A 57,270-nucleotide genomic window follows, 5' to 3' on the forward strand; every position below is an offset into this window, starting at 1 on the left:
TGTCCAGAGCGCTCACGATAAGCTCTCCAAGGCTGGAATGACATCTGAAGTGTAGCCGAGACTAACGAAAAGCTATTTTGCGAACAGCACACTAGAGGTAGTTGATATCACCACGCAGCAAAAGAAAGTTGCTCAAGAGGCAGTACAAGGCATATTGGATGCCCTTCAGGAGAGCTACGACAAGAATGAAGGCGATGACTACGTTCAAGAAGGGTTCAAGACGCTGATCGACGGCATCAAGTCTACAGTCGAGGAGCAAAGCAAGCGCAACAGCCGAGGCTTCAAGTTGGCGAGCATGAAAGCTGGCTCGATGGAGGTTCAGGAACTCTCTTACCAATCGAAGCAAAGCGACCCTGGATTTGGTCATGTGAAGTCGACTAAAAGTTATCGTCTGAGTGCCGAGGGCAAAAAAATCGTTGATTCTGAGGTCGATACATCCTTCGACTACAGCGTTGACAGCAAAAACAAACGCAAAATCACCCTCAAGACTACCGTCAAAACTGCTAACACCGCTGAGCTAGTGTCCAGCCAGACGCGGGAAGGCTTTTTCCAACGGCTGGTTGAAAGCACTGATACTCAGGGCCTGCAAAAAATATTCAGCTATCAGAAATGGCTACAAGTATCGGAAACCATAAAGCAAGGTGGAAAGACGCTGTCCACCATTACCAAATCGCACACCCTGATCCCCGAGACTCGTCAGCATCAGTTTGAAATCTCTTTTGAAGAATCGGGTATGGGCGACCGAGTGATCGTAGATGAGTATGGCCGGGACGTGCAGAACCTGATCAGGCGCGACGCAAGTGGGGAGTGGCTGTGCGCGAGCGAATACCAGCATGACGGCGCCGGACGGGTCGTCAGTCTGGTTAAGTATGGCTTCACAGACGCCGACAAACAGCTGCCTCTCACTACAGTGAACTACGACGAGCAAGGTCACATAAACTGCGTGCTTGAGCGTGACTACACGGCATCGAGTGACAAGCACAGCACCCTCACCACGACCTGGGTCTGGGATACGCGGGCTAATACGTGTACTAAAACTGTTGTGCTGGCGGATGCCAAGGATGTCGTAATAGACCGCAAAGTGGAGGTGCTCAAGGTTGACACGGACGGCACCACGATTACCCAGGGATCATTCAGCAAACAGGCCCGCTATGACGTTAAAAGTCGCACCGTGGAGCTGATCGAGCGCGGCGCAGGTGGAGCCGATGGCACGCTCAAAACCAAAGGGGTATATAACGAAGGAGGTCGACTAGTCTCAGTGGATCGGTTTTCTGTGAAGGGAGAGAAGGAAAAGTCACTCGCCAACGACGCCTTCGTTTATGACGCAAATCACAGACTTGTCAGCCAAACGGATAGTTTGGGAAGTACAACCCGTTACGAATACGACCAGTACGATCGTTTATTGAGTCAGGACAAGAATGGCGTCGTAATTCGCAACAGTTACCCCGACGGTAAGGTGGTGCCCATCGCCAGCGAAGCAACCGTTGAGGGCGGCCCCGGCAACGATTCGGCCATTGTCCTAGGCACACAGGTTGTCGATGCTCTGTCCCGGCTCAGCGAACGCGCTGCCAATAGTCATACCGAAACCTACCTGTACAAAGGGGGGTCACGGCTTCCTGAGCGAGAAGCCAGACAAGGGCCGGAAGTGCTCAGTGGTTACGTATCCATGTGGGACCAGGCAACACACACTTACACCGAGACTTGCCCTGTTCGCGATACGTTGGACGGCAGTGACACCAATACGCTTTCGACATCGACCCTCCTGAGCTTCAGAGGGCAGGTGCTGAAGCTGACTGACATAGCGGGTCAGGTCACAACCTACACCTACGATGCGTATGACAGGCTAATTAACACTATCAGCGCAGTATGCCGTAACGTGTTCAGTTATGCAGATAACGGTCGACTGGCGACAGAAACCATCCAGGATCTGACAGGTAAGCGCAGCCTTACCGTGACTTACGTGTATGACCTACTGGGCAGGGAGACATCTCGCACGTTCAGCGGCCAAGGCATGGCCACCCATACTCTGGAGCGCGAGTTGACAGTGGATGGCCGTTTGGCCTGCAGTACGCTCAAAGTCAATGGTAAGCAGGATTCCAGCGACCACTACACTTATGACGCGAACAAGCGTTTGATTGGCTGGACGTGCACGAATAAGGGTCATGTCATCGTGAAGGGTGATGTTCCCCTTATTGGGCAGTCCTTCACCTATGACCTCTTGGGACACGTCACGCAAACACAGCTGGAATATGAGAAGACAAACGGCTATACCGCTAAACCGAGGTATGATCAAGAGTTCGTTGCCGGCAAGCCGGGCCTGCTTAGTAAGCACGGCGGCGATACTATCAGCAGCGACTCTGAAGGACGCCTTACCTCAAAAGATGTGAGTTACTACGATAACGGCAAAGTAAGGACCAGCCGATGGGCCGGCACCCGGTTCTTCAGAGACTCCATGCTGGCTTATGGGTACGATGACCTTGGCCGTATACGCGGGCAATTTCCAATAAGCGGAAATAACATCGAGCATGGCTATCAGTTCCACTATCGTCTAGGGAATATCTATGCAAGAACGGAGAAGTATCGACATCTAATTCTTCTCAATGAAAGTCGTGGATGTTATTTGCAACAAAACCGTACTAAAAATGGGGAAAGTGTGGAATCGGTCTCCACGAGCTTTGAACTTCGTGACGCTGCCGGAACGGTATTCGCGACAATTGACGAAAAAGGGGGAATCGAATATCACAGCTATACCCCATATGGCTCCAGGATATTTGATGAAAAGTCGGCACACTGGCTTGGTTTTAAGGGTGAGCCACAGCTCTGGGATGGCCAGTACTACCTGGGCAGCAACCGGCTTTACGACCCTAAGCTGATGAGCTTTCGCACCCCGGACCCATTGAGTCCCTTCGGGCCCGGTGGCCCTGCAGCTTATGCATTCTGCGAGGGCGACCCGGTCAATTACCACGACCCCAGCGGCTACAGCCGTGAATCAACGTTCAGTTATGTACAGTCCGGCCCGGTCATGAATACCAAGGAGTTTCGGATTGCGATGGCTGTTGCAGGCGTCGCCTTAGCACCGCTAACCGGCGGGGGCTCGTTGACTATTGTGATGACAACCGGCTGGGCGGTGTTGGGAGCCGGCTTGGAAATCGCCTCTATCGTACTGGAGGAAAGTGATCCCGAACTTGCTTCGACGCTCGGCGTTTTAGGATTCGCGGCAGGCTTAGGCGGTATGGCAGCAGAAATCGTAGCTACAGCACGCATGCCTGAAAGAGGCGTGCGCGGATTTGGAAAGCTCAAAACCGGCAGATACCTAGACGGGAATGCATTGCGTATAAACGAGACGAGAACCATGAAGTTTGAAGGAGGATCCGGAGATATTCGATATCAGGCCGCGATGAATGCTTACATGCAGCCTCGAATGGGTCCCAGCGGCAACACAATATGGATGACGCCCCTAACGACAAATTCCGAAGTAACTGAAAAAACATTACTGAGAATTTTTAAGGGTACCGCCCCCGGTGTCAGGCCGCGAATCAACATTTTTTCAGGAACTCATGGCAGCCCCTACGGAGTCCGGATGTACAAGCGCTTAGAAGTCGACGGTCGCTTCATAGACAACCCATTTGAGGGCCTGCGAATGGAGATGCCTGAGTTTTATGCAGCGGACGAACAAATTGCGAGCCTATATAGGGATAAGGCCGACATCACTGTTTTTAATGTAGGCCAATACGCTCCGGAGGCAGGATTAGAACCGCGCCCGATGATGCGTAGTGAAATGTGGCGATCAATGGGCGAGGCTGATCACTCTATCATGGCGTTCTGTCACAGCTCCGTAGACCAAGACGTTCTGGGGGGCGTTGGGCCCATCGCAGATTACTACCAGCTGAAACCACTCCATCCTGATACATATTCAAATCTTGCTCCCTCTTTACCAGCGCAGGTCGCCGTAGTGCCGGATTTCCTGGCTGGAAAATTGGGGGAATTTTACAGGCCGGCCAGACATATTCCCTCACCCCATGCCGTCGGACTACCAGAGCTATGGGGACCGTCAAAAATTCCATATGAGTCTCCTTGGACAGAAACACTCAAGCTTTTCTGATCGGATTAAACCCGCTGGCGGCAAGCATCGCCAGCGGTTTCCTGATTTCCCTTTTCTTCCAGTCTATAGGCTGATGTGGCAGGCAGGTAAGCGCGCCAGAGCTAAATGACACGGAACCCTCGTATGACCTGAACCCGGCTGCGCCACCAGCAAAAACGTCACCGCATCGCCAACAACCCCGACAAATCCGACTGAACAAGCACTTGCGACTCGGACGTGTGTACCGCAGAAGGGACAGCCCCGGCTCCTACAGGTTTTTGCACTGATCACACATCTGCGTCAATGCCGCGCGGGCATCACTCGTTGATGTTTTCTTCCTTGAACTGATCTTTCACGTAGGTGATTTCGGTCTTGCCATGCGGGGCGGGCAAGCCATCTTCGCCCAAGTTCACAAAGACCATTTTCTCGACCGTCAGAATGCTTTTGCGGGTGATTTTGTTGCGTACCTGGCAGGTCAGGGTGATGGACGTGCGGCCAAACTCGGTGGCGGTGATGCCCAGCTCGATGATGTCGCCCTGACGCGAAGCGCTAACGAAGTTGATCTCGGAGATGTACTTGGTCACCACCCGCTGATTACCCAGTTGCACGATGGCGTAGATCGCTGCCTCTTCGTCGATCCAGCGCAGCAGACTGCCACCGAACAGCGTGCCGTTAGGGTTGAGGTCTTCGGGTTTTACCCATTTGCGAGTGTGGAAATTCATGGTGTGCTCCAGTCATCTGCCTTTTGATGCCGAGCATAGTGCCAGCCCGCGGCATCTACCTCCATTGAACATCGACTATGGTCTTGATTAGTCGTCCGTCATTTATCTGAAACGACCTATTGGGCTATTTCTCCGGGGCCGTTATAATCGCCACCGCTTCAAAAAACGGTCATTACCGCTTGAGACCGTTTCCCGCCACCTGTCCGAGGGGCGCTGCAGCAGGTCAGACCTGTCAGGCTCGGAGAGGGCGTTGTTTGGTCCGGCTGTCAGCCGATCAAGCCTTAAACGCACAACGGCGCCCATTCGCACACTACGAATGGAGACTCTTATGAGCGCTGTACTGACGCCCAATGATTTCAACGACTACAAGGTTGCCGACATGTCCCTGGCTGCCTGGGGCCGTCGCGAGACCATCATCGCTGAATCCGAAATGCCTGCCCTGATGGGCCTGCGTCGCAAATACGCCGGTGAGCAACCGCTCAAGGGCGCGAAGATTCTCGGCTGCATCCACATGACCATCCAGACTGCCGTGCTGATCGAAACCCTGGTTGCCCTGGGTGCCGAAGTACGCTGGTCGTCCTGCAACATCTTCTCGACTCAGGATCAGGCCGCTGCCGCCATCGCCGCTGCCGGTATCCCTGTTTTCGCCTGGAAAGGCGAGACCGAACAAGAGTACGAGTGGTGCATCGAGCAGACCATCCTCAAGGACGGTCAGCCTTGGGACGCCAACATGATCCTCGACGACGGCGGCGACCTGACCGAGATCCTGCACAAGAAATACCCGGCCATGCTGGAAAAAATGCACGGCGTGACCGAAGAAACCACCACGGGCGTTCACCGTCTGCTGGACATGCTGGCCAAGGGCGAGCTGAAAATCCCTGCGATCAACGTCAACGACTCGGTTACCAAGAGCAAGAACGACAACAAGTACGGCTGCCGTCATAGCCTGAACGATGCGATCAAGCGCGGTACCGACCACCTGCTGTCCGGCAAGCAAGCCCTGGTCATCGGTTACGGTGATGTGGGCAAGGGCTCGTCTCAGTCGCTGCGTCAGGAAGGCATGATCGTCAAGGTTTCCGAAGTCGACCCGATCTGCGCCATGCAAGCCTGCATGGACGGTTTCGAGCTGGTTTCGCCGTTCATCAACGGTGAAAACGACGGCACCGAAGCCAGCATCGACAAAGCACTGCTGGGCAGGATCGACCTGATCGTGACCACCACCGGTAACGTCAACGTCTGCGATGCGAACATGCTCAAGGCGCTGAAAAAACGCGCAGTAGTCTGCAACATCGGTCACTTCGACAACGAAATCGACACGGCTTTCATGCGCAAGAACTGGGCATGGGAAGAAGTGAAGCCACAGGTGCACAAGATCCACCGCACCGGTCCTGGCCAGTTCGACGCGCAGAACGACGACTACCTGATCCTGCTGGCCGAAGGCCGTCTGGTGAACCTGGGCAACGCCACCGGTCACCCAAGCCGCATCATGGACGGTTCGTTCGCCAACCAGGTGCTGGCCCAGATCTTCCTGTTCGAGCAGAAATACGCCGATCTGAGCCCCGCTCAGAAAGCCGAGCGTCTGACCGTCGAAGTGCTGCCCAAGAAGCTGGACGAAGAAGTGGCGCTGGAAATGGTCCGTGGCTTCGGCGGCGTCGTGACCAAACTGACCAAGACCCAGGCCGACTATATCGGCGTGACCGTCGAAGGCCCGTTCAAGCCGCACGCTTACCGCTACTAACAGCAGTTTGAGCGGCAAGCTACACGCTGCAAGTGAAAGCGACACGTGTCGCTTCACTTGCCGCGCCAGAGCTTGCACATCATCATCTTCACGCACTAGCAGCACCAAACCTCAAGTCTCAAGCGACAGACTCAGGCGTACCGCCCTCTTGTCGCTTGAAGCTTGTAGCTTGCAGCTGGAGGTCCCCTCCGATGTCCCAAGACCGTCGCTACAGCTTCGAATTCTTCCCCACGAAGACCGACGCTGGTCATGAAAAATTGCTTGCCACCGCTCGCACGCTGGCTGGCTACAACCCTGACTTTTTCTCCTGCACCTACGGTGCCGGTGGTTCCACGCGTGACCGCACGATCAACACCGTGCTGCAGCTGGAACAGGAAGTGAACATTCCCGCTGCCCCGCACCTTTCCTGTGTCGGTGACAGCAAGGCCGATCTGCGCACGCTGCTGAGCCAATACAAGGAAGCCGGCATCAGCCGTATCGTCGCGCTGCGCGGCGACCTGCCCTCCGGTATGGGCATGGCCAGCGGCGAACTGCGTTATGCCAACGATCTGGTGAGCTTCATCCGTGAAGAAACCGGCAGCCACTTTCACCTCGAAGTGGCCGCCTACCCGGAAATGCACCCGCAGGCCCGTAATTTCGAAGACGATCTGCAGAACTTCGTGCGCAAAGCCAACGCTGGCGCCAACAGTGCTATCACCCAGTATTTTTTCAACGCAGACAGCTATTTTCACTTCGTTGAGCGCGTCCAGAAGATGGGTGTCAGCATTCCGATCGTGCCGGGCATCATGCCGATCACCAATTACAGCAAGCTGGCGCGTTTTTCCGATGCGTGCGGTGCGGAAATCCCGCGCTGGATTCGCAAGCAGCTGGAAGCCTACGGCGACGATTCAGCGAGCATCCAGGCGTTTGGGGAGCAGGTCATCACAGAGATGTGTGACCGCTTGTTACAAGGCGGAGCCCCCGGTCTGCACTTCTACACGCTGAATCAGGCCGAACCGAGCCTGGCCATCTGGAATAACCTGCAACTGCCCCGCTAAGCGGTCGGAATTCGCTCGGGATGATCCGGTCACACTAAGGCAACGTTTCTCCAGCAAGGTTCGTCATGGCGAACCTTGCTGAAGCCTTAATCGTGACGGACATCCAGTTGACTTCATTCAGACAGATCCTTTCGCGCCCCCAACTGGTTTATCTGGTTTTCGGCACCGATACCTACCATCAGGAAGCGGTTTTCAGCATCGCCAGCGCTCTTGCGCAAGCGGGGGATGCCGACGCCCGTGCATTCGACATCCAGGTGTTCAGCGACAACCCGCAGCCCTATCGACAATTGCCCGTGCGTGTCCACGCTCTGGATGTCCAGATGCGTCGCGACTGGAGCGGCCCGCATCATTACCATTTCCGCTGCAAACACGTGCTGGCGCGCAAGGTGCTGGAGACCTCGGAAAAAGCAGTCCTGATCGACACCGACACGTTCTTTCTGGACAGCCCGATGAGGCTGTTCGAAAAGGTTCGTCCCGACACCTTGCTGTGCAATGCTTTCCAACTGCGCTACGACGAGTGTCGAGAGACCGTGCTCTATACCGCCCTGGCCGAAACACTGACCGAACGCGGGCTGGCAGATGACCAGATGATGCTGGTCAATTCGGGGGTTATCGGGCTGACCCGCAACAACACGGCGACGCTGGATACATCCATTGAGCTGATGGACGAGTTCTTCCCTATCACTCCGGGCGCCGTCACCCTGGAGGAGTTCTGTCTGGGGGTGGCCGCTTACCGCTCGCTGCGCATCGATCAGTGCACCGAGGTGATTCACCACTATTGGAGTCGTAAGGAGTTGTTCCGCGCCAAGGTTCGCGCCTGGCTGAGCAAACACCAGCACAACCCGATCAGCATCAAGGCTCTGGAGGACACGGGCAAGGTGTCGGCCCAGGTTCCCCGGCCCGCTACCTGGCAGCGACTGATGTATAAAAGCGCGACGCTGGCCGTGCCCAAGCCTCAGCGCCAGTTCGTGCGCGAGGTGCTCTACGGTTGCTGCGAACATGCCAATGAGTTCGACCAGGCCTGTTCGTCAGTGTGGTGGGAGAAAGCCTTCAATAATGCAGAGAAGCGCATGAAAAAACCGATCGCGCCTGCGCAACTGCATCAATGGCTGGAACACTGGGCTGTGCGCACGCTGCTCGGGCGCAGACGTTCTGCCGTGTACCAGCATCTGGTCAAGGCCCGGCCCCGAGGCTTGGCCGCCAGCTAAACCATCAGACGTTCGCATGGTCGCCGTTCCCGCCTCTTCTCTTTGCCGGGCGAGCGTCGTAATCTCGCCTCATGCCCCTGATCTTCCGCCTTCTGTTCGCCCCTCTCCTTGCCTGCCTGAGCTTCAACGCTGTGGGCGAGAAGCTGCGCCTTGTCACAGAGCCGTGGATGCCCTACGCGATGATGGAAAACGGTAAGCCGTCCGGTCTGGACTACGACACCACGACCATCGTGTTTCAACGTATGGGGGTCGAGGTGCAGTGGCAGTTCCTGCCGTGGAAACGCTGCTTGCGCATGCTCCAGCAGGGTGAAGCCGACGGGGTGCTGGATGTCTTCAAGGCCAGGGAACGTGACAGCCTGCTGGAGTATCCGAGCGAGCCGATGTCCGACGTCAACTGGGTGCTGTTTCAGGCAGATGACCGACCCCACCATTTCGAAACCCTTGAAGATCTCAAGGGGCTGATCATTGGTGTCTCACCGGGTTACTTGTACACACCGCAATTCGACAGCTCGACCTCGTTCATTCGTGAACCTGCGCCGAGCCATCAGGCGAACTTCGGCAAACTGGTGCGCGGACGCATCGATCTGTTGATCACGGACCGGCGACTGGGTCAAAAGACGCTCGATCAGCTCAAGCTGCGGGGGCAGATCAGCCAGTTGTCCAATGTGCTGACCACACGCGAGCAGTTTCTCGCGCTACGGCGTAACGCAGGGATGGATGCGTTGCTGCAACGCTTCAATGACGAACTGAAGCGGTTCAAGCGCGAGCCGGCTTATGCGCAACTGGTCACGCACTATACCGGCGAGACGCCAGTGATACCGCCGACTGTGTCAACCGCGCACCGGGCAATCGGCGTCGGCAAAACCGTTGAGCAGCATGAAAGCAGCGCGTTGTGATAGCTCTGTTATACTCGGGCGTTCCCGCCAGGCTTACGCCCGGACGCTCGGTCTCACAGAAGACTTCTCGATCACGTCAACAGCGCACTTTCTTTCACGCGCTCATGCCACGAGTTGAACTTACAGACCTCGGGATCGCGCCATTCGATGACCAATTCGCGCCGAGCAGATCATTCCTATTCGGGCCCTAATTGCCCCAACTCAAGACAGGATTACTCATGTCCTTTGCTTCCCTCGGTCTCTCCGAGGCTTTAGTCAGCGCCATCGAGGCTGCTGGCTATACCCAGCCTACTCCGGTGCAACAGCGGGCCATTCCCGCCGTGTTGCAAGGCCGCGATCTGATGGTCGCCGCTCAGACAGGTACAGGTAAAACCGGCGGTTTCGCGCTTCCGATTCTGGAGCGCCTGTTCCCCGCCGGTCACCCGGACAAATCCCAGCGTCACGGCCCGCGCCAACCCCGCGTACTGGTCCTGACCCCTACCCGTGAACTCGCAGCCCAGGTTCACGACAGCTTCAAGATCTACGCCAAAAACCTCAAGTTCGTCAGCGCCTGCATCTTCGGCGGTGTCGGCACGAACCCACAGGTTCAGGCCATGGCCCGCGGCGTCGATGTACTGGTCGCCTGCCCAGGTCGCCTGCTGGACCTGGCCGGTCAAGGCAGTGTCGACCTGTCTCATGTGGAAATCCTCGTCCTCGACGAAGCTGACCGCATGCTCGACATGGGCTTCGTTCACGACGTGAAGAAAGTCCTCGCCCGCCTGCCTTCCAAGCGCCAAAACCTGCTGTTCTCGGCCACGTTTTCGTCGGACATCACCGCTCTGGCCGGCAAGCTGCTGCACAACCCGGAACGCATCGAAGTCACGCCGCCCAACACCACGGTCGAGCGCATCGAGCAGCGCGTGTTCCGCCTGCCTGCCAACCACAAGCGCTCGTTGCTGGCGCACCTGATCACTCAGGGCGCGTGGGAGCAGATACTGGTATTCACCCGCACCAAGCACGGCGCCAATCGTCTGGCCGAGTACCTGGACAAGCACGGCCTGAGCGCTGTGGCCATTCACGGTAACAAGAGCCAGAACGCCCGTACCAAAGCGCTGGCCGACTTCAAGGCTGGCACTGTTCGCATCATGGTCGCCACCGACATCGCCGCGCGGGGCCTGGACATCGACCAACTGCCGCACGTGGTCAACTTCGAGCTGCCGAACGTCGATGAAGACTATGTACACCGCATCGGCCGTACCGGTCGTGCGGGACGTTCCGGTGAAGCTATTTCGCTGGTCGCACCGGACGAAGAGAAACTGCTCAAGAGCATCGAGCGCATGACCAAACAGAAGATCGCCGACGGTGATCTGATGGGCTTCGACATCAACGCCGTCGAGGCCGAGAAGCCGGAAGTCCGCGAACGCCCTGACGTGCGCAACCCGCGCAACGCCCGTGGCCCGCGTGGCGACGGTCCCAATGGCGGCGGTGGTGGTGGCGGTCGCAAGGACAAAGGCAAAGACAAGGGCAAGGAAAAACCGGCTGCCGCGGCGGCGGGCGAACGTCCAGCACGTCCGGCTCGCCAGCAGAAGCCTCGTCAGGGCACGCCATCGGCCGAAGCACGTCCATCGCAACCGGCTGCACAGCGTTCAGACCGCGCCCCGGACGAGTTCCTCGATGACGAAGTGGATAACTTCGGTAACCGCGCCGACTACGTCAGCCCCTATCAAGGCAAGAACCAGCAAGGGCGCAACCGTCGTCCTGGCGCTCCGGCCACAGGCTCGGCTCCGGCCCCTCGTGGTCAGGCACCAGGCCGCAGCGGCCCGCGCAACGGTTCGACTGACGGAGCAAGCACCGGCGCCGGCGCGCCGGCCAAGCGTAGCGGTCCACGTACAGGCTCAGGCCGTGAGGGTCAGCCTCATCGCGACGAGCAGCCGCGTAATCGCCGCCCGGCGCGTGATGATCAGCCTGCACGTCAAGAGCCGGCCGTTCGTGGCCCTCGCGATGGGCAGCCAGCACCGAAGATCATGCACAAGGAGTCGAAGAGCGATCGTTTCCCCTCGGCCGACCTGCTCGACGAGTTGCCGAATCGCCCACGTGGTGAAAAGCCAGCCCTGCTGACCCGTAATCGCGAGGGTTAAGCCAAGCTGAAACAACAACGCCCCGACTGGTTCGGGGCGTTGTTGTTTGTGGCTCTGCAAGCGCGCTCCAACCCGGAATATGGAGCTCTTCACGAAAAACGCCGACCCTGAGGTCGGCGTTGTTCATTGCAACAACCCGTCTTACTTGGCTTTGACGCCTTCGAAGGTGATGTCCAGGGTCATGGTGTCGGACTGTGGACCCAGGTCCATCATCTTGCCGAAATCAGAACGCTTGATCGTGGTGGTGCCTTCAAAACCTGCACGGTAGCCGCCCCACGGATCCTTGCCCTCACCCAGGAAGGTGGTTGCGACGGTCACAGGCTTGGTCACGCCGTGCAACGTCAGGTCGCCGATGACATCAGCGGTGGTCTTGCCGTCGGCGTTCTTGCCGACGTTGGTGACCTTGGTGGACACGAACTTGGCGTCAGGATAGGTCGCGACGTCCAGGAAGTCCTTGCTGCTGATGTGCTTGTCGCGCTCGGCATGGTTGGTGAAAACACTGGCGGTCTTCACGTCGATCTTGATCTTGCTGTCTTCAGGCTTGGCGGCATCGAAGCTGAACGTACCGCTCCAGTCCTTGAACGTGCCGTAGATGAAGCTGTAGCCCAGGTGGCTGATCTTGAAGTTGATGAAGGCGTGCTGGCCTTCCTTGTCGATGGTGTAGTCAGCAGCCATAGCCTGGCCAGCCGAGAGCAGTGCAGTACCGAGAGCCAATACAGCAAGCGTCTTTTTCAACATGTGTTGTGTTCCTTTTGAGTTGAGAGTGAGCATCAGGCCTTGCGACCCAGCATCCGAATCAGCGTCGCATCACGGTCGATGAAGTGATGCTTCAAAGCGGCCAGTCCGTGGAGTACCGCAAAAATCACCAAGGTCCAGGCCAGGTACAAGTGCACTTGACCTGCAACGTCTGCCTGGTCAGGCAGTCCGCTGATCAAAGCAGGGACTTCGAACAGTCCAAACACCGATATTCCGACGCCATCGGCGGTGGAAATCAGGTAACCGGCGAACATCACCAGAAACAAGTCCAAGTAGAGAAACGCATGCCCCAGTCTGGCAGCAACCCGTATAAACCGGGTGTGGTTGACCGGCGCCGGCGGCGGCGGGCTGACACAGCGCCAGACCACGCGAATCAGCATGAAAAGAAACAGCACGATGCCGATGCTCTTGTGCAGATCAGGGCCAGCCTTGCGCCAGCTGTCGTAGTAACCCAGGCCGACCATCCACAAACCCAGCGCAAACATGCCGAACACAGTCAGCGCGACGCCCCAATGCAAAACGATGCTGACCCAGCCATATCGAGAAGAAGAGTTGCGTAACTGCATGTGTGAGTCCCTATAAATTCCGAGAGAAAGACTAGCCGTTTACCTATCGAAAGAAAGCGCAAATTTTCGCTGTGAAATATCAGGAAATACGATTGAAATTTCCTCTTATATTTTTCCCCTCAGAGGGTTAACACAACGTTATGCGGGGCGTGGGTCTCACGGTTCACCGCGCAAGCGTATTCATTCGCGATGCAGCGGTACAGCGGTACAGCCGATAAAGATCTGTCGGATTACCGACCCGTCGCGAATAAATTCACTCCCACAGGTATAAAAACGCCCCAGAGCCGGCGCTTGTTCATCAGACGAAAAAAAGGCGCGGTATTAACCGCGCCTTCTAATTTCAGCCATTGAGCATCAGTTTTTGCTGTCGGTGGCCGGGGTCGCTGCGTTGTCGCTTGTGGCCTTGGCCGGGGCTTTCTTCGCCGCTTCGGCCTTGGTTGGGGCCTTGTGCGTCGCAGCCGGCTTGGCTGGCGCCTTCTTCACAGGCGCTTTCTTGGTAGGCTCTTTCTTCGCCGGTGCCTTTTTCGCAGGCTCGACCGCTGGCTTGGCCGGCTCGACCACCGGGGCAGGTGGCGGCATAACCGGCGCTGGGACCGGTGCAGGAGCAGGCTCCGGTGCTTTTTCGGCAGGCTTGGGTTCCGGCTTGGAGCCGCCGAACAGGTTCGAGAAGAAGCCGCCGATGCCGCCGCCGCTTGCTTTCGCAGGCTCAGGCGCTTTGGCGGGTGCGGCCTTCACAGGCTCGAAGGATTTGCCCGCCGCCAGGTCCTGCACCTGGCTGGCAGCACGCTGCCCCGTGCGCAATGCACCTTCCAGCGTGCCAGGGTAAAGACTGTCGGTATGCTCACCGGCAAAAGCTACGCGCTGCAGCGGTTTTTCCCACAAACGCCAGTACTTGCTGATTTGCCCCGGACCGAAGGCCAGGTAGGCACCACCGGTCGAAGGGTCGACGCTTGAGCGACGGATCTCGTAGCCGGTGAAGGCACCACGCGCCTGAGGATAGAACGCGTGCAGACGAATCAGCACCTGGTCGACCATCTGCTTGTCGGCGAAGGACTGCATGATCCGCGCATTGTCGCCCGACAGGTTGATGACCGCGTTGGCGCCGCCCTTCAAGGCCGGTTCGATCCACAGCATGCCGAGGCCAGTGTTGCTATAGATTTCACCGGACATGCGCGCTTTGCTGTCCCAGACCGGCGTCTTGAACTTGAGCATGATCTGGTCATGCCAGCCGTAGTTGGTGCTCTTGATTGCGCCCTGATGCTGAGCGTCCAGCGCCGGGGTCAGTTGGATCTTGCCCAGCGCGCGCAGTGGCACGGCGAGGACCACATAATCGGCCTGATAACCCAAAGCGCCAACTTTGACGGTCACGCCGTCCTTGTCCTGGCTGATGGCCGATACCGGCGAATTGGTCTTGATCACTTTCAGTTGTTTGACAAACTCCTCGGCCAGCACGACGCTGCCACCCGGCAGGCGCGCGGCGCGACGGTCACGTTCGTCAATATCGCGATTAACGCGTGCCTGCTGTGCCAGATACAGCAACGACAGCCGCGAAGGCTCGTCATAGCGAGTGCGAATCTGCTGGTTGATCAACTGCCGCGCGGTCGGCGGCAAGGCCAGGCGGTCCAGCCAGTTGGCGACGTTGATCTGGTCAAGGGCGAACAGCGTGCTGTTGGCGGCCGGGTTTTCCGGGTCCGTGATCGACCGGGCGATGTCATCGATGGCCGCCTCGTAGCGCTTGATCGCTTCAGCGGTTGCGGGTTGCCTGGTCGCCAGATCCGCAGCAGAGAAATACTCACCTTCGATCAGGTAGCCCGGGGTACGCACGTATTCAGGCGCAGGGATGGATTTGAGCTTGAAGCGATCCAGATACTGATTGAGCACCGGTTGCGCCTTGGCATTGCCGATCCACTCGCCGCCGGCAAGCCCGGAACGTCCGCCGACATTCGGTTTGGCTTCCAGCAAGGTGACTTGCCAGCCCTTGTTTTGCAGCTCGTAAGCCGCCGTCAGACCCGCAAGGCCGCCGCCGACGACGATCGCCGTATGCGGCTTATCCACGGCAAGCGCCGAAGCGCTCACCAGCCCAACCATCACCAACGCACAGGCGCGCAGCCAACCAGAAAGCATTCAGCGAACTCCGGAATAAAAGAGGGAATTGTCGGATTTTGTTGCCCGATTCTTCGAAGAGCGCGCAGGATACGCCAGCGGTGATACGCCCGCCAGCAATGTCCGTCGCGCGTATTTGCGCCGCCCGACACATAAGAAAAGAAGGCGCTAAAGGTTGTCCCGCTGTCACGCTTTGCATAGGCTTGCGCGATTGTCTGCCCTCGCCCCGTGCGAGCCGTTAGCTGGAGATTACCGATGGGCCTTAACAACGACTGGATGCAGCGCGACCTTAAAGTCCTGTGGCACCCCTGCACCCAGATGAAAGACCACGAAAACCTGCCGCTGATACCGATCAAGCGCGGTGAGGGGGTCTGGCTGGAAGACTTCGAGGGCAAGCGTTACCTCGACGCCGTCAGCTCCTGGTGGGTCAACGTTTTCGGCCATGCCAATCCGCGCATCAACCAGCGCATCAAGGATCAGGTCGATCAGCTGGAGCATGTGATCCTGGCGGGTTTCAGCCATCAGCCGGTGATCGAGTTATCGGAGCGTCTGGTGGCGATGACGCCGGAGGGCCTGACGCGGTGTTTCTACGCCGACAACGGTTCGTCCTGCATCGAAGTCGCGCTGAAAATGAGCTTTCATTACTGGCTCAATCGCGGCAAGCCGGACAAGAAACGCTACGTGACGCTGACCAACAGCTACCACGGTGAGACGGTGGCAGCGATGTCGGTCGGCGACGTGCCGCTGTTTACCGAGACGTACAAGGCGCTGCTGCTGGACACGATCAAGGTGCCGAGCCCGGACTGCTACCACCGCCCCCAAGGCGTGAGCTGGGAGGAGCACACCCGTACGATGTTCGCGGTGATGGAGCAGACACTGGCCGAGCATCACGATACAGTCGCGGCGGTGATCATCGAGCCGCTGATTCAGGGCGCCGGCGGCATGCGCATGTATGACCCGATCTACCTCAAGCTGCTGCGCGAGGCCTGTGATCGGTACGGCGTGCATCTGATTCACGATGAAATCGCCGTCGGCTTCGGTCGTACCGGAACGATGTTTGCCTGCGAGCAAGCCGGCATCCGCCCGGACTTTCTGTGCCTGTCCAAAGCGTTGACCGGTGGCTACCTGCCGCTGGCGGCGTGCCTTACCACCGATGACGTCTACGCTGCTTTCTATGACGACTACCCGACCCTGCGCGCCTTTCTGCACTCGCACAGTTACACCGGTAACCCATTGGCCTGCGCCGCTGCACTGGCAACACTGGATATCTTCGAGCAGGACAACGTCATTGAGAACAACAAGGCGCTGGCGCAACGCATGAAGAGCGCGACGGCGCATCTGCAGGATCACCCGCACGTGGCCGAAGTCCGGCAGACCGGTATGGCCCTGGCTATCGAGATGGTGCAGGACAAGGCGACCAAAGCGGCGTACCCCTGGCAGGAGCGTCGTGGGCTGAAGGTCTTCGAGCACGCTCTGACCCGCGGTGCATTGCTGCGACCTCTGGGCAGTGTGGTGTACTTCCTGCCGCCGTACGTGATCACGCCTGAGCAGATCGACTTTCTGGCAGAAGTGGCCAGCGAAGGCATCGACATCGCCACGCGCAGCAGCGTCAGCGTGGCCGTGAGAGAGAATTTCCATCCGGATTTCCGTGATCCGGGTTGATTGAGCGAACAAACCAACCTGTGGGCGCGAATGCATTCGCGAAAAATCGTAACCCCGATAGCGCCGTGTCAGCCGCTACGCCCTATCGCGCATGAACTCGCGCCCACAGTGCAAATGCCGCAACTGAAGAATTTACAGAGAAACAACCATGAGACTCTCGCGCTTTTTCATAGACGCCACCCTAAGCACAGGTGAACACGCACTGCCCGAAGCCCAGGCGCATTACATCAGCCGGGTGTTGCGCATGACCGAGGGTGATGCGGTGCAGCTGTTCGACGGCTCAGGCCTGGAGTTTCATGCCACATTGGCCGAGGTCGGCAAAAAGCATGTGCGCGTTCAGGTAACCGAAAGCTTCCCGGGCCTGGTTGAGTCGCCGCTGCAGATCCATCTCGGGCAAGGGCTTTCCCGTGGTGAGCGCATGGACTGGGCGATCCAGAAAGCTACCGAATTGGGCGTCACGCAAATCACCCCGATTCTCAGTGAGCGCTGCGAAGTTCGCCTCAAAGACGAGCGGGCCGAAAAACGTCAGACCCATTGGCAACAGATCGCGATCAGCGCGTGTGAGCAGTGCGGGCGTTCCGTGGTGCCAGTGGTCAATCCCCCTGTAACGCTGAGCGACTGGCTCAAACACACGGAAGCGGATCTGAAGCTGGTACTGCATCCGGTTGCCGAACCATTGGTGAGTCATGAAAAACCCCGGACGCTGGCGTTCCTGATCGGGCCGGAAGGCGGTTTGAACGAGGCCGAGGTGGACCAGGCTCAGGACGCAGGCTTCCACGCCGCCCGCCTTGGCCCCCGTGTGCTGCGCACGGAAACGGCGCCGGTCGTGGCTTTGAGCGTCGCGCAGCAGCTGTGGGGGGATTTTTAGTTCATGGCGGCGCAACCCATCCTGTGAAGGCGAATTCATTCGCGATGCGGTCGTTCAGCTCACAGAAGTGTGTTGAATGTACCGGCCTCTGGCGAATGAATTCGCTCCCACCGGTTTCGCGACGGGCTACGACAGCGCGCCCGAACGTTCAAAGAACGTAACGAGTGATTGCCACGAAATGCAGCAGACTCCCGGCAATCACGAACAGATGCCAGATGCCGTGCCAGTGCCGAAAGCGTTTGTCATAGGCAAAGAAAATAATCCCCACCGTGTAGAAAACCCCTCCCAGCGCCAGCCAGGTAAACCCGGCAGTGCCCAACGCAGCCACCAGCGGCTTGACCGCCACCAGTACGATCCAGCCCATGACGGCGTAGATCACGATGGACATCACCCGCGCTTCTGAACGCGGTTTGATCTCCTGCAGGATCCCGATCAGCGCCAACCCCCAGACGATCCCGAACAAGGCCCAGCCCCAGGGCCCGCGCAGGGTGACCAGACAAAATGGCGTGTAACTGCCTGCAATCAGCAGATAGATCGAAAAGTGATCAACCTTCTGCATGATGACCTTCGCCCGACCGCGCACGCTGTGGTACACCGTCGAGGCGCTGTACAGCACCACCAGCGCCACGCCATACACCGCCACGCTGACGATTTTCCACACATCACCGGCCAGGCTGGCGATCACCAGCAGCCACACGGCACCGATGCACGCCAGCACCGCACCCACGAGGTGAGTCCAGGCGTTGAATTTTTCTCCGTAGTACATCCGCAATAAACCTCTCTCAGTTGCACGACAGTGGACAAGGCTCCCGCTTATGACCCAAAAGCGCAATGCATGTGTCAGGGTTAATGAGCATTTAATGCAGCCAGCCACCTTCGAGTTCGGCACAATCGGCCGTTCGAAGAACAAGAATGAGCTGCGGAAACCACACGATGCAGATCGACGACGAACTGACCCTCAAGAAGCTGGAGATCTTTCTAGCGTTCATGCGCACCGGCAATCTGGCGCGCGCGGCGGCGGAATTGCAGACCAGCACCGTCAGCGTTCATCGAGCGATTCATTCACTGGAAAACGCGCTGCGCTGCCCGCTGTTCAAGCATGAAGGGCGCAACCTGACGCCGCTGGAAGGTGCCTATGTGCTGGAAGAAAGAGCACAGAAACTGGTGCAGGACGTCTTGAGTACCGTTGAGCAGACCCGTGCCGCTGCCGGGTTTTCTGCCGCGCGGTTCAAGCTTGGCGCGTTGTACTCGCTGACGGTCAAGACCGTGCCGCAGCTGATCATGGGGCTGAAGATCCGCCGCAGCGAGCTGAATATCGATTTGATTCTGGGCTCGAACATCGACCTGTTCTACAAGCTGAAGAACATGGAAGTTGACGCGATCCTGGTCTCTCTCAACGAGAGCGTCAACGACCCGGATTGCGAGCAGTTGCCGCTGTTCTCCGACGATATCTTCCTCGCCTGTCCTGTCGACTCGCCCTTTGCGCAACAGGCCGAGGTGGACCTGAGCGATCTGCGCGAGGCGACGTTCATCACCCTGACCCAAGGCTTTGCCACTCACCGCGACGGTGCGCGGGTGTTTCAGCAAGCCGGGTTCGAGCCGAAGGTGGCGATGCAGGTCAATGACATCTTCACGCTGCTGAGCATGGTCAGTTCCGGGGTGGGCTATGCACTGCTGCCCGGCAGGATCGCAGCCGTGTACGAAAACCGCGTGCGCCTGGTCCCGCTGCAGACGCGGTATCGCATGCTGCAGCACATCGGGCTGGTGTTTCTCAAAGCCCGCGAGCGCGACCCGAATCTGCTGGCGCTGTTGGCGGAATGCCGGATGTATTCGAATCAGTTGGAGCAGGGTTAGGCAGCCTCCCTGCCCCATGTGCCATGCGCGGTTCGACCTGCAGGAGCGAATGCAGCACGCGCATCTATTTTTAGATAGGTCGCAAGCCAGGGTTCTTATTCCAAAATCCCCCGCACGATGAAATACAGCAGCGAAGGACCGAGCAGGCAGCCTAGCCCGGTGTGAAAGGTCGCAGTCAGCGCGCCATACGGCACCAGACGTCGATCTGTCGCGGCAAGCCCGGCCGTCACGCCACTCACCGTGCCGGCCAGTCCACCGAACACCATCGCCGAGCGCGGGTTGTCCAGCCCCATCCAGCGCGCGGCCATCGGTGTGCCGACCATCACCAGAATCGCCTTGATCAACCCTGTCGCTATCGACAGCGCCATCACGTCCGAGCTGGCCCCCAATGCAGCCCCCGTCACCGGCCCGACGATGTACGTCACTGCGCCCGCGCCAATGGTGGTAATACTTACCGCATCGCGATAACCGAACGCATAGGCCACGCATGAGCCGACGATAAACGGCAGCGCCGTGCCGAGAAACAGTGAGATCGCGCCAATCAAACCGGCTTTTTTCGCTTCGGTGGCCTGCACCTCGAACGCGGTGGCGACAATGGCAAAATCGCGCAGCATTGCGCCGCCCATCAAGCCGATACCGGAAAACAGCGCCAGGTCTGCCAGCCCCTTCTGCCCGCCCGTCAGGGTGCCGCCGACCCACGCCAGCACCAGACCGATCACGATAGCGATGGCCGAACCATGAATGCGACCGAACGTCAGGCGCCTGGACAGCACCACGGAAATCCACATCACCACGCCCACGACTGCGAAGGCAGTGACCAGACCCTGACTGACCAGGTCTTTCTGAATGAGCTCCCACATATCAGCGGCCTCCGGCTGGCGTAACAGTCGGCGGGATCACCGGGGCTTGAGCGACGAGCTCGTCTTCTCTGGGCAGTGGCTCGCCCTTGTTGGTGCGGCTGATGACAGCAATCGTGCAGCCACAGATCACCACCGAACCGATGGCGGCGATGACGGCAATCGGGCCGCCTTTCAAGGCTGTGACGACGTTTTGCTGGGCGGCCATGGCCACGACCACCGGAATGTACATGGCGCCCCAGAAGCCGACGCCCATTTCGTAGCCTTCGCTCATGCCACCGCGTTTTTGCATGTAGAGACGGGCGCAGATCAGCAGAATCATCGCGATCCCGACACCGCCCACGTTGGATTTGACGCCCAGCAGCACACCGAGCAGATCACCGAGAATCACCCCCGCGAGGGTGCAGATAGCCAGTAACGCAACGCCATAGATAACCATTGTTCTTATCCTCAATTTGCATCGTCGAAGTTGTTGTTTTTGTGTTCTTCGAAAGCAGCAACCGGTCTATGAGTGGCGATGTTCCTCCTCTTGCGACAGCGCGCTCAGGGTATCCAGCCGGGCGCCCTGAAAGGCAATGGCGGATCCTTGTTCAAAGACGCGTCGCGCCAGTCCCGTGAGCACGGTGCCAGGCGGCAATTCGATTTGCAGACGTACCCCGCGCTCGTAAGCGGTCTGCACGGTGCTGCGCCAGTCGACGACCCGGCACATGTTGAACGCCAGGTCGTCGCGCAGTTTGTCGGGCGTGATGACCGGCCGCGCGGTGCTGCCGCTCAGGTATTTCAGATTCGGCGCCTGGACCCTGACATTGGCGAAGGCCTCGGCCAGCACGTGCGCAGGTTCGCTCAACAGCTCGCAATGGGAAGGCACGCTGACCGCGAGGCGTTTCGCAGCAGCGGCACCCTGCTCTTTCGCCAATGACGCCACTTCGGCCATCGCCTGATCGCTACCGGCGATGACGAACTGGTTCTCGGCATTGATGTTGGCCAGATAGACCGGGGTGTGCTCGCGATGGATTCGCTGGACAAGCGCTTCAACGGTGCGTTGGTCCAAGCCGATCAATGCCGTCATGCCATAGCCTTTTGGATAAGCGTGCTGCATCAGTTCGCCGCGCAGCGCCACCAGCCGCACCGCATCAACGAAGCTCAGCGCACCGGCGACCACCGCGGCCGGGTACGCACCAATCGACAGGCCCGCGACGTAGTCCGGGGTACAGCCCTGAGCCATCAACACGCGAGAACAGGCAACTCCGGCGATCAACAGGCACAGTTGCACCGCACGGGTCGATTGCAACGCGTCAGGGGTGTCCAGATCCAGAACGTTTTCATTCAACGCATCGCTGGCTTCGCGCAGGCATTGGCTAATCAGGGCGTCGCTCGGCAGTGCGTGCAGCATGCCCGGCTGCTGCGCGCCCTGGCCCGGAAATACCCAGAAGCTGCTCATGCCGCGTGCTCCTGAAGCTGCCAGGGGTTGTCCACCAACCGGGCGCCGTCGTCAGCCTTGAGCAATACCTTACGCGCTGCCCCTGCCCACTCACGCAATGCCACGGCGCCTGCCGGGGTTTGCAGCTGCAGGTCAATGCGCCAGAGCGCGTTATCCAGCGCTTCGACCAGTCCAGCCGATTGTTCGCGGCTGAAGAAATCGTCAGTGCGCAGGATCAAATCCAGATCACTGTCCTGATGCAGCACCTGAATGCCGGTCGCCAGCTCGAATCCGGCACCGCCCGCTACGCCCCAAGGCAAACCCAGCGCGTTCATCAGAGAACGAATCTGCCGCAGCGCTTGCAAGGCCGGCCAGTCCGCTACGACGTTATCCACCGCGTCGACCAGCTGCTCAGGCTGTACCCGCCATGCGATATCGGCGCCGCTCATCAGCGTCGCAAAACGCTGATCACGCGAATGACCCCGCACACCAACGGCCACCCAGCCCTGCGCGACCTGCGCGCGACGGACCACCACCGGATGCCCAAGCGTTATCACCTCAAACACCCACGCCGGAGCATCGGCAGGCACAGTCGCCATGGGCATGCCCCACAACAAATCGTGGGGCTGTACGGGCAGGTTGACGCGCATTACCACTGCGCCCGCAGCAGTTCACGCACCTTGGATGAGGCACTGCGATTGGCCGCGCCCAGCCGCGAGCCCAAGCCATTGTCGCTGCCCTGAACATCCTTGATCGCTGCGACCAGGCATTGCTGGACGGCGGCGATGTCAGCGTCGGAGGGCTGTTCGATCTGGCTCACCGAGAGCGTTTCCCAGAGCAACCCCAGCCCGGCATAACTGTCGATGTCATACGCCATGGGCGGAATGCTGGCGGCGAGCTTTTCCAGCTCTTCGACACTGCGTAATGTGACCCGCGCAGCCGACGCCTTGCCCATGGCGTGAACCATCACGCCCGGATCACGCAAGGCAATCAGCCGATTGGCTTGGTATCCGTGAGCGAGAAATGCCCCTGACATCGCCTTGCCCACCAGCAGCCCAATCACTGCATGCCCGGCCAGACGCGCGCGAGCATAGGCGTCTACAGCGCCCGCCAGCGCCTGATGAATGCCCAACGCCTCTTCGCGGCGGCCGTATGCCTGGCTCGGCACATCGATGATCGCGATCAGCGCGCGTTTCTGCAGATTGTGGTGGTCCAGTTCAATGGCCGCGTCGACGGCTTTCGCCAGCCCCCAGCCTTCCAGCAGGCCGACTTCACCCTTTTGTGCGCGAGGAAAGCGATTGGCAGGATCGGCGACCACAGCCAGAAAACGTGCAGGCTGATCACCCAATTGGCCGTCGGCAGCTTTCACCGAAGCGGGCAGTCCGCCCACCTCGACGGCGCCCGCGCTCAGCGCCTTGAACCAGTTCAGACCTCGGGTGGAGTAACTGCTTTCTGCGTCTTCGCTCACTGTTTTTTGCTCGCTCACGGCTGTTCTCCTTGATACAGGCTGCGCACAGCGGCGGGATCGATCTGGGTAGAGGTGTCCAGGTCAGAGAGCCGTTGTAGAAACAATGCGTACTGGCTGCTGCGCTCCTGCTGGGGCCTACCTGTGTGCAACAGGCCTTGTACCTCTTGCTGAATAGCCGCGACGTCGTCGGCGACATAGGCGTCTACCAGCCCGCTGGCAAAACGCTGCTCACCCCCGGTCAGGCTCCAGATGAAGGGCCGGTCGCGTGAGTCATATTCCTGGATTCCGGCTTCCTGCTCGATCACTTGCGGGCCGTTCAACCCCAGACGCGCCTCTCGAGTCACCACCAGATAACTGCACAGCCCGGCAGCGATGGACATGCCACCAAAGCAACCGACACTGCCCGCCACCACCCCGATGACGGGCTGATAGCGACGCAGATCGACAATGGCCGCGTGAATTTCAGCAATAGCAGCAAGACCCAGATTGGCCTCCTGCAAGCGCACACCACCGGTTTCCAGTAGCAGCACGGCAGCGGTCGGGATGCCTTGGCGGTTGTCTTCGGCGGCCAGTTCCAACGCTCCGGCCATTTTTGCGCCGCCGACCTCGCCCATGCTGCCGCCCTGAAAGACCCCTTCAATGGCGCAGATCACCACCGGATGACCGCCAATAGCGCCTTTGGCAACGATTACACCGTCATCGGCTTGCGGCACCACGCCTTGTTTGGCCAGCCAGGGCGATGTGATGCGCATAAACGGGTCGATCAGTTCACGAAAGCTGCCCTCATCAAGCAAGGCACGGGCACGCTGACGGGCGCCCAGCTCGACGAAGCTGTGTTGTTTCAGAAGGCGAGCGCTGTCAGTCATGGCCGATCTCCTCGAAGCCTTGCTCCAGACGCAGACGCACGACACCGGGCGTCGCGCCGAAGTCGTGGATGTCGATGCTCAGCGCAGGCGGCGTTTGCCCGTCGAACATGCGCTCGAACAGATGCTGCCAGCGCGCCGAACTGCCGTTGACCGAGGTCAGCACCTGAATGGTCAATGTGCCCGGCAAACCGGGTTCGAGCAGCACTTCGAGGTCGCCGGAGCCGACGCACCCCACCAGCGCGCGGCGCAGAGGCGGCTGGCCCGCTGGAAATTCAAAAGACAGGGTTTCCATTTCAGAGAGTCCTCGCTTGATCGCCGAGCGCAGGCTCAAGGCAATCGATAAACAGGCAAGCGGCAAGCAGATCAGCAGCGCCACCGGGGGAGGCATTCAGGCCAAGCAGTTGCTGATCCAGATCATGCAGCGCACGACGACCGCTGAGGGACGCGCTGCCGCCAACATCCAGCACGCGCTGTGCACCTTGCTGCATAGCGAGCAAACCTTGTTCGCCAGCGCGATACAACACGCAGGTGTCCGAGAGCTCGGTCATGATTGCCAGCAGCGCGTCGAGCCGGGCGTTTTGCTCGCCGTGACGAGCCGCACGGCTGCGCTTGAGCTGTGGCAGGCCGGTTTGAATCACCGCAGGGAAGCCCATTTGCGCCTGCTCCCGTGCGCCCATTGCCCCGTATTGGCGAGCGACTTCAGCGCCGTGGCTCTGCGTGTTCGAGACTTGGTTACGGTCCTCGATCAGCGCGAGGCACCCGGCACGCAGCCCCAGCCCGGCCGGCGTCAGATCCGAAGGGTCCAGCGCAGCCGCCGTGACCAGCAAGCCAAGCGCCCAGATCGCGCCGCGATGGGTGTTCACGCCATCGGTGGTGCGCATCATTGCCGCTTCGCCCTCACGACCAATGCGGCCAATCGCTTCTCGCAAAGGCTGGCCTATCTCGCCGATCTGAATGGCGACTTCAGCCATTTCCCTGAACGCGGGCCAGAGCGACAGCGCTGACGCGTGCATCAGGCCCAAGTGCAAATCCTTGTGCGCACCACTGCTGCGGCGGTCGACCAGCGCGGGCTTGGGCGACAGATCGGCTTCATCGATCAGTGCATCCACCGCCAGATCGGCCAAGCGCTCTGCGAGGGGCAGCCCGCGTGGCGTATCCGTGAACGCTACGTTAAGTGCGAGCATTACCAACTCCTGAATTTCGCAGGCGGGTTGTACAAACCACCGGACCACTCCACCAACTCGGCGATGCTTTTAGCGGCGAGCAGTTCGCGGCTGGCGTCGGTGCGGCGGATGCCCAGATCCTCAGGCAGCGCAATCAATCCTTCGCGGCGCATGCGCGCAGTGTCTTTGGGGTTGTGGCGCAGGCCAATAACCGTCACGCCTGCCACGGCGGCGATCATTGCCTGACGCTCTTCCAGACTGCGCGCCTTGTACAGATAGGCGATGCCTTCTTCGGTTAGCAAGTGGGTCACGTCGTCACCGTAGATCATGATCGGCGCCAGCGGCATGCCGCTTTTCCTGGCCACGTCGACGGCATCAAGGGTTTCGACGAACGTGGGTTTGCCGCCCTCCTGGAATGTCTCGACCATCTGCACGACAAGTTTTTTGCCGCGTTCAAGGTAGGCGTCGGCGCCCGGGTTCTGCTGGCGCATGTCCAGCCAGGCAGGCGTACTGTGACGGCGGCCGTGTGGGTCATGGCCCATGTTCGGCGCGCCACCGAAACCGGCCAGCCGCCCGCGGGTCACCGTCGAGGAATGGCCGTCGCCGTCCACTTGCAAGGTAGCGCCGATGAACAGGTCCACCGCGTATTGGCCGGCCAGTTGGCACATCATGCGGTTGGAGCGCATCGAGCCATCGCGGCCGGTGAAGAACACATCCGGGCGCGCCGCGAGGTAATTCTCCATGCCCAGTTCGGTGCCGAAGCAGTGCACGCTCTCGACCCAGCCGCTTTCGATGGCGGGAATCAATGTCGGGTGCGGGTTGAGCGTCCAGTTACGGCAAATCTTGCCCCTGAGCCCAAGGGATTCTCCGTAGGTCGGCAAGATCAACTCAATCGCAGCGGTGTTGAAACCGATGCCGTGGTTGAGCGACTGAACGTTGTGTTTTTCGTAGATCCCGCGAATCGCCATCATCGCCATCAACACGTGGACTGGCTTGATATGGCGCGGGTCGCGGGTGAACAGCGGCTCGATGTAGAAAGGCTTGTCGGCCACCACCACGAAATCGACCCAGGACGCCGGAATGTCTACTCGCGGCAGATCGCTGACGTCGTCCACCAGTTGGTTGACCTGCACGATGACGATGCCGTCGCTGAACGCGGCTGGCTCGATCAGCGCTGGGGTGTCTTCGGTGCTGGCGCCGGTATAAATGTTGCCCGCGCGGTCGGCCATGAATCCTGCAGACAGCACGACATTAGGAATCAGGTCGACCAGCAGGCGCGAATACAGCTCGATATAGGTATGAATCGCACCCACTTCCAGCAGGCCGTCTTCGAGCAACTGGCTGATGCGCAGACTTTGCGTGCCGGCAAAAGAGAAGTCGAGTTTGCGGGCGATGCCGCGTTCGAAGAGATCCAGGTGTTCGGCGCGACCGACGCTGGGCATGATCATGTGCAGGTCGTGCAGCTTGGCCGGATCGGCCTTGACCAGTGAGCGGGAAAGAAAATCGGCCTGCTTCTGGTTGTTGCCTTCAAGCACCACACGGTCGCCGGGCGCAATCAGCGCCTCCAGCGCCGCGACAATCTTGTCGGTGGGCAGAACCACGCCATCGGCGAGGGAACGCACTTGCTCGAGCCGTCGCTGCTTTTCGCTGCGACGACGCGACCAGCGCGGGTCAAGTTTCGTTGTTGTCGTCATGCTGACTCCACGAGTTCGCTGTCGTGGGCCACATTAGGCGCTATGGGTTGCGGGCATCAATCAAGCAAAAGGTTGGATCGTTACGGTTGGGGTAATGATTGCCATCGCCCGCACTTCAACCCTCGTGGCTCGCCACCTGCACCAACCCCGCGTCCACCAGCCATTGCTCCAGTATCACCAGGTCCGGGATGCGTGCCACGGTCTCGCCCACCTGTACCGCCGCCAGTTCCAGTTCGGCAAGCGGTACGTCCACGTAGCTCAGCTGGCTGTCGAGCTTGCAGGAGCGCGGAATGCCTTGGGTCAGCAGGGCGATGAATTTCAGACCGGGTCGCCCGCCCAGGGCATTGAGAATGACGATTCGCGCTCGCCCCCCCACCAGCGCGCGGCTGCCGCAGGCGGCTTCGAAGCTAAGCAGCGGCAAGCTGCGGTGGCGCCAGTTGATCGGGCCCAGGTACCACTGCGGCGCGGCGGGGTCAGCGATGCTGTCCTGATAGTCGATCAATTCGGCGATGGCGACGTTGGGCAACAGCAGATGCCGGTCACTCAGAGGAATAAGCAGTCCGGTCAGGCTAGTCAGACGCGAGGTTTGGGTAGTGGTATCAGCCATGCGCGTGGCTCCAGTGAGCGATGCTCGCCAGCAGGGCCGCTTCCTGGTATGGCTTGCTCATGTATTCGTTTACCCCAACGGCCATGGCGCGGTCGCGGTGTTTCTGGCCCGAACGGGACGTGATCATGATGATCGGCAGGTGCTTGAGCGCAGCGTCTTCGCGCACCCTGCTGGCGACTTCAAAGCCGTCCATGCGCGGCATTTCGATGTCCAGCAACATGACATCCGGCGTGTGCTCAAGCAGCAACGCCATGGCATCGACCCCATCCTTGGCGGTCAGCACGTTCATGCCGTTGCGCTCGAGCAGGCGGCCGGTCACCTTGCGAACGGTGACCGAATCGTCCACCACCATCACCAGCAACCTTCGGGCCTGTACCGCCTCGACATGGCGCTGCGGCGCCTGACCGGATATCTGCAAAGCCAGCAGTTGCGTGTGCAGACGGCGAATGTGGGCGAACAGATCGAGAATCAGCACCACGCGGCCATCGCCCAGGATGGTCGCCCCGGAAATCCCCTGTACCCCGGCGAACTGCGGGCCGAGGTTTTTCACCACGATTTCCCGCGCCCCTGCCAGCGCGTCTACCTGCACCGCCACCCATTGGTCGTGCACATGAACCAGCAGCACCGGGAGCGGCTGGGTCTGGCCGATCAGTTTTGGCGGCTGACCATTGTTGAGCAGTTCCCCCAGGTAGCGCAGTTCATAGGTGCGCCCGCCATATTGGTAACGTGGCGGGGTGGTCTGGTAGCAACCCTCCAGCTCGCTGGGCATGACCCGCACGATGCCTTCGACGCTGTTCAACGGCACCGCGTATTGCTCTTCGCCGCACTGCACCATCAGCGCCCGGTTCACCGATACCGAGAACGGCAAGCGAATGCGAAAACGCGCACCTTGCCCCGATTTCGAGTCGATGACCATCGAACCGCCCAGTTGCTTGACCTCTGCATGCACGACGTCCATACCCACGCCGCGTCCGGAAATCTGGGTGATGGTTTGCGCCGTGGAAAAGCCGGCTTGCAGAATGAACTGCAGCGTATCGTGCTCGCTCAATTGGGCATCAGAGGCGATCAATCCACGTTTGATTGCCTTGCGTCGCACTGCTTCGAAATCCACACCGGCACCGTCGTCGCTCATTTCAATGACGATGTCGCCACCTTCATGGGCAAGACTCAGGGAAATGCACCCCTCTTCCGGCTTGCCCGCCGCCAGGCGTTTTTCCGTGCTTTCCAGCCCATGATCGATGGCGTTACGCAGCATGTGCTCCAGTGGAGCGACCATGCGCTCCAGCACATTGCGGTCCATTTCGCCCTCGGCATTGAGCACGTCAAAATTGACCTTCTTGTGCAGCTCGCCCGACACCTGCCGCACGATCCTGCGCAGGCGCGGCACCATACGCTCGAAGGGGACCATCCGTGTGCGCATCAGGTTTTCCTGAAGCTCGGTGTTGACCCGTGCCTGCTGCAACAGCAGCGTTTCGGCGTCATGGGCGCGGGTGTCGAGGGTTTCCTTGAGGTCCATCAGGTCGGACGCAGACTCGAACAAGGCCCGGGACAGCTGCTGGAGTTGGGAGTGGCGGTCCATTTCCAACGGGTCGAACTCTTCATAGCCCAACCGCTCGGTCTGATGATCACGACTGAGAATGCGCCCCTGGGTTTCGATGTCCAGCCGCCGCAACTGATCGCGCATGCGTTCAATGGTGGTTTCCATTTCGATCAGGGTGACCTGAGCATCGCTGACCTGTTGCTCGATGCGACCGCGGAAGATCGAGGTTTCACCGGCCAGGTTGACCAAGTCCTCCAGTTGCTCGGCAGGCACCTTGACCATTTCTGGTCCCGCCCGCTCGACGTCGGCGTCGGGTGCCGCCGGTGGGGGTTCGAAAACGGCTGGCGTCGGCGCTGGCGCGGGTTGGTCGACACGCTCTTGAACCTCGCCCGCTGACGAGTAATGCGTGATGCTTTCGATCAGCAGCATCGGGTTGGGCAACGGCTCGTAACCACGAACGGCGTCGACCATGTCGGCAAGCATGTCGTGACCGCTCTGCAACAGGCCATTGAGCAATGCACTGTTTTTCAGGCCTCCACTCGCCAGCCCTTCGTACAAGGACTCCAGCTCATGGGCCAGATCACCGATGGGGGCGATTTCCACCATGCGCGCACCCCCCTTGAGGGTATGCAGGTCGCGCAACAGGTTTTCCACTTCCACGCTGCTTTGCGGATCGGCCTGCCAGCGCACCAAGGCAGAACTCGAACTTTCAATGATGTCTTCGGCTTCTTCGAGAAAAATCTCCAGCAACTCAGGATCACGCTCGTCCAGCGGCTGGATCATCGATCCAACGCTGCGCGGCTCGCCATCGCTAGCGCCAAGGTTGCTGCTCGACTGGCGGAAGTCGCGAATCGATTCGATCAGCGCTGCAGGGGATGTCAGCTCTAGGCGGTCATGCAACTGCTCCAGCATCGCCGCCAGATGATCGTGGCTGCGGGTCAGCAAGTCGACCAGTGCCGGCGTGTAACTGCAGCGTCGGTCGATCAAACCTTCATACAGCGACTCAAGCTCATGCCCCAGATCCCCCACCGGACCGATTTCGGCCATCCGTGCGCCGCCCTTGAGCGTATGCAGATCACGTTGCAGCGACGACAACGGCAGCAGGTCTTCCGGTTCAGCCAGCCAGCGTTGCAAGGCATGGCCTGCACTGTCGAGGATATCGACGGCCTCTTCGAGGAAGATATCGACGATTTCCTGATCGATAGCGTCTCGCGCAGGCTGCCTCGCAAGCTGCGCTTGAGCATCGAGGCTATCGGTGGCCTGGCTCAGCTCTGTGACGCTGGTCGCCAGGCCGCCATCGCTTTTGATCACCCCCATGGCGTCAGGGTCCAGGGCTTGTTCGAGCAAATCCCGTAATGCCCGCACGCCTTCCGGGCACGGCTCGACCTGTTGCCCGGCGGCAATCTGATCGAGCATGTTAATCAACGCTTCGTGGGCATTGGCGGCCTCATGGAAAAACCGCTCACTGACCGCCAGGCTGCTTTCTTCCACTGCGCCGTACAGATCAAGCAGCGCTTCACACAACTCATCCACCTGAGGCAGGTCGGCCATGTGCGCGCCGTGGCCCAGCATGGTTAGTTCATCGAGCAGGGCATTGAGCGGCTGCCGCTCCCCCGGATGCTCTCGCCAGCGTTTGAGCAGATTTTCGGCATCCAGCAGGATGTCCATGCCGTCGGTCAGAAAGTTGGCGATCAACTGCGGGTTGCGACGTATACGCAGGCCATTGTTGTCGGCGTTCAAGGCTGCGGCCATACGTTCGTCCAGCAACTCGTGAGCGGTGGCAATGAGCGGTGCGGCGCCCTCGATCGACATCAACGGGTCAACATTGAGCTGCGCCAGGCCTTGATGAAAGAGCGGTTCGGCTGATCGCAACAGGTCGATCTCAGGCTGACCCACGGCGATCAGGTTGGTCTTGAACTCACGCACCAACTGATCCAGCGGGCTTGCCAGCTCGGCCATCGGCAACACACCGGCCATGTAGGCGCTGCCCTTGAGGGTGTGCAGCGCTCGCAGCAACTCATCGTTGAATGACGGCGACAGGGCGTGCTGCGCTGCTTCCAGGTAGTGATGAAGCACGTCCAGGTGGGTCTGCGCTTCCTGGCGAAAGATCTCCAGCAATTGCGGGTCAAAGCCTTCAGGCTCAGCTTTGCCGCGGCCTGCCGGCAAGGGTACTGCGGGCTCATCGTCCTCTCCTTGGGCTAGCGCATGGGCGCGAGCGGCCAACACATCCACATCATCGCGCTGACGTTGAACGTCTTCGGCAAAATCACGGACGACCTCCGGCAGCAGCGCCAGCACATCTTCAAGCAGCTGATGAACCTGTGCATTCGGCTCGACGCTGCCCTCCAGCACACGATTGAGAAGGTTTTCAACCGACCAGGCCAGTTCGCCGAGCACCAGCGCCCGGACCATGCGCCCGCTGCCTTTGAGTGTGTGAAAGGCGCGGCGAATTTCACCCAGCGCCGAAAGGTTAGCGGTATCGGCCACCCAGCGCGGCAGGTACTCAAGCAGCGCTCCGAGCACCTCGTCGGTTTCTTCAAGAAATACGTCTCGCAGTTCATCGTCCACCGACTGCTCGCCCTTGGGCGGCGGCAACAGACTGGCGGGCACATGCCGCGCCGGTGGGTTGACGGCGGACACCGGACTGGCGAGAACTTCGGCAATGCTTGGGCCAGGGCTGGCGCTGGCCTGTTGTTCGCGCAGTTGCTCAAGTTCTTCCGGGCTGATCACCTCGTCGAGTAACGGCACGTCCGCTGTATCGGGAACGGGGGCATAACCGAGCCTGGCCAGGCTGTCCTGAGCCAGATCGAGCACATGCTCGCCCGGCGCCTCCGGGTCTTCAGCCATGCGCTCCAGGTAGTATTCGATACCGATAAGGACGTCGGCCAGATGGTCCAGCTGCGACCACGCCGGGCGCTCCCCACCCTGCAACAAGTGTTCGGCGATGTATTCGTTGCACGCCGCCAGCAAGCCGGAAGCGCGGGCCAGCGGGATCATCGCCAACGCGCCGCGCACCTGTGTCAACTGCTCGGAGACCGGCGCCAGGCGTTGGTGGTCAAGTTCGCCATCAATGTAATCGTCGATCACATCCTTGGCCTGCTGCAGTACGACCCGGGCTTCCTTGATCACCAATTGATGAATCTGACTCAGATCGGTGGTGGGCAGGCGGCTCTCTTCGGGACTGCGCTGGTCAACGGTGCCGGCCATGCCCGCCAGTGTCGCCTCGACATACAGCAAAGCACCTGCGACATCCATCAGCGTGGCATCGGCGGGCTCGCGTTGGCCCTGGGCCATGCCCTGAACGACGGCCAACTGGTCGATGATGACCTTGCGCGGCTGGCCAAAGCCCAGGACCGCCAAGGTGTCGGCGATCTGCCGAAGTGGCGGCAACAGAGCGTTGAGTTCGCTGATGTGCTGGCGATCACCGCGCACGAAAACATCGAGCCGCTCCTTGGTCCGTACCAATTCGTCACAGAGCGCGATGATCACCGAGTGCATCGCGTCGCGGTCAGGGCCGGCCATGCGCGCGCGCTCTTCATCCACCAGCGCGCTTTCCGGCAAGGCGTCGGCCAAGCCATATTGATCTTTCAATTCGATCATCCTCTGGGCCTGACTGTCGGATTTGGCGATATAGAACAGCAGGCTTTTGAGCAACTCATCCGGTGCTGGCTGATTGATCCCGGCGATGCCTTGCTCCAACAAACGCTTGAGTTCCTTGTCGGCATCCTTGAACAAGCTGCGCAACGCGGGGCTATTGGTAAAATTGCCGCTGGCCATGGTCTCGACCAGCGCCGAAGCGATGCGCCATAAGGGCTCAAGCGGCGCGTCCTTGCACAGCGCCTCAAGACGGGCGAACACCTTGCTCATATAACCCAACTGGGTCTGAACATCCTGCTCGCGCAACAGGCCGACCAGCGCGGTTTGCAGGGTCTGGCGCAGCTTGCGCAGTTTCGTGGGTAATTCCGGGCTGTCACGCCGGGCCAGGGCCTGCTCGTCGAGTCCGGCAGTCGACAGCAGCTGGGGTGAAAACAGGCTGGTTTCCGAAAGCAGGCTTTCACCGCGAGCGCTGCGCAAGTCGTTGAGCAATGGCAGCACCACAAGTGGCAGGTCGCGCCGTGCCGAATGCACGCGGTCCAGATAGACCGGCAACTGGCTCATCGCCTGTTCCAGCAACTGGATGGCTTCAGTTTCCTGAGCCACACGCCCCTGCTGCAGGGCCAGCGCCAACTGTTCGATTTCTTCGGCGAACAGCGCCGCGCCGTAGAACTCGACCATCTGCAGGCTGCCATGCACCTGATGGATGAGGTCCAGGCAGGTTTGCAGCGCAGCAGGCGCGTGCGCAGACGCGACGAAGGCGTCCAGCGACTGGCGGGCATGCTTGAGGGTTTCGGCTATCTCACCCTTGACCCACTCCAGGGCCACATAGTCGTGACGGTCAGGCATGGTGACTCCGCTTGCCCAAATCTGGTGCCCCCAAGATCAATGCTGATCCCGTGAAGCCGGTAGTGTAAAACCGGACACCGAACGACGCATCTCGCTGGCCATTTTCGCCAGGTTGCCCATGCTCTGCGCAGTGGCCGCCGTTCCTGAGGTGGTTTGCGTAGTGGTCTGCTGGATCACGGTCATGGTCGCGGAAATCTGCTGGCCCAGCGCTGCCTGCTGCCGGGCCGCGTTGGTAATGCTCTCGACCAGCGCCGCCAGCACCTTGGAAACGCCTTCGATCTCTTCCAGGGCAACACCGGCATCGTGCGCCAATCGGGCGCCCCGCACCACTTCGGTGGTGGTCTGTTCCATGGAAATGACCGCTTCGTTCGTGTCGTTTTGAATCGCCCGGACCAGCGTCTCGATCTGCTTGGTGGCTGACGAAGAACGCTCGGCCAGACGCTGCACCTCGTCCGCCACCACCGCAAAACCGCGACCGGCGTCGCCGGCCATGGAGGCCTGGATGGCGGCATTGAGTGCCAGGATGTTGGTCTGGTCGGCAATGTCATCGATCAGGCTGACGATGTCGCCGATTTCCTGCGAAGACTCACCCAGCCGTTTGATGCGCTTGGAGGTGTCCTGAATCTGCTCACGAATGTTGTCCATGCCGTTGATGGTGTTGTGCACCACTTCGTTGCCTTTGTTGGCAATCGCCACGGAACGCTCGGCCACTGCTACCGACTCGGATGCGTTGGCCGACACCTGTTGGACTGAACGGGTCATGTCATTGACCGCGTTGGATGCTACGGCGATCTGCAGGGCCTGATGCTCGGAAGCAGCGGCAAGCTGGGTGGCAGTGGTCTGGGTATCCTTGACCGCGCCGAAGACCTGCTCGGCAGTCAGGTTAATGGTCGCAACCAGCTCGCGCAGTTGATCGATGGAATAGTTGATGGAGTCGGCAATGGCGCCGGTAAAGTCCTCGGTCACGGACGCGGCAACGGTCAGATTGCCATCGGCCAGGTCTTCGATTTCGTCGAGCAATCGCATGATCGCATTCTGGTTACGCTCGTTCTTTTTGGCGGTTTCCCGCAACTGGCGATTGGTTTCTCGAACCATCACCAGCCCGATCAGGATGATCGACGCCAGCGCCAGCAAGCCCAGAACATAACCCACGTAAGTATTTGCAGCCCGACCGCCGGCCATGTGCTCAAAGCTGTTGGCCAGCACCGAGGCCTCGTCGAGCAGCGTCTGGGAGAGCGTAAAGATGCTCCCTGCCGCCTCACGAACATCGAGCAATTCCGGCGACGTTTCCAGAATTTCGTCAACCGATCCCGACACGAACTGGAACAGCTCGGCAATTTCCGCCAATCGGGCGCGAGCGTCGCGATCCTCAACCTGAGTGATCTTCAGGGCCGCATTGCCTTCGAGCATACCGTTGAGCACACGACCGAACTGACCGGCGTCGCGTCCGAACGCGTCGGCCGCCTGGACTGCGGTTTCATCGCCCGACAGCACGGTATTCACCGCGCCTAGGATTCGCTCTGCCAACAGAGACTGACGCTGGGCAAGGGCCACCTGAGCGGCAGATGCGCGGGTTTGCAGCAGAATCCCGACAACCTTCTCTGACTCGCTCTGCAGTTGCGGGATGGTTTCGGCCAGTGTGGCCGCGACCTGATGCAACGACAGCACGGTTTGTTCGCGTGCAAGGATGACGTCGGTACTTTTGCGCAGGTTCTCCCAATCGTTCTGCACTGCTTTCAGCTCGTCGGCGACGGCGGAAGGCGCTGCTGGCAGACCGGTATGCTTGTCGCCCTTCTTCAGGTATTCCCAGCGCGCGTCAAAATCGTTGCGCGCATCGGCCAGCAGCTTGAAGGCTGCGGCCTTACCGGCGGCGGCTTCGGTGGCATTCTTGGCAATCCGCTGGGAAAGCACACGCAGCTCACCGGCATGACCGATGTACTGCTTGTCGTAGTTGGACTGCGTGCTCAGGTACGCAAAGTTGACGAACAGCAGCATGATGAAAACGATCAGGCAAACGAACAACGCGATGATTTGCGAGCGACTGCGCGCGGCTTCCAGGGATTTGCCGGTACTACTCATGGCTCAGGGCTCCGCCTGAAGTTGGGTTTGTGTTGAGTCGGCAGGTACACAACGGCACTGCAGGATCTGGCTTGCTGGCGAACCCGCAGTGCCAGGCGACTCATGTACAGCTGACGCGCGCGACTCACTACAAAAGCCGGAGCTGCGACGGACAACCGTATGCCTGTGGAGACGATGAACGTCCACGCTGTGCTGCCAACCCGCATTAAAGTGCGACATCCATGAAACCCGGCGACTGCACCAGCGCTCTGGGACTGAAAACTCGCCACGCCTGCTCGCGCAGAAAAAGACCCTGACTGTAGGGGGCGATATCGGGCTCGCTGTCATCGGGCAATTCGGGCATCAAACTGCGCTCATTGAAGTGCTGCATGCCCAGCACCTCGTCGACCAGCAGACCGACGAAGACGTCCTGGTGATCGATCACCAGCACCCGACGCGGCTTGCGCGACGGTGAGAGCTCACGACCAAAGAAGGCATGCAGGTCCATAATCGGCAGCAGCCGTCCGCGCAGATTGGCGATGCCCCTGATCCAGGGCTTGACCCCCGGCAGCGCGGCGTAACGGGGTTCATGGAGGATTTCGTCGACCTCGCCCATCGGCGCCACGTAAAAGCGCTCGCCCATGCGAAAGCCGATGCCGCTCCAGCCCTGTGGTCGGGTCTCCTGCAATGGCAACCCGGCAGCCAGCGAGCGGCACCGCTGATCGATGTCGAGCAGCAGCTGAAAGGCGGTTTTCGACTGAGCCATGAATGCTGGCCGGCGCTCAGCCTGCCAGAACCGCGTTCAGGGTTTTCAACAGGGTTTCTTCGTCCACCGGTTTGGTCAGGTAATCCCGTGCGCCCTGGCGCTTGCCCCAGACCTTGTCGGTTTCCTGATCCTTGGTGGTGATCATGATTACCGGGATCATGCTGGTGTCGGGGTCCTTGGTCAGTTGACGAGTCGCCTGGAAGCCATTGAGACCCGGCATGACGATGTCCATCAACACCGCATCGGGTTTTTCCTGACGCGCCAGGGCTACGCCGTCGGCACCGTTTTCCGCCTTGAGGACCTCATGACCGTGCTTTTCCAGCATCCCGGTCAGCTTGTACATTTCGGTCGGCGAATCATCGACGATCAGAATTCGAGCCATGGTGCTTCCCCATAGAAACAGCCGCCCCTTAACTAAAGGAACGACATCAAGATAGTTGTTGTTCTACTGCAACAAACCCCGGCACGTGAGCCTTGATTGCCCCCAGCAGTTCTTCCTTGCTAAACGGCTTGGTCAAAAACTGATCAGACCCGACGATACGCCCCTTGGCCTTATCGAACAGCCCGTCCCGGGAGGACAGCATGATCACCGGCGTAGACTTGAATGCCCGGTTGTTCTTGATCAGCGCACAGGTCTGATACCCGTCAAGCCTGGGCATCATGATGTCGACGAAGATGATTCGAGGATGATTATCGGCGATCTTGGCCAGGGCATCGAAGCCATCGACAGCCGTGATCACTTCACAGCCGACATTCTTCAACAAGGTCTCGGCGGTGCGACGAATCGTGCGCGAGTCATCGATGACCATGACCTTCAATGGGGCTGAATGCTGTTCCATATCTGCTCTACCATCGCCGCGGCGATTCAGATGGGTTTGCCTTCTGCCGGGCTTGCGGTGCCGTTGAATCGCTGAACCCCGTTCAGGGGCGTCGGACAACCGGCGCGGCGCCAGATGCCGAGCCTTTTTAGCACACTCCAGACACTCAATCCATAAAGCATGTCCGCCACGCTTGCCCCTTGACCGCAAGCCGGCGCAGCGCCACCCTGACGCCTGTTTTCGGCCCGTTGTGGCCCTTACCGATCAGAGGATATCGCCCATGAGCATTCGCCTGGGAATTGTCATGGACCCCATTGACTGCATCGCCTATAAAAAGGACAGCTCGCTGGCCATGCTCCTTGCGGCGCAAGCGCGCGGCTGGTCACTGTTCTATATGGAGCAACACGACCTGTATCAGGACGCGGGGCAGGCGCGAGCCCGCATGAAGCCGCTGAAAGTCTTTGCTGACCCGGCACACTGGTTCGAATTCGAAGCCGAAATCGACAGCGGACTGGACGATCTGGACGTGATCCTGATGCGCAAGGATCCGCCGTTCGACATGGAGTTCGTCTACGCCACCTATTTGCTGGAGCAGGCCGAGCGTGCAGGCGTGCTGGTGGTCAACAAGCCGCAGAGTCTGCGCGACTGCAACGAGAAGCTGTTCGCTACGCTCTTCCCGCAGTGCACACCGCCAACGCTGGTCAGCCGTCGCGCGGACATTCTGCGTGAGTTCGCCGCCAAACACGGCGACGTGATCCTCAAACCTCTGGACGGCATGGGTGGCGCATCGATCTTCCGCCATCGCGTCGGCGATCCGAACCTGTCAGTGATTCTGGAGACCCTGACCCAGCACGGTCAGCAGCAGATCATGGCCCAAGCCTACCTGCCAGCGATCAAGGATGGCGACAAGCGCATTCTGATGGTCGATGGCGAACCGGTGCCGTATTGCCTGGCGCGTATCCCGGCTGCGGGCGAGACCCGTGGCAACCTGGCGGCCGGTGGTCGTGGCGAAGCCCGTCCGCTCACCGAACGTGACCGCTGGATCGCCGCCGAAATTGGCCCGACCCTGCGTGAAAAAGGCCTGCTGTTCGTGGGGCTGGACGTCATTGGTGAGCACCTTACGGAGATTAACGTCACCAGCCCGACGTGCATCCGTGAAATCGACAATGCGTTCGGTACGGATATCGGCGGGATGCTAATGGATGTGATCGAGAAGAAGCTCAAGGCCCGATAAGCCGCATCAAAGCGATCATGGGATCGCCCGGCCTTGCGCGGGCAATCCTTGTGGCAGCGAGTTCATTCGCGAATGGCCGGTACTTACAATGGATTCCCGACGGATGTACCACCGCATCGCGAATGAATTCATACCCACAGGTGGCCTGCCCCTCACCACAGATCGGGTTCACCGCCCTCTAATCGGTCCGCAGGCATCAAAACCCAAGCGGCCTCTGACATTGCGTTATCATGCGCGGCCTGAATTTCGCCTTAGGTGGGTTTTAGCAATGCTGGTTCATGTGATTGCGGAGTGTTGATGAACGCTGCGCTCGACAATGATCTCCCGATAGACCTGACCCGCACCCGCGTGCGCCCGGCTGATCGCCTGGGTTTTACCCTGATGATCGCTGCGCTCGTGCATCTGGCGGTGATCCTCGGTGTGGGGTTTACCTACGCCAAACCGGAGAAGATCAGCCAGACCCTGGAAATCACCCTCGCCCCCTTCAAAAGCGACACCAAGCCCAAGGACGCGGATTTCCTGGCTCAGGAAAACCAGCAGGGCAGCGGCACACTCGACAAGAAAGCGGTGCCCAAGACCACGGAAATTGCGCCGTATCAGGACACCCAGATCAACAAAGTAACGCCGCCTCCCGCCGCCAAACCGGTGATCAAGCAGGAGGCGCCGAAGACTGCCGTGGCAACCAAGGCTCAGACACCGCAAAAAACCGTCGCAAAACACGACGAAGTCAAACCGGATGAACAAAAGAAAGCCACGCCGACGTTCGACAGCTCGCAGTTGAACAACGAAATCGCCAGCCTTGAAGCAGAGCTGGCCGACGAACAGCAGGCCTACGCGAAACGCCCGAAGATTCACCGCCTGAGCGCGGCCTCGACCATGCGCGACAAGGGCGCCTGGTACAAGGAGGACTGGCGCAAGAAGATCGAGCGCATCGGCAATCTCAACTATCCCGAGGAGGCTCGACGCAAACAGATTTACGGCAGCCTGCGGATGATGGTATCGATCAACCACGACGGCTCCTTATATGAGGTGCTGGTGCTTGAATCGTCCGGCCAGCCATTGCTGGATCAGGCAGCGCAGAAAATCGTACGACTGGCCGCACCTTTTGCGCCGTTCAGCGGCGACCTGACAGACATCGACCGGCTGGAGATCATCCGCACCTGGAAGTTCGCTCGCGGGGATAAGCTCTTCAGTAACTGACACCAAGGAGGCTCCCTGGAGCCGCCCGCGTGCCACGGTCCAGATCGCTACCGTCGGAGAACCGGGCCGCCAAAGAAGGTCAGCGTAAAACTCCCTCGACACGTTTTGACATAAACATGAAACCTGACCTGCGTCGCGATTTATCCACTGCCGCGTCGGTTCTGCCAGTTGTCACGGCAGCCACGCAGCGCCACACTAGGGCTCATGAAAAACGTCACTCCGTCTTACCTAAAACACCAATTTCTGATCGCCATGCCTCACATGCACGATGAGAACTTTGCGCAGACCTTGACTTATATCGTCGAGCACAACGCCAATGGCGCCATGGGCCTGATCATCAACCGACCGCAAAGCCTATCGCTGGCAGACATCCTTGAACAGCTGCGCCCCGAACTGCCGCCCCCGTCGCGTTGCGAGCAGATTCCAATCCACGTCGGCGGGCCGGTGCAAACTGATCGCGGTTTTGTCCTGCATCCGCCGGGGCAGGTCTTTCAGGCCACGGTCGATCTGGGCGGCGTCTCGCTCTCCACCTCCCAAGACATCCTGTTCTCCATCGCCGACGGCTACGGACCTGATCAAAATTTGATCACCTTAGGTTACGCAGGCTGGGATGCCGGGCAGCTGGAGGCCGAATTCGCCGCCAACGCCTGGCTCAATTGCGCATTCGATCCGGCCATCCTGTTTGAACTCGAAAGCGAGCAACGCCTCGACGCCGCCGCCGCAAAGCTCGGGATCAACCTGAACCTGTTGACCAGTCAGGCGGGCCACGCCTGATGGCCGCATTGCGCCTGTTATTGGGTTTCGATTACGGCAGCAAACAGATTGGCGTTGCGGTCGGCCAGATCATTACCGGCCAGGCCCGTGAGCTCTGCACGTTGAAGGCACAAAACGGCGTGCCGGATTGGGACAAGGTGCAAGCCTTGATCACCGAGTGGAAGCCCGATGCGATCATAGTCGGCCTGCCCCTGAACATGGACGGCACGCCGAGTGAAATGAGCGCCCGCGCCGAGAAGTTTTCGCGCAAGCTCAATGGCCGCTTCAATCTGCCCGTCTACACCCAGGACGAACGCCTGACCACCTTTGAAGCCAAGGGCGAGCGCATGTCCCGTGGCGGTCAACGGGGCAGCTACCGCGACAACCCGGTGGACGCCATCGCCGCAGCGCTCTTGCTGCAAAGCTGGCTGGAAGAAAACAGCGCACTGTTTGACACCTGAGCCTTACACTGCACCGAATTGAACAGCACTGAATTCCAGCTTTAGCCCGCGCCGACAAGGAACACGGTCGGGCCTATGAAGGAGCAATCATGACCCTGCCCAATCCTGCCGAACTGATCAGTCAGATGGCGATTGATCTGAACGCGCACCTGAATAAACGTGGCATCGGCGAGCCCCGCTTCATCGGTATCCGTACCGGCGGCGTATGGGTTGCCCAAGCGCTGCTCCAAGCGCTGAACAGCCAGTCGCCGCTGGGCATGCTCGACGTTTCCTTCTATCGCGACGACTTCAGCCAGAACGGCCTGCACCCGCAGGTGCGCCCCTCGGAACTGCCGTTCGAAATCGAAGGCCAGCATTTGGTGTTGATCGATGACGTATTGATGAGCGGCCGAACCATTCGCGCGGCCCTCAACGAACTGTTCGACTACGGTCGCCCGGCCAGCGTGACCCTGGTGTCGCTGTTGGATCTGAACGCTGCAGAACTGCCGATTCTTCCCAATGTGACCGGTGCGACGCTGAACCTGTCTCCAACGGAACGCGTCAAGCTGTCCGGCCCGACGCCGCTGACGCTAGAACTGCAAGACCTTTCGACCGATTCCGCCGCCCTCTAAGAGTCCTTTGCGATGACGCCTCTCGACGCCAAGCGCCCGCTGCAACTGAACCATCAGGGTCAGTTGCAACATTTTCTCTCGCTCGACGGTTTGCCCCGCGAACTGCTCACCGAAATCCTCGACACCGCCGACTCGTTCCTCGAAGTAGGCGCCCGGGCGGTGAAAAAAGTCCCGTTGCTGCGCGGCAAGACCGTGTGCAACGTGTTCTTCGAGAACTCGACCCGCACCCGCACCACGTTCGAACTGGCGGCACAACGGCTGTCGGCGGACGTCATCACGTTGAACGTTTCGACCTCTTCGACGAGCAAGGGCGAAACCCTGTTCGACACGCTGCGTAACCTTGAGGCCATGGCCGCCGACATGTTCGTCGTGCGTCACGGCGACTCGGGCGCGGCGCACTTCATTGCCGAGCACGTGTGCCCGCAGGTGGCGGTTATCAATGGTGGCGATGGGCGTCACGCGCACCCGACGCAGGGCATGCTCGACATGCTGACCATCCGCCGCCACAAGGGTGATTTCAAGAATCTCTCGGTGGCCATCGTTGGCGACATCCTGCACTCCCGGGTGGCGCGCTCGAACATGATCGCCCTCAAGGCCCTGGGCTGCCCGGACATCCGCGTGGTCGCACCGAAAACCCTGCTGCCGGTTGGCGTCGAACAGTATGGCGTCAAGGTCTACACCGATCTGACGCAAGGCCTTAAAGATGTCGATGTGGTGATCATGCTGCGCCTGCAACGCGAACGCATGTCCGGTGGCCTGCTGCCGAGCGAGGCTGAGTTCTACCGTCTATTCGGGCTGACCACCGCACGCCTTGCCGGCGCCAAGCCTGATGCGATCGTCATGCACCCCGGCCCGATCAACCGGGGCGTGGAGATCGAGTCGGCAGTGGCCGATGGCCCCCATTCGGTCATTCTCAATCAAGTGACCTACGGCATCGCAGTGCGAATGGCCGTGCTGTCCATGGCCATGAGTGGCCAAACCGCCCAACGTCAGTTCGAGCAGGAGAACGCGCAGTGAAGTTCAGTATCCTCGGCGCTCGCGTCATCGACCCTGCCAGTGGTCTGGACCAAGCCATCGACGTTCACCTGGAAGCTGGCAAGCTTCTCGCCCTGGGCGCAGCGCCTGCCGGGTTCAGCCCCTCGCAGACCATCGACGCACAGGGCCTGGTCGCAGCGCCCGGGCTGGTGGACCTGAATGTGTCTCTGCGTGAGCCGGGTTACAGCCGCAAAGGCAGTATTGCCAGCGAAACCCGTGCGGCAGCGGCCGGCGGCGTCACCAGCCTGTGCTGCCCGCCGCGCACCAAACCGGTACTCGACACCTCAGCCGTTGCCGAGCTGATCCTTGATCGCGCCCGCGAAGCCGGTCACAGCAAGGTGTTCCCCATCGGTGCACTGAGCAAAGGGCTGGAAGGCGAGCAACTGGCCGAGCTGATCGCCCTGCGCGACGCCGGCTGTGTAGCGTTTACCAACGGTCTGACCCAGTTCAGCAACAATCGCACCCTTTGCCGGGCGCTGGAATACGCCGCGACGTTCGACCTGACGGTGATCTTCAACTCGCAGGATCATGATCTGGCCGCCGGCGGTCTGGCTCATGACGGCTCGACGGCAGCATTCCTCGGGCTGCCGGGCATTCCGGAAACGGCCGAAACCGTGGCACTGGCTCGCGATTTGTTGCTGGTCGAGCAAAGTGGCGTGCGTGCCCACTTCACTCAGTTGACCAGCGCTCGTGGCGTTGCCCTGATCGCTCAGGCGCAAGCCCGCGGCCTGCCGGTGACTGCGGATGTGGCGCTGTATCAACTGATTCTGACCGACGAGGCGCTGATCGACTTCTCCAGCCTCTACCACGTGCAACCGCCGCTGCGCACCCGCGCCGACCGCGATGCCTTGCGTGAAGCGGTCAAGTCGGGGGTGGTTCAGGCGATTTCCAGCCATCACCAGCCACACGAGCGCGATGCCAAGCTGGCACCGTTCGGCGCGACCGAGCCGGGCATCAGCAGCGTCGAACTCTTGCTGCCGCTGGCGATGACATTAGTGGAGGATGGCCTGCTGGACCTGACGACCCTGTTATCGCGTCTCAGTACCGGTCCTGCAGCAGCCCTGCGCCTGCCTGCCGGGAAACTGGCGGCTGGTGCTGCGGCGGATCTGGTGCTGTTCGACCCTGCCGCTTCAACCGTGGCGGGCGAAAAATGGCTGTCCAAAGGCGAAAACTGCCCGTTCCTCGGCCACTGCCTGCCAGGCGCGGTGAAATACACCTTCGTCGATGGCCGGATCAGCTACAGCGCTTGATCGCCCAAGGACCGCTTGGTGTCGTAGGAGCGCGCTAACCCGCGACGGCGGTGTGTCAGAACCCTTCCTATTCAGGTCTGGCACATTGCGGACAGGCGCTTCTATACACCGGCATTTACCGACGCTGTGCGTTCCTCACCGAGATCTGATCGTTCAACGTCCAGAAGTCATACAGCACGCCTAGAAAGAACAGGCCGCCTGTCAGCAGATAGACGATTGCGCTGAACCACTTGCCCTGATACATGCGATGTACGCCAAATACGCCGAGAAACGTCAACAGAATCCAGGCAAGGCTGTAGTCGGTATCACCGGCGTTGAATCTCATGTCCGCTTCGCGATCCATCGACGGAATCAGAAACAGGTCGATCAGCCAGCCAATCCCCAGCAGACCCAAGGTGAAAAACCAGATCGTCCCGGTCACAGGCTTGCCGTAATAAAAGCGATGAGATCCGGTAAAGCCGACGATCCACAGCAGATAACCCATCAGTTTGCTGTGAGTGTCTGGACGCTGCCCATCAGGGTAATAGGTGTTCATTGCTGACCTCTTTGCGTCGATAGAAAAAAATATGCGTACGTCTTGTGACTTTAAGGACCCTGTCCGACGTATGGTTTGAACCTCTATTCATCTTTGCAAACCCTTGTTCTACAAGGTGAAGACCCTAGTGACATGACAGCTTTGCGATCAGATCTGACTCCCGGCGCCGTAAATTGTTCGACAAAAGGCCTCGGAAATCATGAAAAAGCTGTTATAAAGTTGCGCGCTGACCACTATGAGCCCTGCCTAATGCGTCCATTTTTCAAGACATGGCTAACCATTTGCCTATTTATGCCATTGGCCGCCCACGCCACCAACCGTGAGCAACCGCTTCCTTCAAGCTTCACCGGCTTCACTGCCAGAACAGAATCGCCCGAAGTCGTTTCCCGCAACATTGCCGCTCAACGCTCAGCAATGGCCGCACTTGAAGAAACAGCAACCCCGCTTGAGACATCAGGCAAAAAATCGCGAGTGACCAAGGGCAAGAAGTCCCAAGGCCAAGGCTCCCGCACGATTTCGCAAAACACTGTCGCCCTGGCCACGCCTGGGTTGATGGGCACCAAACAGAGCAGCAACGTTGTCAACCGTGCCGTCAAGGCTATCGGTACTCCTTATCGTTGGGGCGGAACCAGCCCGGCAAAAGGTTTTGACTGCAGCGGCCTGGTGAAATATGCGTTCAACGACGTCAGCGAAGTGGATCTGCCGCGCACCTCCAACGCCATGGCCGAAGGTCATGGACAGAAGGTCGATCGCAAGGATCTGAAACCGGGCGACTTGCTGTTCTTCAACATCAAGAGCCGCCAGGTGAACCACGTCGCCATTTATCTGGGTGACGATCGCTTTGTGCATGCGCCTCGCCGTGGCAAGTCGGTAACGATCGACACACTGAAAAAGCCGTACTGGGACAGCCATTACGTGGTTGCCAAGCGCGTCCTGCCCAAGCAATTGCCAAGCAGCAAAGGCACTGTGCGGATCGCGCAGCGCTGAGACGTAACCTCCCGCCCAGCGACGGGTGATAGGTGACAACGCAAGACCTGTGGGTGCGAGCGTGCTCGCGAAGACTGACTGACTGACTGACTGACTGACTGCCGATGAGTATCCGGTGGATGTCTCGGCCTCTTCGCGAGCAAACTCGCTCCCACCGTTGTTCAGTCCCCTGAATCAAAAATTATCCGGCGTCTTCGCTTTCTCGCGAGCGCTCTCCCGGGTGATCAGTCCCTTGGTCACCAGATCTTTCAGGCACATATCCAGTGTCTGCATGCCCAGCGCGCCCCCGGTCTGGATTGACGAGTACATCTGCGCCACCTTGTCTTCGCGGATCAGGTTACGAATCGCCGAAGTGCCGATCATGATTTCGTGAGCCGCGACCCGGCCGCCCCCGACTTTCTTAAGCAACGCTTGGGACACGATGGCGTGCAACGACTCGGAAAGCATTGAGCGAATCATGGATTTTTCCTGAGCCGGGAACACGTCGACGATCCGGTCGATGCTTTTCGCCGCCGAGGTGGTGTGCAGGGTGCCGAAAACCAGGTGCCCGGTTTCGGCAGCGGTCAATGCCAGACGAATAGTCTCCAGGTCACGCAGCTCGCCCACCAGAATCACGTCCGGGTCTTCCCGCAACGCTGAACGCAATGCTTCGGCGAATCCGTGGGTGTCGCGGTGAACTTCACGCTGGTTGATAAGGCTCTTCTTGGACTCGTGGACGAATTCAATCGGATCTTCAATGGTCAGGATGTGATGATGCTTGTTGGCATTGAGGTAATCGACCATCGCTGCGAGCGTCGTGGACTTGCCCGAGCCGGTGGGACCGGTCACCAGCACGAGTCCGCGAGGAACGTCCGTAATCTTGCGAAACACTTCCCCCATGCCCAGGTCTTCCATGCTCAGGACCTTCGACGGAATGGTCCGGAAGACGGCCCCTGCACCGCGATTCTGGTTGAATGCATTGACCCTGAAACGCGCAACGCCAGGCACTTCGAACGAAAAGTCGGTTTCCAGATCTTCTTCGAAGTCTTTGCGCTGCTTGTCGTTCATGATGTCGTAGATCAGCTCCTGGACTTCTTTCTGGTCCAGTGCTGGCAGGTTGATCCGCCGCACATCGCCGTCGACGCGAATCATCGGCGGCAGGCCGGCAGAGAGGTGTAAGTCCGACGCACCCTGCTTGGCACTGAAGGCAAGCAGCTCGGTAATATCCATACAGCTCCTCATCACATAGAATGCCGCAGACTTTAGCCCTGCTGGCGCAAATCAATGTCCACGATAGCAGAGAACGTTTCAACGCTCGCAGAGCGAATTCGCAGCGCAGCGCAGGCGGCACAGCGCGATCCAGCGTCCGTCGGCCTGCTGGCCGTGAGCAAGACCAAACCGGCGAACGATCTGCGCGAAGCCTACGCCGCCGGATTGCGCGATTTCGGCGAGAACTACCTGCAGGAGGCCCTCGGTAAACAGGTCGAATTGAGCGATCTGCCCTTGATCTGGCATTTCATCGGCCCCATCCAGTCAAACAAGACTCGCGCCATCGCCGAGCATTTTGCCTGGGTGCACTCCGTGGATCGGCTGAAAATCGCACAACGTCTGTCCGAACAACGCCCCGCCGAACTGCCACCACTCAACATCTGCATTCAGGTCAACGTCAGTGGCGAAGCCAGCAAGTCCGGCTGCAGCCCTGAGGACCTGCCTGCGCTGGCGCAAGCGATCAGCGCTCTGCCCAATCTCAGATTGCGTGGGCTGATGGCCATTCCCGAGCCGACCGAGGACAGCGACGAACAGAACGCTGCCTTTGCTGCCGTACGCCATCTGCAAGACCAACTCAAACTGCCGCTGGACACCCTTTCCATGGGCATGAGCCACGACCTGGAGGTCGCCATTGCACAAGGCGCAACCTGGGTTCGGATCGGCACGGCCCTCTTCGGCGCCCGTAACTATGGGCAGCCTTAACTTTTGCCTGACAGGAAATCGTTCATGAGCAACACCCGTATCGCGTTTATCGGTGCCGGAAACATGGCCGCCAGCCTGATTGGCGGCATGCGTACCCAAGGCGTCGACGCTGACCTGATCCGTGCCAGTGATCCTGGCGCAGAAACCCGCGAGCGCATCGCCAAAGAACACGGTATCAAGGTCATGGCTGATAATGCCGAAGCTGTCGAGGGCGCCGATGTGGTGCTGCTGGCGGTCAAGCCACAGATGATGAAAGCCGTGTGTGAAGCGCTTAAGCCAGCGTTGAAGCCCAATCAGCTGGTGGTTTCCATTGCCGCCGGCATCACCTGTGCCAGCATGAAGGCCTGGCTGGGCGAGCAGCCTCTGGTGCGTTGCATGCCCAATACCCCGGCACTGCTACGTCAGGGCGTGAGTGGGCTGTATGCCACGGCTGACGTGTCTGCGACCCAGCGCGAGCAGGCTGAAAACCTGTTGTCCGCCGTCGGCATCGCGCTGTGGGTGGACCAGGAGAACCAAATCGATGCGGTGACCGCCGTCTCCGGCAGCGGCCCTGCGTATTTCTTCCTGCTGATCGAAGCCATGACCGCAGCCGGTGTGAAGCTGGGCCTGTCGCACGACGTCGCCGAGAAGCTGGCCGAACAGACGGCCTTGGGCGCCGCCCGAATGGCGACCGGTAGCGACGTCGATGCTGCCGAGCTGCGTCGTCGCGTGACCTCACCTGCGGGCACTACCGAAGCCGCGATCAAATCGTTCCAGGCAAATGGTTTCGAAGCGATCGTCGAGAAGGCGTTGACCGCCGCCGCGCATCGCTCAGCCGAGCTTGCCGAACAGCTGGGCAAATAAGGAGCAATTTATGAATGCACTCACCGGCGCCACGATTTTCGTCATCCAGACGCTGATCAGTCTGTACCTGACCATCGTTCTGCTGCGCTTCGTGCTGCAGTTGGTCAAAGCCAACTTCTACAACCCGCTCAGCCAGTTCGCGGTACGCGCGACCCAGCCGCTGCTCAAGCCCATTCGCCGTGTCGTCCCGAGCGTCTTCGGCCTGGATACATCATCGCTGTTGCTGGCGATCGTGATTCAGGCGCTGTTGATGGCGTTCGTGCTGATGATGACCTACGGCACCATCGGCGATGTACCGCATCTGCTGATGTGGTCGATCATCGGTGTCACTTCACTGCTGCTGAAGATCTTCTGGGTGGCGATGATCATCATGGTAATCGTGTCCTGGATCGCACCGGGCTCGCACAACCCGGCAGCCGAGCTGGCCTACCAGATCAGCGAGCCGATTCTGGCGCCGTTCCGCCGCATCATCCCCAACCTCGGCGGCATGGATATTTCACCGATCTTCGCGTTTCTGGCGATCCAGGTGCTGCAGTCGTACGTCATGCCTGAACTGGCGGCCTACGCGGCCATGCCGCAGGAGCTGTGGCGGTTGATCTGATCCCACGCGTGGGTTTCCCCTGTGGGAGCAAACTCATTGGCGATGCGGTGCCCATCCGACCGATCTCCATCGGATGCACCAGCCTCTGGCGAATGAATTCGCTCCCGCAGTAAACCGCGCTATCTGCAGGTTTAGCGGCGGCTGATGGGCAGCGTTCGCGAGCATGCGCGCTCCCACACATTTTCATCCAGCCAACCGGCCTGTTGTTTGCTTGCCGCTACCCCGCCTGATCTTTAGACTTACGCCTCATTTCAGCGAGAGCAGGGTCGATGTCCACGGTCTTTCCCGAAGATTCTGTCGGTCTAGTCACGCCGCACACGGCGCATTTCAGCGAGCCGCTGGCGCTGGCCTGCGGCCGCTCGCTGGCTGCCTACGACCTCATCTACGAAACCTACGGCGAACTCAACGCTGCCAAAAGCAACGCGGTGCTGATCTGTCACGCCTTGTCCGGCCATCACCACGCCGCCGGCTACCACAGCACTGAAGACCGCAAGCCCGGCTGGTGGGACAGTTGCATCGGCCCCGGTAAGCCAATCGATACCACTAAATTCTTTGTCGTCAGCCTGAACAACCTTGGCGGCTGCAACGGCTCCACCGGCCCAAGCAGCCTCAACCCGGAAACCGGCAAGCCGTTCGGTGCTGACTTTCCTGTTCTGACGGTTGAAGACTGGGTCCACAGCCAGGCGCGTCTGGCCGACACGTTGGGCATCCAGCAATGGGCGGCCGTTGTGGGCGGCAGTCTGGGTGGCATGCAGGCTCTGCAGTGGACGATCACCCACCCTGATCGCGTGCGTCACTGTCTGGCCATCGCGTCGGCGCCCAAGCTGTCGGCGCAGAACATCGCGTTCAACGAAGTCGCGCGTCAGGCAATCCTCACCGACCCGGAATTCCATGGCGGGTCGTTCCAGGAAATGGGCGTGATCCCCAAGCGCGGTCTGATGCTGGCGCGCATGGTCGGCCACATTACCTACCTGTCCGATGACTCCATGGGCGAGAAATTCGGCCGGGGCCTGAAAAACGAAAACCTGAACTACGACTTCCACAGCGTCGAGTTTCAGGTCGAGAGCTATCTGCGCTATCAGGGCGAAGAGTTCTCCGGGCGTTTCGATGCCAACACCTACCTGCTGATGACCAAGGCGCTGGATTACTTCGACCCTGCCGCCAGCTTCGACGACAACCTGGCGGCAACCTTCGCCAATGCCACGTCGAAATTTTGCGTGATGTCGTTCACCACCGACTGGCGCTTTTCGCCGGCCCGCTCGCGAGAACTGGTGGATGCGTTGATGGCGGCGAAAAAGGACGTCTGCTATCTGGAGATCGACGCACCGCAAGGCCATGACGCCTTCCTGATGCCGATCCCGCGCTACCTGCAGGCCTTCACCAGCTACATGAACCGTATTGCACTCTGAGGACACCATGAGAGCCGACCTGGAAATCATCCAAGACTGGATACCGGCAGGCAGCCGCGTGCTCGACCTCGGCTGTGGCGACGGCGAATTGCTGGCCTGGCTGCAGGACAACAAGCAAGTGACCGGCTACGGCCTGGAAAACGACGCCGACAACATCGCGCGCTGTGTGGCGCGGGGCGTCAATGTCATCGAACAGGACCTGGACAAGGGCCTGGGTAATTTCGCCAGCAACAGCTTCGACGTCGTGGTCATGACGCAGGCGCTGCAGGCCGTGCATTACCCTGACCGTATTCTCGACGAAATGCTGCGGGTCGGTCGCCAGTGCATCATTACCTTCCCTAACTTCGGTCACTGGCGCTGCCGCTGGTATCTGGCGAGCAAGGGCCGGATGCCGGTTTCCGAGTTTCTCCCCTACACGTGGTACAACACGCCCAACATCCACTTCTGCACCTTCGAAGACTTCGAGGCGTTGTGCCGGGGTCGTTCGGCGAAGGTCATTGATCGGCTGGCGGTGGATCAACAGCATCGTCACGGTTGGGCCAGCAAGCGTTGGCCTAATCTGTTGGGTGAGATCGGCATCTACCGGGTCAGCAGTCCGGGCCTGCAGGACCATCAGGTCGCCGTGTGACGTTGACCTTAAGACACACGCCACAGCACTGCTGCTCCTACAGTTTCAGCCCGCACCTTTTCACGGACCTCACATGAATTTCACCCAACTCGTACTGGCCAGCCACAACGCCGGCAAACTCAAGGAACTCCAGGCCATGCTCGGCGGCAGCGTCCAGCTGCGGTCGATCGGCGAGTTCAGCAGCATCGAGCCGGACGAAACCGGCCTGTCGTTCGTCGAAAACGCAATTCTCAAGGCCCGCAATGCGGCGCGTATTTCCGGGCTGCCGGCACTGGCCGATGATTCGGGTCTGGCGGTGGATTTTCTCGGTGGCGCGCCAGGCATCTATTCGGCGCGTTATGCCGATGGCAAGGGCGATGCGGCCAATAACGCCAAATTGCTCGACGCGCTCCAAGACGTACCTGAAGAACAACGTGGCGCGCAGTTCGTCTGCGTATTGGCGCTGGTCCGGCATGCCGACGATCCGCTGCCGATTCTCTGCGAAGGCCTCTGGCACGGGCGTATTCTGACCGCCGCCAGTGGCGAGCACGGCTTTGGTTACGATCCGCTGTTCTGGGTGCCGGAGCGCAGCCTGTCCAGCGCCGAACTGACCCCAGCCGACAAGAATCAGATCAGCCATCGCGCCCGCGCCATGGCCATCCTGCGTGAGCACCTGAATCTGAGCCCTGACCTGAAATGACTCAGGACTCCACCACCCGGCCGCTGATTCTCGGCGCGGCCGGTTTCAGCTCGCAGCAGCCAAGACCGCCCCTGCCCGAGCTGCCGCCGCTGTCGCTGTACATCCATATTCCGTGGTGCGTGCGCAAATGCCCGTACTGCGACTTCAACTCCCACACCGCCAGCGCCGTACTTCCCGAGCAGGAGTACGTCGATGCGTTGTTGGCCGACCTCGATCAGGACATGCCTCATGTTTATGGGCGCGAGCTGAGCACGATTTTCTTCGGTGGAGGCACGCCGAGCTTGTTCAGCGCCGACGCTTTGGGCCGTTTGCTGAGCGGGGTCGAGCAGCGCATTCGCTTTGCGCCGGACATCGAAATAACGCTGGAGGCAAACCCTGGCACCTTCGAACAGGACAAGTTCAGCGCCTACCGCGGCCTGGGTATCAATCGCCTGTCCATCGGCATTCAGAGTTTTCAGGAAGCCAAACTCAAGGCGTTGGGCCGCATCCACAATGGCAATGAAGCTGTGCGCGCTGCCGATATGGCGCGCCAGGCCGGTTTCGATAACTTTAACCTGGACCTGATGCACGGGCTGCCGAATCAGTCACAGGACGACGCTCTCGGCGATTTGCGCCAAGCCATCGCATTGGCGCCGACGCACCTGTCCTGGTATCAACTGACCCTGGAACCCAACACCGTGTTCTGGAACCAGCCACCGACGCTGCCGGAGGACGATATCCTCTGGGACATTCAGGAGGCCGGGCAAACGCTGCTCCGGGAAAACGGCTACGCCCAATACGAGGTGTCAGCCTATGCGCAGGCAGGCCGTACTGCACGCCACAACCTGAACTACTGGAGCTTCGGGGACTTCATCGGCATCGGCGCTGGCGCACACGGCAAACTCAGCCATCCCGACGGGCGCATCATGCGCACCTGGAAGACGCGGCTGCCCAAGGATTACCTGAATCCGGCGAAGGCGTTTAAGGCGGGCGAGAAACTGTTGCCAATGAACGAAATGCCTTTCGAATTCCTGATGAATGCGCTGCGCCTGACAAATGGCGTGGACGCTGCATTATTTCAGGGCCGCACCGGTCTAAGCGTCGATTCGCTCGACAGTGCGCGCCGACAGGCCGAACAACGGGGCTTGCTGGAAGACGATCCAGCGCGGCTGGTGGCGACGGCCCGAGGTCAGCTGTTTCTCAATGACCTGCTGCAATACTTTCTTATTTAAGGCTTAACGCAAAGGAAACTGAATGGACCACGTACTCGACCTGCTGGCCAGCGTTTCGCGCTGGAGTCGCGGCAACCTCTCGGAAATCGCTCTGGCGTTGGTAGGCTGTTTGCTGATCCTGTTCGGCGCAGATATCAAAGGCTGGATCGAGGGTCGTCTGAGCAGCTTTGCCGGGGCCCTGCGCGTGCCGGTCATGGCCTTGCTGTGCACCATCGGCAGCGGCGCGGCGCTGATCTATGCAACGCCTTGGGTGGTGCGTGGGCTAAGCCAGTTCAACAACTACAGCCTGGCGCCAGTGTTGTTGGTGGTGCTGGTGTTGATCGGCGTTGTAGCGGACAGGAAGTGAACTGAGCGCAATCAGTTGCAGGAGCCGGCGTGCAGCAAGCCGGCTTCCGCAGGGTCAGGCTGTTTTCTCAAACTTCAAATCCCACACACCGTGTCCTAAACGCTCACCCCGTCGCTCGAACTTGGTGATCGGGCGCTCGGCCGGGCGAGGTACGCACTTGCCGTCTTCAGCCACGTTGCGATAACCCGGCGCAACGTTCATCACTTCCAGCATGTATTGGGCATAAGGTTCCCAGTCGGTGGCCATGTGCAGAATGCCACCTGGCTTGAGCTTGCTACGCACCAACGCTGCGAACTCGGCCTGCACGATGCGGCGCTTGTGGTGACGCGCCTTGTGCCAGGGGTCCGGAAAAAACAGCATCAGCCGATCAAGGCTGTTATCGGCCACGCAACGGTTGAGCACTTCGATCGCATCGCAATCGTAAACCCGCACGTTGGTCAGGCCCTGAGTCAGCACGCCATTGAGCAACGCGCCCACGCCTGGACGATGCACTTCCACACCAATGAAGTCCTGCTCCGGTGCAGCCGCTGCCATTTCCAGCAACGAGTGGCCCATGCCGAAACCGATCTCAAGGGTGCGCGGCGCCGAACGACCGAACACCTGATCGAAATCCACGGGCGCATCGGCCAGTGGCAGGACAAACAAGGGTTTGCCCTGATCCAGACCACGTTGCTGGCCTTCGGTCATGCGACCGGCACGCATGACGAAGCTCTTGATGCGCCGATGATGGCTGTCATCGCCCTGAGCTTCGGCGTCTGGGTCGTTCATCACTTCGTCGTCCGGAAGTGGGTCGGGCGTTTGCGAATCAATCATCAACAGGCTCTTACTTGATCAGACCATCCAGCGGTGAGGACGCGCTGGCGTAGAGTTTTTTCTGCATGCGGCCGGCCAGGTAAGCCATACGGCCTGCCAGGATGGCGTGTTTCATGGCTTCGGCCATCAGCACCGGTTGTTGCGCGTGGGCGATGGCCGAGTTCATCAGCACCCCTTCACAACCCAGTTCCATGGCGATGGTCGCATCGGATGCGGTGCCAACACCGGCATCGACAAGCACTGGGACTTTCGATTCTTCGAGGATGATCTGCAGGTTGTAAGGGTTGCAGATCCCAAGGCCCGTGCCGATCAGGCCTGCCAGCGGCATCACCGCGCAGCAGCCGATTTCTGCCAGCTGGCGCGCGATGATCGGGTCATCGCTGGTGTAGACCATCACGTCGAAACCGTCCTTGACCAGCGTTTCTGCAGCCTTGAGGGTTTCGATCACGTTGGGGAACAGGGTCTTCTGGTCAGCCAACACTTCGAGCTTGACCAGGTTATGACCATCGAGCAGCTCACGCGCCAGACGGCAGGTACGCACGGCCTCAATAGCGTCGTAGCAACCTGCGGTGTTGGGCAGGATGGTGTAGCGATCCGGTGGCAGCACATCGAGCAGGTTCGGTTCACCCGGGTTTTGGCCCAAGTTGGTGCGGCGCACGGCGACGGTAACGATCTCGGCACCCGAGGCTTCGATGGCCAGGCGGGTTTCTTCCATGTCCTTGTACTTGCCGGTCCCCACTAGCAGGCGCGACTGGAAAGTCCGACCGGCCACGGTGAACGGCTTGTCGCTACGAACGTTGCTCATCGGAAATCCTCTTTACGGTTGAGGTTCTTGCAGTTCATCTGTATCGGCTGCTGCGATGGGCATCAGGGCCTAGCCACCACCGATGGCATGCACCACTTCGACCTGATCGCCTTCGTTCAGCGTCGTGCAAGCCTGCTGGCTGCGCGGGACGATATCCAGATTGAGCTCGACCGCGACTCGACGCCCGGTCAGGTCCAGACGGGTCAGCAACGCCGCAACGGTTTCTCCGTCGGGCAGTTCAAAGGATTCACCGTTCAACTGAATGCGCATGCGAAGGGCAGCCATCATTTAGGGGCGAGCATTCTAGCCCGATCAGCCGGGATGACCAAGGCAAAGGCGCGCCACTCGTCTCGGCGCCCCCGAACCTGTCGAGATTCTTAAAGCGTATCGAGCCCCAGGCGCCAGGCCGTCCAGCCAAGGATGAACCAGCCAATCAGCAAGCACAGCCCACCGATGGGCGTGATGATGCCCAGCTTGCTGATGCCGGTCAGGGTCAAGAGGTAAAGGCTGCCGGAGAACAACAGGATGCCCAGCGTAAACGCGACACCGGCGTAAGTGATCAGGCGGCCCTGGATCCGGGTGGCCAGGATTGCCACACCGAAAATCGCCAGCGTGTGAATCAACTGGTACAGCACACCAGTATGAAAGATCGCCAGGTATTCGGCGGTGAGGCGGTTTTTCAGCCCATGGGCCGCGAACGCACCCAGCGCAACACCGGTAAATCCGAAGAAAGCAGCCAGCATCAGAAAGGTTCGTAACATGTGTAACTCCAGGCAAAGTCGTTCGATGGCGCGTGGTCTGTATAATGGCCCGCTCAACCGGTTCGGCCAAGCCATCTCTATGCTGCGTTTCCTACTTCTTCGTATCGCAAAAGGCACGCTCTGGTTCGCAGTGGCAAGTGTCGTGCTGGTGTTGATCTTCCGCTTCGTGCCCCCGCCTTTCACCGCACTAATGGTCGAACGCAAGATTGAATCCTGGTTCGATGGCCAGCCCATCGACCTGCAGCGCGATTGGCAGCCGTGGGACAAGATCTCCGATGACCTGAAGATTGCGGTCATTGCCGGGGAAGACCAGAAGTTCGCCGAGCACTGGGGTTTCGATGTCGACGCCATTCAGGCCGCGTTGCTGCATAACGAACGCGGCGGTTCCATTCGGGGCGCCAGCACGCTGAGCCAGCAGGTTTCGAAGAACCTGTTTCTGTGGTCGGGACGCAGTTATCTGCGCAAGGGACTGGAAGCCTGGTTCACGGCGCTGATCGAGGTGTTCTGGTCCAAGCAGCGAATTCTCGAGGTGTACGTCAACAGCGTGGAGTGGGATGACGGCGTGTTCGGCGCCCAGGCTGCCGCGCAGCACCACTTCCATATCAATGCCAACCAGCTTTCGACGCAACAGGCCAGTTATCTCGCGGCGGTGCTGCCCAACCCACGGGAATGGAGCGCTAGCCATCCAAGCAGCTACGTTTCGCGGCGCGCCGGTTGGATTCGCCAGCAGATGCGTCAATTGGGTGGGGATGAGTACCTGGTGGGGTTGAATCACAGTCGCCGGTGGTAACCTGAGCACTGTGGCGCCAAGCGTGACAACAACCGCACACTTTCAGCACCCAAACAAAAACGCCCCGATCATCTCGGGGCGTTTCATGTTCCGGCTTACCGCTTATGCAGCAATCGATAGCTTCAGCTTGTTCATCGCGCTCTTTTCGAGCTGACGAATACGCTCAGCAGAGACCTTATACTTCTCGGCCAGATCGTGCAGTGTGGCCTTCTCTTCAGCCAGCCAACGCTGATAGAGAATGTCGCGGCTGCGTTCGTCGAGCACGTTAAGCGCTTCGTGCAGGTTGGCCGTCGAGCTGTCGGTCCAGTCGGCATCCTCCAGCTGACGCGCCGGATCGTAACGATGGTCTTCCAGGTAGTTGGCTGGCGACTGGAACGCGCTGTCGTCGTCGGCTTCGGCTGCCGGGTCGAACGCCATGTCATGGCCGGTCAGACGGCTTTCCATTTCGCGCACTTCGCGCGGCTCGACACCGAGGCTTTCAGCCACACGATGCACTTCTTCGTTGTTCAGCCACGCCAAACGCTTCTTCTGGCTGCGCAGGTTGAAGAACAGCTTGCGCTGAGCCTTGGTGGTCGCGACCTTAACGATGCGCCAATTGCGCAAAATGAACTCGTGAATTTCGGCTTTGATCCAGTGCACTGCAAAGGACACCAGACGAACCCCCATCTCAGGGTTGAACCGTTTAACGGCTTTCATCAAGCCGACGTTACCTTCCTGAATCAGGTCAGCCTGAGCCAGCCCGTAACCGGAGTAACTGCGTGCGATATGCACAACGAAGCGCAGGTGGGCGAGCACCATCTGCCGAGCCGCCCCTAGATCCTGCTCGTAATAGAGACTCTCGGCCAGTTCGCGCTCCTGCTCAGGCGTCAGCAGTGGAATGCTGTTAACCGTGTGCACATAGGCTTCCAGGTTTGCACCCGGAACCAAGGCATAAGCAGGTTGCAAAGAATTGGTCATACGAAAAAACCTCCGACACATGACTCGTGCAGTTCAGCACTGCGAAAATTGACCGGGAACCGCTAAACAAGTTCCCTTCGCTGAAAAGTCAATAGGTGAAACA

General features: G+C 59.7%; 53 protein-coding genes and 1 riboswitch. Of the genes, 26 read left to right on the top strand and 27 right to left on the bottom strand.

Going from position 1 to position 57,270, the window contains the following annotated elements:
- Positions 1-154 precede the first annotated feature (154 nt).
- Positions 155-4,102, top strand: a complete 3,948-nt coding sequence (locus tag EC915_RS20165) for an RHS repeat domain-containing protein (RefSeq protein ID WP_133752276.1) — start codon at positions 155-157, stop codon at positions 4,100-4,102.
- A 296-nt stretch (positions 4,103-4,398) separates the two neighbouring features.
- Here EC915_RS20165 and EC915_RS20170 read toward each other — a convergent pair whose 3' ends face one another.
- Positions 4,399-4,803, bottom strand: a complete 405-nt coding sequence (locus tag EC915_RS20170; RefSeq protein ID WP_133752277.1) for an acyl-CoA thioesterase — start codon at positions 4,801-4,803, stop codon at positions 4,399-4,401.
- Between the two features lie 199 nt (positions 4,804-5,002).
- Positions 5,003-5,111, top strand: a riboswitch (S-adenosyl-L-homocysteine riboswitch).
- A gap of 20 nt (positions 5,112-5,131) precedes the next feature.
- Here EC915_RS20170 and ahcY point away from each other — a divergent pair.
- The 5 genes from ahcY (at position 5,132) to EC915_RS20195 (ending at position 11,799) form a co-directional block, all read left to right on the top strand.
- Positions 5,132-6,541: an adenosylhomocysteinase gene (ahcY, locus tag EC915_RS20175; RefSeq protein ID WP_133752278.1), complete on the top strand. Its 1,410-nt coding sequence runs from the start codon at positions 5,132-5,134 to the stop codon at positions 6,539-6,541.
- A 191-nt stretch (positions 6,542-6,732) separates the two neighbouring features.
- The gene (gene metF / locus EC915_RS20180; RefSeq protein WP_133752279.1) at positions 6,733-7,578 is read left to right on the top strand and encodes a methylenetetrahydrofolate reductase [NAD(P)H]; all 846 of its coding nucleotides are present in this window, start codon (positions 6,733-6,735) and stop codon (positions 7,576-7,578) included.
- Between the two features lie 65 nt (positions 7,579-7,643).
- Positions 7,644-8,786 (top strand): hypothetical protein, encoded by a 1,143-nt coding sequence (locus tag EC915_RS20185; protein WP_256658794.1) that lies wholly within the window; start codon positions 7,644-7,646, stop codon positions 8,784-8,786.
- Positions 8,787-8,857: 71 nt separating this feature from the next.
- Positions 8,858-9,682 carry an ABC transporter substrate-binding protein gene (locus EC915_RS20190; protein WP_133752280.1) on the top strand — a complete coding sequence of 275 codons (825 nt, stop codon included), beginning with the start codon at positions 8,858-8,860 and terminating at the stop codon, positions 9,680-9,682.
- Positions 9,683-9,900: 218 nt separating this feature from the next.
- A complete protein-coding gene (locus EC915_RS20195; protein ID WP_133752281.1) occupies positions 9,901-11,799 on the top strand; it encodes a DEAD/DEAH box helicase in 1,899 nt (632 codons plus the stop codon).
- A 141-nt stretch (positions 11,800-11,940) separates the two neighbouring features.
- Here EC915_RS20195 and EC915_RS20200 read toward each other — a convergent pair whose 3' ends face one another.
- The 3 genes from EC915_RS20200 to EC915_RS20210 form a co-directional block, all read right to left on the bottom strand.
- The gene (locus tag EC915_RS20200; RefSeq protein WP_133752282.1) at positions 11,941-12,537 is read right to left on the bottom strand and encodes a YceI family protein; all 597 of its coding nucleotides are present in this window, start codon (positions 12,535-12,537) and stop codon (positions 11,941-11,943) included.
- Positions 12,538-12,569: 32 nt separating this feature from the next.
- Positions 12,570-13,121, bottom strand: a complete 552-nt coding sequence (locus EC915_RS20205) for a cytochrome b (protein WP_133752283.1) — start codon at positions 13,119-13,121, stop codon at positions 12,570-12,572.
- Between the two features lie 354 nt (positions 13,122-13,475).
- Positions 13,476-15,245 carry an FAD-dependent oxidoreductase gene (locus EC915_RS20210; protein WP_133752284.1) on the bottom strand — a complete coding sequence of 590 codons (1,770 nt, stop codon included), beginning with the start codon at positions 15,243-15,245 and terminating at the stop codon, positions 13,476-13,478.
- A gap of 234 nt (positions 15,246-15,479) precedes the next feature.
- On the opposite strand from EC915_RS20210, the gene EC915_RS20215 reads away from it, so the two are divergent.
- On the top strand, positions 15,480-16,886 hold the full coding sequence (locus tag EC915_RS20215; protein ID WP_133752285.1) for an adenosylmethionine--8-amino-7-oxononanoate transaminase: 1,407 nt from the start codon (positions 15,480-15,482) through the stop codon (positions 16,884-16,886).
- Positions 16,887-17,034: 148 nt separating this feature from the next.
- Positions 17,035-17,754: a 16S rRNA (uracil(1498)-N(3))-methyltransferase gene (locus EC915_RS20220; protein WP_133752286.1), complete on the top strand. Its 720-nt coding sequence runs from the start codon at positions 17,035-17,037 to the stop codon at positions 17,752-17,754.
- 148 nt (positions 17,755-17,902) lie between these two features.
- Here EC915_RS20220 and EC915_RS20225 read toward each other — a convergent pair whose 3' ends face one another.
- Entirely contained in the window at positions 17,903-18,520 is a 618-nt protein-coding gene (locus EC915_RS20225; protein ID WP_133752287.1) for a hemolysin III family protein, read from the bottom strand.
- Between the two features lie 167 nt (positions 18,521-18,687).
- Between EC915_RS20225 and EC915_RS20230 the strand changes: the two genes are divergently transcribed.
- Entirely contained in the window at positions 18,688-19,608 is a 921-nt protein-coding gene (locus EC915_RS20230) for a LysR substrate-binding domain-containing protein (RefSeq protein ID WP_133752288.1), read from the top strand.
- A gap of 95 nt (positions 19,609-19,703) precedes the next feature.
- On the opposite strand, the gene madM is transcribed toward EC915_RS20230, so the two are convergent.
- The 15 genes from madM to pilG all read right to left on the bottom strand — a co-directional run bounded on the left by madM (position 19,704) and on the right by pilG (position 37,329).
- Positions 19,704-20,468: a malonate transporter subunit MadM gene (madM, locus tag EC915_RS20235; protein ID WP_133752289.1), complete on the bottom strand. Its 765-nt coding sequence runs from the start codon at positions 20,466-20,468 to the stop codon at positions 19,704-19,706.
- Position 20,469: 1 nt separating this feature from the next.
- Positions 20,470-20,904: a malonate transporter subunit MadL gene (gene madL, locus EC915_RS20240; protein WP_133752290.1), complete on the bottom strand. Its 435-nt coding sequence runs from the start codon at positions 20,902-20,904 to the stop codon at positions 20,470-20,472.
- 66 nt (positions 20,905-20,970) lie between these two features.
- Positions 20,971-21,906: a malonate decarboxylase subunit epsilon gene (gene mdcH / locus EC915_RS20245; RefSeq protein WP_133752291.1), complete on the bottom strand. Its 936-nt coding sequence runs from the start codon at positions 21,904-21,906 to the stop codon at positions 20,971-20,973.
- On the bottom strand, positions 21,903-22,541 hold the full coding sequence (locus EC915_RS20250) for a malonate decarboxylase holo-ACP synthase (RefSeq protein ID WP_372237934.1): 639 nt from the start codon (positions 22,539-22,541) through the stop codon (positions 21,903-21,905). Before EC915_RS20250 ends, mdcH begins: the two co-directional genes overlap by 4 nt.
- Complete coding sequence (mdcE, locus tag EC915_RS20255; RefSeq protein WP_133752397.1) at positions 22,535-23,353, bottom strand: biotin-independent malonate decarboxylase subunit gamma; 819 nt, start codon at positions 23,351-23,353, stop codon at positions 22,535-22,537. Before mdcE ends, EC915_RS20250 begins: the two co-directional genes overlap by 7 nt.
- A gap of 14 nt (positions 23,354-23,367) precedes the next feature.
- Positions 23,368-24,219 (bottom strand): biotin-independent malonate decarboxylase subunit beta, encoded by an 852-nt coding sequence (locus EC915_RS20260; protein ID WP_133752293.1) that lies wholly within the window; start codon positions 24,217-24,219, stop codon positions 23,368-23,370.
- Entirely contained in the window at positions 24,212-24,511 is a 300-nt protein-coding gene (locus EC915_RS20265) for a malonate decarboxylase subunit delta (RefSeq protein WP_133752294.1), read from the bottom strand. Before EC915_RS20265 ends, EC915_RS20260 begins: the two co-directional genes overlap by 8 nt.
- A gap of 1 nt (position 24,512) precedes the next feature.
- On the bottom strand, positions 24,513-25,403 hold the full coding sequence (locus EC915_RS20270; RefSeq protein ID WP_133752295.1) for a triphosphoribosyl-dephospho-CoA synthase: 891 nt from the start codon (positions 25,401-25,403) through the stop codon (positions 24,513-24,515).
- Entirely contained in the window at positions 25,403-27,076 is a 1,674-nt protein-coding gene (gene mdcA, locus EC915_RS20275) for a malonate decarboxylase subunit alpha (RefSeq protein WP_133752296.1), read from the bottom strand. The genes EC915_RS20270 and mdcA overlap by 1 nt, the downstream gene beginning before the upstream one ends.
- 115 nt (positions 27,077-27,191) lie before the next feature.
- Entirely contained in the window at positions 27,192-27,683 is a 492-nt protein-coding gene (locus EC915_RS20280) for a chemotaxis protein CheW (protein ID WP_133752297.1), read from the bottom strand.
- Entirely contained in the window at positions 27,676-33,666 is a 5,991-nt protein-coding gene (locus EC915_RS20285) for an Hpt domain-containing protein (RefSeq protein ID WP_133752298.1), read from the bottom strand. The genes EC915_RS20280 and EC915_RS20285 overlap by 8 nt, the downstream gene beginning before the upstream one ends.
- Positions 33,667-33,702: 36 nt before the next feature.
- Positions 33,703-35,745: a methyl-accepting chemotaxis protein gene (locus tag EC915_RS20290; RefSeq protein WP_133752299.1), complete on the bottom strand. Its 2,043-nt coding sequence runs from the start codon at positions 35,743-35,745 to the stop codon at positions 33,703-33,705.
- A 205-nt stretch (positions 35,746-35,950) separates the two neighbouring features.
- Positions 35,951-36,490 (bottom strand): chemotaxis protein CheW, encoded by a 540-nt coding sequence (locus EC915_RS20295; protein ID WP_133752300.1) that lies wholly within the window; start codon positions 36,488-36,490, stop codon positions 35,951-35,953.
- 16 nt (positions 36,491-36,506) lie between these two features.
- Positions 36,507-36,872, bottom strand: a complete 366-nt coding sequence (gene pilH, locus EC915_RS20300; RefSeq protein ID WP_133752301.1) for a twitching motility response regulator PilH — start codon at positions 36,870-36,872, stop codon at positions 36,507-36,509.
- Positions 36,873-36,918: 46 nt separating this feature from the next.
- Positions 36,919-37,329 carry a twitching motility response regulator PilG gene (gene pilG / locus EC915_RS20305; RefSeq protein WP_133752302.1) on the bottom strand — a complete coding sequence of 137 codons (411 nt, stop codon included), beginning with the start codon at positions 37,327-37,329 and terminating at the stop codon, positions 36,919-36,921.
- Between the two features lie 259 nt (positions 37,330-37,588).
- Here pilG and gshB point away from each other — a divergent pair, with 259 nt between their 5' ends.
- The 7 genes from gshB to EC915_RS20340 all read left to right on the top strand — a co-directional run bounded on the left by gshB (position 37,589) and on the right by EC915_RS20340 (position 43,852).
- A complete protein-coding gene (gene gshB, locus EC915_RS20310) occupies positions 37,589-38,542 on the top strand; it encodes a glutathione synthase (protein WP_133752303.1) in 954 nt (317 codons plus the stop codon).
- A gap of 297 nt (positions 38,543-38,839) precedes the next feature.
- Positions 38,840-39,742 (top strand): energy transducer TonB, encoded by a 903-nt coding sequence (locus tag EC915_RS20315; RefSeq protein WP_133752304.1) that lies wholly within the window; start codon positions 38,840-38,842, stop codon positions 39,740-39,742.
- Positions 39,743-39,946: 204 nt separating this feature from the next.
- Positions 39,947-40,516: a YqgE/AlgH family protein gene (locus tag EC915_RS20320; protein WP_133752305.1), complete on the top strand. Its 570-nt coding sequence runs from the start codon at positions 39,947-39,949 to the stop codon at positions 40,514-40,516.
- Positions 40,516-40,956, top strand: a complete 441-nt coding sequence (gene ruvX, locus EC915_RS20325; RefSeq protein ID WP_133752306.1) for a Holliday junction resolvase RuvX — start codon at positions 40,516-40,518, stop codon at positions 40,954-40,956. Before EC915_RS20320 ends, ruvX begins: the two co-directional genes overlap by 1 nt.
- Before the next feature lie 89 nt (positions 40,957-41,045).
- The gene (gene pyrR / locus EC915_RS20330; RefSeq protein WP_133752307.1) at positions 41,046-41,567 is read left to right on the top strand and encodes a bifunctional pyr operon transcriptional regulator/uracil phosphoribosyltransferase PyrR; all 522 of its coding nucleotides are present in this window, start codon (positions 41,046-41,048) and stop codon (positions 41,565-41,567) included.
- A 12-nt stretch (positions 41,568-41,579) separates the two neighbouring features.
- On the top strand, positions 41,580-42,584 hold the full coding sequence (locus tag EC915_RS20335; protein ID WP_133752308.1) for an aspartate carbamoyltransferase catalytic subunit: 1,005 nt from the start codon (positions 41,580-41,582) through the stop codon (positions 42,582-42,584).
- Positions 42,581-43,852: a dihydroorotase gene (locus EC915_RS20340; RefSeq protein WP_133752309.1), complete on the top strand. Its 1,272-nt coding sequence runs from the start codon at positions 42,581-42,583 to the stop codon at positions 43,850-43,852. The genes EC915_RS20335 and EC915_RS20340 overlap by 4 nt, the downstream gene beginning before the upstream one ends.
- Before the next feature lie 115 nt (positions 43,853-43,967).
- Here the strand turns inward: EC915_RS20340 and EC915_RS20345 are convergent, their stop codons facing one another.
- On the bottom strand, positions 43,968-44,387 hold the full coding sequence (locus tag EC915_RS20345; protein ID WP_133752310.1) for a TM2 domain-containing protein: 420 nt from the start codon (positions 44,385-44,387) through the stop codon (positions 43,968-43,970).
- A gap of 249 nt (positions 44,388-44,636) precedes the next feature.
- Between EC915_RS20345 and EC915_RS20350 the strand changes: the two genes are divergently transcribed.
- Complete coding sequence (locus tag EC915_RS20350; RefSeq protein ID WP_133752398.1) at positions 44,637-45,374, top strand: C40 family peptidase; 738 nt, start codon at positions 44,637-44,639, stop codon at positions 45,372-45,374.
- A 174-nt stretch (positions 45,375-45,548) separates the two neighbouring features.
- Here the strand turns inward: EC915_RS20350 and EC915_RS20355 are convergent, their stop codons facing one another.
- Complete coding sequence (locus EC915_RS20355; RefSeq protein ID WP_133752311.1) at positions 45,549-46,583, bottom strand: type IV pilus twitching motility protein PilT; 1,035 nt, start codon at positions 46,581-46,583, stop codon at positions 45,549-45,551.
- A gap of 54 nt (positions 46,584-46,637) precedes the next feature.
- On the opposite strand from EC915_RS20355, the gene EC915_RS20360 reads away from it, so the two are divergent.
- From EC915_RS20360 to EC915_RS20395, 8 genes are all read left to right on the top strand, one after another.
- A complete protein-coding gene (locus tag EC915_RS20360) occupies positions 46,638-47,324 on the top strand; it encodes a YggS family pyridoxal phosphate-dependent enzyme (protein WP_133752312.1) in 687 nt (228 codons plus the stop codon).
- Positions 47,325-47,348: 24 nt separating this feature from the next.
- Complete coding sequence (gene proC / locus EC915_RS20365; RefSeq protein ID WP_133752313.1) at positions 47,349-48,167, top strand: pyrroline-5-carboxylate reductase; 819 nt, start codon at positions 47,349-47,351, stop codon at positions 48,165-48,167.
- 10 nt (positions 48,168-48,177) lie between these two features.
- The gene (locus tag EC915_RS20370) at positions 48,178-48,768 is read left to right on the top strand and encodes a YggT family protein (RefSeq protein ID WP_133752314.1); all 591 of its coding nucleotides are present in this window, start codon (positions 48,178-48,180) and stop codon (positions 48,766-48,768) included.
- 269 nt (positions 48,769-49,037) lie between these two features.
- Positions 49,038-50,177 (top strand): homoserine O-acetyltransferase, encoded by a 1,140-nt coding sequence (locus EC915_RS20375; RefSeq protein ID WP_133752315.1) that lies wholly within the window; start codon positions 49,038-49,040, stop codon positions 50,175-50,177.
- Between the two features lie 7 nt (positions 50,178-50,184).
- Positions 50,185-50,805, top strand: coding sequence for a methionine biosynthesis protein MetW (gene metW / locus EC915_RS20380; RefSeq protein WP_133752316.1), 621 nt, complete (start codon positions 50,185-50,187; stop codon positions 50,803-50,805).
- Positions 50,806-50,878: 73 nt separating this feature from the next.
- Positions 50,879-51,484 carry an RdgB/HAM1 family non-canonical purine NTP pyrophosphatase gene (rdgB, locus tag EC915_RS20385; protein WP_133752317.1) on the top strand — a complete coding sequence of 202 codons (606 nt, stop codon included), beginning with the start codon at positions 50,879-50,881 and terminating at the stop codon, positions 51,482-51,484.
- The gene (hemW, locus tag EC915_RS20390; protein ID WP_133752318.1) at positions 51,481-52,695 is read left to right on the top strand and encodes a radical SAM family heme chaperone HemW; all 1,215 of its coding nucleotides are present in this window, start codon (positions 51,481-51,483) and stop codon (positions 52,693-52,695) included. The genes rdgB and hemW overlap by 4 nt, the downstream gene beginning before the upstream one ends.
- A 22-nt stretch (positions 52,696-52,717) precedes the next feature.
- Positions 52,718-53,041 (top strand): DUF3392 domain-containing protein, encoded by a 324-nt coding sequence (locus tag EC915_RS20395; protein ID WP_133752319.1) that lies wholly within the window; start codon positions 52,718-52,720, stop codon positions 53,039-53,041.
- A gap of 54 nt (positions 53,042-53,095) precedes the next feature.
- Here the strand turns inward: EC915_RS20395 and trmB are convergent, their stop codons facing one another.
- The 4 genes from trmB to EC915_RS20415 all read right to left on the bottom strand — a co-directional run bounded on the left by trmB (position 53,096) and on the right by EC915_RS20415 (position 55,420).
- Complete coding sequence (gene trmB / locus EC915_RS20400) at positions 53,096-53,809, bottom strand: tRNA (guanosine(46)-N7)-methyltransferase TrmB (RefSeq protein WP_166651048.1); 714 nt, start codon at positions 53,807-53,809, stop codon at positions 53,096-53,098.
- Positions 53,810-53,864: 55 nt separating this feature from the next.
- Complete coding sequence (locus EC915_RS20405) at positions 53,865-54,659, bottom strand: thiazole synthase (RefSeq protein WP_133752321.1); 795 nt, start codon at positions 54,657-54,659, stop codon at positions 53,865-53,867.
- A 69-nt stretch (positions 54,660-54,728) separates the two neighbouring features.
- Positions 54,729-54,929, bottom strand: coding sequence for a sulfur carrier protein ThiS (gene thiS, locus EC915_RS20410; RefSeq protein ID WP_133752399.1), 201 nt, complete (start codon positions 54,927-54,929; stop codon positions 54,729-54,731).
- Between the two features lie 107 nt (positions 54,930-55,036).
- Entirely contained in the window at positions 55,037-55,420 is a 384-nt protein-coding gene (locus tag EC915_RS20415) for a DUF423 domain-containing protein (protein WP_133752322.1), read from the bottom strand.
- Between the two features lie 79 nt (positions 55,421-55,499).
- Between EC915_RS20415 and mtgA the strand changes: the two genes are divergently transcribed.
- On the top strand, positions 55,500-56,210 hold the full coding sequence (gene mtgA / locus EC915_RS20420; protein ID WP_133752323.1) for a monofunctional biosynthetic peptidoglycan transglycosylase: 711 nt from the start codon (positions 55,500-55,502) through the stop codon (positions 56,208-56,210).
- Positions 56,211-56,312: 102 nt separating this feature from the next.
- Here the strand turns inward: mtgA and rpoH are convergent, their stop codons facing one another.
- Positions 56,313-57,167 (bottom strand): RNA polymerase sigma factor RpoH, encoded by an 855-nt coding sequence (gene rpoH / locus EC915_RS20425; RefSeq protein ID WP_133752324.1) that lies wholly within the window; start codon positions 57,165-57,167, stop codon positions 56,313-56,315.
- Positions 57,168-57,270: the final 103 nt, after the last annotated feature.

The sequence above is a fragment of the Pseudomonas sp. LP_7_YM genome (assembly GCF_004364435.1).
Taxonomy (GTDB): domain Bacteria; phylum Pseudomonadota; class Gammaproteobacteria; order Pseudomonadales; family Pseudomonadaceae; genus Aquipseudomonas.

Bases quoted from the DNA above. Each gene is read 5' to 3' on its own strand.
- mtgA (WP_133752323.1), top strand. From the start codon at position 55,500: ATGCTGCGTTTCCTACTTCTTCGTATCGCAAAAGGCACGCTCTGGTTC.
- EC915_RS20290 (WP_133752299.1), bottom strand. From the start codon at position 35,745: ATGAGTAGTACCGGCAAATCCCTGGAAGCCGCGCGCAGTCGCTCGCAA.
- EC915_RS20285 (WP_133752298.1), bottom strand. From the start codon at position 33,666: ATGCCTGACCGTCACGACTATGTGGCCCTGGAGTGGGTCAAGGGTGAG.
- EC915_RS20185 (WP_256658794.1), top strand. From the start codon at position 7,644: ATGGCGAACCTTGCTGAAGCCTTAATCGTGACGGACATCCAGTTGACT.
- EC915_RS20200 (WP_133752282.1), bottom strand. From the start codon at position 12,537: ATGTTGAAAAAGACGCTTGCTGTATTGGCTCTCGGTACTGCACTGCTC.
- EC915_RS20295 (WP_133752300.1), bottom strand. From the start codon at position 36,490: ATGGCTCAGTCGAAAACCGCCTTTCAGCTGCTGCTCGACATCGATCAG.
- hemW (WP_133752318.1), top strand. From the start codon at position 51,481: ATGACTCAGGACTCCACCACCCGGCCGCTGATTCTCGGCGCGGCCGGT.
- metF (WP_133752279.1), top strand. From the start codon at position 6,733: ATGTCCCAAGACCGTCGCTACAGCTTCGAATTCTTCCCCACGAAGACC.
- EC915_RS20360 (WP_133752312.1), top strand. From the start codon at position 46,638: ATGTCCACGATAGCAGAGAACGTTTCAACGCTCGCAGAGCGAATTCGC.
- EC915_RS20370 (WP_133752314.1), top strand. From the start codon at position 48,178: ATGAATGCACTCACCGGCGCCACGATTTTCGTCATCCAGACGCTGATC.
- rdgB (WP_133752317.1), top strand. From the start codon at position 50,879: ATGAATTTCACCCAACTCGTACTGGCCAGCCACAACGCCGGCAAACTC.
- trmB (WP_166651048.1), bottom strand. From the start codon at position 53,809: ATGAACGACCCAGACGCCGAAGCTCAGGGCGATGACAGCCATCATCGG.
- ahcY (WP_133752278.1), top strand. From the start codon at position 5,132: ATGAGCGCTGTACTGACGCCCAATGATTTCAACGACTACAAGGTTGCC.
- pilG (WP_133752302.1), bottom strand. From the start codon at position 37,329: ATGGAACAGCATTCAGCCCCATTGAAGGTCATGGTCATCGATGACTCG.
- proC (WP_133752313.1), top strand. From the start codon at position 47,349: ATGAGCAACACCCGTATCGCGTTTATCGGTGCCGGAAACATGGCCGCC.
- pilH (WP_133752301.1), bottom strand. From the start codon at position 36,872: ATGGCTCGAATTCTGATCGTCGATGATTCGCCGACCGAAATGTACAAG.
- EC915_RS20215 (WP_133752285.1), top strand. From the start codon at position 15,480: ATGGGCCTTAACAACGACTGGATGCAGCGCGACCTTAAAGTCCTGTGG.
- EC915_RS20210 (WP_133752284.1), bottom strand. From the start codon at position 15,245: ATGCTTTCTGGTTGGCTGCGCGCCTGTGCGTTGGTGATGGTTGGGCTG.
- EC915_RS20320 (WP_133752305.1), top strand. From the start codon at position 39,947: ATGAAAAACGTCACTCCGTCTTACCTAAAACACCAATTTCTGATCGCC.
- mdcH (WP_133752291.1), bottom strand. From the start codon at position 21,906: ATGAGCAGCTTCTGGGTATTTCCGGGCCAGGGCGCGCAGCAGCCGGGC.
- EC915_RS20280 (WP_133752297.1), bottom strand. From the start codon at position 27,683: ATGGCTGATACCACTACCCAAACCTCGCGTCTGACTAGCCTGACCGGA.
- gshB (WP_133752303.1), top strand. From the start codon at position 37,589: ATGAGCATTCGCCTGGGAATTGTCATGGACCCCATTGACTGCATCGCC.
- EC915_RS20375 (WP_133752315.1), top strand. From the start codon at position 49,038: ATGTCCACGGTCTTTCCCGAAGATTCTGTCGGTCTAGTCACGCCGCAC.
- madM (WP_133752289.1), bottom strand. From the start codon at position 20,468: ATGTGGGAGCTCATTCAGAAAGACCTGGTCAGTCAGGGTCTGGTCACT.
- EC915_RS20265 (WP_133752294.1), bottom strand. From the start codon at position 24,511: ATGGAAACCCTGTCTTTTGAATTTCCAGCGGGCCAGCCGCCTCTGCGC.
- EC915_RS20335 (WP_133752308.1), top strand. From the start codon at position 41,580: ATGACGCCTCTCGACGCCAAGCGCCCGCTGCAACTGAACCATCAGGGT.
- mdcA (WP_133752296.1), bottom strand. From the start codon at position 27,076: ATGACGACAACAACGAAACTTGACCCGCGCTGGTCGCGTCGTCGCAGC.
- EC915_RS20270 (WP_133752295.1), bottom strand. From the start codon at position 25,403: ATGCTCGCACTTAACGTAGCGTTCACGGATACGCCACGCGGGCTGCCC.
- EC915_RS20350 (WP_133752398.1), top strand. From the start codon at position 44,637: ATGCGTCCATTTTTCAAGACATGGCTAACCATTTGCCTATTTATGCCA.
- thiS (WP_133752399.1), bottom strand. From the start codon at position 54,929: ATGCGCATTCAGTTGAACGGTGAATCCTTTGAACTGCCCGACGGAGAA.
- metW (WP_133752316.1), top strand. From the start codon at position 50,185: ATGAGAGCCGACCTGGAAATCATCCAAGACTGGATACCGGCAGGCAGC.
- EC915_RS20260 (WP_133752293.1), bottom strand. From the start codon at position 24,219: ATGACTGACAGCGCTCGCCTTCTGAAACAACACAGCTTCGTCGAGCTG.
- EC915_RS20170 (WP_133752277.1), bottom strand. From the start codon at position 4,803: ATGAATTTCCACACTCGCAAATGGGTAAAACCCGAAGACCTCAACCCT.
- EC915_RS20225 (WP_133752287.1), bottom strand. From the start codon at position 18,520: ATGTACTACGGAGAAAAATTCAACGCCTGGACTCACCTCGTGGGTGCG.
- EC915_RS20205 (WP_133752283.1), bottom strand. From the start codon at position 13,121: ATGCAGTTACGCAACTCTTCTTCTCGATATGGCTGGGTCAGCATCGTT.
- EC915_RS20405 (WP_133752321.1), bottom strand. From the start codon at position 54,659: ATGAGCAACGTTCGTAGCGACAAGCCGTTCACCGTGGCCGGTCGGACT.
- EC915_RS20190 (WP_133752280.1), top strand. From the start codon at position 8,858: ATGCCCCTGATCTTCCGCCTTCTGTTCGCCCCTCTCCTTGCCTGCCTG.
- EC915_RS20395 (WP_133752319.1), top strand. From the start codon at position 52,718: ATGGACCACGTACTCGACCTGCTGGCCAGCGTTTCGCGCTGGAGTCGC.
- EC915_RS20220 (WP_133752286.1), top strand. From the start codon at position 17,035: ATGAGACTCTCGCGCTTTTTCATAGACGCCACCCTAAGCACAGGTGAA.
- pyrR (WP_133752307.1), top strand. From the start codon at position 41,046: ATGACCCTGCCCAATCCTGCCGAACTGATCAGTCAGATGGCGATTGAT.
- EC915_RS20315 (WP_133752304.1), top strand. From the start codon at position 38,840: ATGAACGCTGCGCTCGACAATGATCTCCCGATAGACCTGACCCGCACC.
- EC915_RS20415 (WP_133752322.1), bottom strand. From the start codon at position 55,420: ATGTTACGAACCTTTCTGATGCTGGCTGCTTTCTTCGGATTTACCGGT.
- ruvX (WP_133752306.1), top strand. From the start codon at position 40,516: ATGGCCGCATTGCGCCTGTTATTGGGTTTCGATTACGGCAGCAAACAG.
- EC915_RS20195 (WP_133752281.1), top strand. From the start codon at position 9,901: ATGTCCTTTGCTTCCCTCGGTCTCTCCGAGGCTTTAGTCAGCGCCATC.
- EC915_RS20345 (WP_133752310.1), bottom strand. From the start codon at position 44,387: ATGAACACCTATTACCCTGATGGGCAGCGTCCAGACACTCACAGCAAA.
- EC915_RS20355 (WP_133752311.1), bottom strand. From the start codon at position 46,583: ATGGATATTACCGAGCTGCTTGCCTTCAGTGCCAAGCAGGGTGCGTCG.
- rpoH (WP_133752324.1), bottom strand. From the start codon at position 57,167: ATGACCAATTCTTTGCAACCTGCTTATGCCTTGGTTCCGGGTGCAAAC.
- EC915_RS20230 (WP_133752288.1), top strand. From the start codon at position 18,688: ATGCAGATCGACGACGAACTGACCCTCAAGAAGCTGGAGATCTTTCTA.
- madL (WP_133752290.1), bottom strand. From the start codon at position 20,904: ATGGTTATCTATGGCGTTGCGTTACTGGCTATCTGCACCCTCGCGGGG.